This window comes from Streptomyces sp. ALB3, from assembly GCF_044385685.1.
GTDB lineage: Bacteria > Actinomycetota > Actinomycetes > Streptomycetales > Streptomycetaceae > Streptomyces.
Map to the genome: position 1 here is coordinate 1 of NZ_JBISCE010000004.1, position 56,968 is coordinate 56,968.

Annotated in this window: 50 protein-coding genes (1 of these 50 cut by a window edge); 19 read left to right on the plus strand and 31 right to left on the minus strand. The window is 72.0% G+C overall.

The window, feature by feature from the left end:
• Together ACHFIV_RS05455 and metK are read right to left on the minus strand one after the other, a co-directional pair.
• A partial coding sequence (locus tag ACHFIV_RS05455; RefSeq protein WP_398964250.1) for a homocysteine S-methyltransferase family protein occupies positions 1-270 on the minus strand: 270 nt, incomplete at its 3' end.
• A gap of 43 nt (positions 271-313) precedes the next feature.
• Entirely contained in the window at positions 314-1,543 is a 1,230-nt protein-coding gene (metK, locus tag ACHFIV_RS05460) for a methionine adenosyltransferase (protein ID WP_398964251.1), read from the minus strand.
• 157 nt (positions 1,544-1,700) lie between these two features.
• Between metK and ACHFIV_RS05465 the strand changes: the two genes are divergently transcribed.
• Positions 1,701-2,837, plus strand: coding sequence for a glycosyltransferase (locus ACHFIV_RS05465; protein ID WP_398964253.1), 1,137 nt, complete (start codon positions 1,701-1,703; stop codon positions 2,835-2,837).
• Between the two features lie 69 nt (positions 2,838-2,906).
• Here ACHFIV_RS05465 and ACHFIV_RS05470 read toward each other — a convergent pair whose 3' ends face one another.
• Both ACHFIV_RS05470 and ACHFIV_RS05475 read right to left on the minus strand, forming a co-directional pair.
• Positions 2,907-4,181 carry a DUF6365 family protein gene (locus ACHFIV_RS05470; protein ID WP_398964255.1) on the minus strand — a complete coding sequence of 425 codons (1,275 nt, stop codon included), beginning with the start codon at positions 4,179-4,181 and terminating at the stop codon, positions 2,907-2,909.
• 3 nt (positions 4,182-4,184) lie between these two features.
• On the minus strand, positions 4,185-5,327 hold the full coding sequence (locus tag ACHFIV_RS05475) for a DegT/DnrJ/EryC1/StrS family aminotransferase (protein WP_398964257.1): 1,143 nt from the start codon (positions 5,325-5,327) through the stop codon (positions 4,185-4,187).
• Positions 5,328-5,542: 215 nt separating this feature from the next.
• On the opposite strand from ACHFIV_RS05475, the gene ACHFIV_RS05480 reads away from it, so the two are divergent.
• From ACHFIV_RS05480 to ACHFIV_RS05490, 3 genes are read left to right on the plus strand one after another with little or no spacing between them, the layout of a single operon-like run.
• Positions 5,543-6,373 carry a class I SAM-dependent methyltransferase gene (locus ACHFIV_RS05480; RefSeq protein WP_398964259.1) on the plus strand — a complete coding sequence of 277 codons (831 nt, stop codon included), beginning with the start codon at positions 5,543-5,545 and terminating at the stop codon, positions 6,371-6,373.
• The gene (locus ACHFIV_RS05485; RefSeq protein ID WP_398964261.1) at positions 6,370-7,560 is read left to right on the plus strand and encodes an acyltransferase family protein; all 1,191 of its coding nucleotides are present in this window, start codon (positions 6,370-6,372) and stop codon (positions 7,558-7,560) included. Before ACHFIV_RS05480 ends, ACHFIV_RS05485 begins: the two co-directional genes overlap by 4 nt.
• Before the next feature lie 4 nt (positions 7,561-7,564).
• Entirely contained in the window at positions 7,565-8,353 is a 789-nt protein-coding gene (locus ACHFIV_RS05490) for an SDR family NAD(P)-dependent oxidoreductase (RefSeq protein ID WP_398964263.1), read from the plus strand.
• A 69-nt stretch (positions 8,354-8,422) separates the two neighbouring features.
• Here ACHFIV_RS05490 and ACHFIV_RS05495 read toward each other — a convergent pair whose 3' ends face one another.
• On the minus strand, positions 8,423-9,160 hold the full coding sequence (locus ACHFIV_RS05495) for an SDR family NAD(P)-dependent oxidoreductase (RefSeq protein ID WP_398964265.1): 738 nt from the start codon (positions 9,158-9,160) through the stop codon (positions 8,423-8,425).
• Between the two features lie 175 nt (positions 9,161-9,335).
• On the opposite strand from ACHFIV_RS05495, the gene ACHFIV_RS05500 reads away from it, so the two are divergent.
• From ACHFIV_RS05500 to ACHFIV_RS05520, 5 genes are all read left to right on the plus strand, one after another.
• A complete protein-coding gene (locus ACHFIV_RS05500; protein ID WP_398964267.1) occupies positions 9,336-9,959 on the plus strand; it encodes a hypothetical protein in 624 nt (207 codons plus the stop codon).
• Between the two features lie 169 nt (positions 9,960-10,128).
• Complete coding sequence (locus ACHFIV_RS05505; RefSeq protein WP_398964269.1) at positions 10,129-10,617, plus strand: nuclear transport factor 2 family protein; 489 nt, start codon at positions 10,129-10,131, stop codon at positions 10,615-10,617.
• A 90-nt stretch (positions 10,618-10,707) separates the two neighbouring features.
• Positions 10,708-11,619: an NADP-dependent oxidoreductase gene (locus ACHFIV_RS05510; protein ID WP_398964271.1), complete on the plus strand. Its 912-nt coding sequence runs from the start codon at positions 10,708-10,710 to the stop codon at positions 11,617-11,619.
• Positions 11,620-11,740: 121 nt separating this feature from the next.
• A complete protein-coding gene (locus ACHFIV_RS05515; RefSeq protein WP_398964273.1) occupies positions 11,741-12,328 on the plus strand; it encodes an NADPH-dependent FMN reductase in 588 nt (195 codons plus the stop codon).
• Positions 12,329-12,331: 3 nt separating this feature from the next.
• Positions 12,332-13,987 carry an MDR family MFS transporter gene (locus ACHFIV_RS05520; RefSeq protein WP_398964275.1) on the plus strand — a complete coding sequence of 552 codons (1,656 nt, stop codon included), beginning with the start codon at positions 12,332-12,334 and terminating at the stop codon, positions 13,985-13,987.
• A gap of 87 nt (positions 13,988-14,074) precedes the next feature.
• Here ACHFIV_RS05520 and ACHFIV_RS05525 read toward each other — a convergent pair whose 3' ends face one another.
• Positions 14,075-14,794 carry a mycothiol-dependent nitroreductase Rv2466c family protein gene (locus ACHFIV_RS05525; protein WP_398964277.1) on the minus strand — a complete coding sequence of 240 codons (720 nt, stop codon included), beginning with the start codon at positions 14,792-14,794 and terminating at the stop codon, positions 14,075-14,077.
• Between the two features lie 136 nt (positions 14,795-14,930).
• Positions 14,931-15,881, minus strand: coding sequence for a glucose-1-phosphate thymidylyltransferase RfbA (gene rfbA / locus ACHFIV_RS05530; protein WP_398964278.1), 951 nt, complete (start codon positions 15,879-15,881; stop codon positions 14,931-14,933).
• 231 nt (positions 15,882-16,112) lie between these two features.
• Between rfbA and ACHFIV_RS05535 the strand changes: the two genes are divergently transcribed.
• The 4 genes from ACHFIV_RS05535 (at position 16,113) to ACHFIV_RS05550 (ending at position 19,849) form a co-directional block, all read left to right on the plus strand.
• Positions 16,113-17,240 (plus strand): hydrolase, encoded by a 1,128-nt coding sequence (locus ACHFIV_RS05535; protein WP_398964280.1) that lies wholly within the window; start codon positions 16,113-16,115, stop codon positions 17,238-17,240.
• 86 nt (positions 17,241-17,326) lie between these two features.
• The gene (locus tag ACHFIV_RS05540; protein ID WP_398964281.1) at positions 17,327-17,791 is read left to right on the plus strand and encodes a nuclear transport factor 2 family protein; all 465 of its coding nucleotides are present in this window, start codon (positions 17,327-17,329) and stop codon (positions 17,789-17,791) included.
• A gap of 10 nt (positions 17,792-17,801) precedes the next feature.
• Positions 17,802-18,872 (plus strand): LLM class flavin-dependent oxidoreductase, encoded by a 1,071-nt coding sequence (locus ACHFIV_RS05545; RefSeq protein WP_398964283.1) that lies wholly within the window; start codon positions 17,802-17,804, stop codon positions 18,870-18,872.
• The gene (locus ACHFIV_RS05550; protein WP_398964285.1) at positions 18,869-19,849 is read left to right on the plus strand and encodes a 3-hydroxyacyl-CoA dehydrogenase NAD-binding domain-containing protein; all 981 of its coding nucleotides are present in this window, start codon (positions 18,869-18,871) and stop codon (positions 19,847-19,849) included. Before ACHFIV_RS05545 ends, ACHFIV_RS05550 begins: the two co-directional genes overlap by 4 nt.
• Before the next feature lie 261 nt (positions 19,850-20,110).
• Here ACHFIV_RS05550 and ACHFIV_RS05555 read toward each other — a convergent pair whose 3' ends face one another.
• The 20 genes from ACHFIV_RS05555 to ACHFIV_RS05650 all read right to left on the minus strand — a co-directional run bounded on the left by ACHFIV_RS05555 (position 20,111) and on the right by ACHFIV_RS05650 (position 41,753).
• Positions 20,111-20,932, minus strand: coding sequence for an AfsR/SARP family transcriptional regulator (locus tag ACHFIV_RS05555; RefSeq protein WP_398964287.1), 822 nt, complete (start codon positions 20,930-20,932; stop codon positions 20,111-20,113).
• A 159-nt stretch (positions 20,933-21,091) separates the two neighbouring features.
• Entirely contained in the window at positions 21,092-22,378 is a 1,287-nt protein-coding gene (locus ACHFIV_RS05560; protein ID WP_398964289.1) for an MFS transporter, read from the minus strand.
• A gap of 1 nt (position 22,379) precedes the next feature.
• Entirely contained in the window at positions 22,380-23,297 is a 918-nt protein-coding gene (locus ACHFIV_RS05565; protein ID WP_398964291.1) for an alpha/beta hydrolase, read from the minus strand.
• A gap of 164 nt (positions 23,298-23,461) precedes the next feature.
• Positions 23,462-24,427: a Gfo/Idh/MocA family protein gene (locus tag ACHFIV_RS05570; RefSeq protein WP_398964293.1), complete on the minus strand. Its 966-nt coding sequence runs from the start codon at positions 24,425-24,427 to the stop codon at positions 23,462-23,464.
• Positions 24,427-25,809 (minus strand): NDP-hexose 2,3-dehydratase family protein, encoded by a 1,383-nt coding sequence (locus tag ACHFIV_RS05575; RefSeq protein WP_398964295.1) that lies wholly within the window; start codon positions 25,807-25,809, stop codon positions 24,427-24,429. Before ACHFIV_RS05575 ends, ACHFIV_RS05570 begins: the two co-directional genes overlap by 1 nt.
• Positions 25,806-27,110 carry a lipopolysaccharide biosynthesis protein RfbH gene (gene rfbH, locus ACHFIV_RS05580; protein WP_398964297.1) on the minus strand — a complete coding sequence of 435 codons (1,305 nt, stop codon included), beginning with the start codon at positions 27,108-27,110 and terminating at the stop codon, positions 25,806-25,808. The genes ACHFIV_RS05575 and rfbH overlap by 4 nt, the downstream gene beginning before the upstream one ends.
• Positions 27,107-28,117, minus strand: a complete 1,011-nt coding sequence (gene rfbB / locus ACHFIV_RS05585) for a dTDP-glucose 4,6-dehydratase (protein WP_398964299.1) — start codon at positions 28,115-28,117, stop codon at positions 27,107-27,109. The genes rfbH and rfbB overlap by 4 nt, the downstream gene beginning before the upstream one ends.
• Before the next feature lie 121 nt (positions 28,118-28,238).
• Entirely contained in the window at positions 28,239-28,493 is a 255-nt protein-coding gene (locus ACHFIV_RS05590; RefSeq protein ID WP_398964301.1) for an acyl-CoA carboxylase epsilon subunit, read from the minus strand.
• 65 nt (positions 28,494-28,558) lie between these two features.
• Positions 28,559-30,139 carry an acyl-CoA carboxylase subunit beta gene (locus ACHFIV_RS05595; RefSeq protein WP_398964303.1) on the minus strand — a complete coding sequence of 527 codons (1,581 nt, stop codon included), beginning with the start codon at positions 30,137-30,139 and terminating at the stop codon, positions 28,559-28,561.
• A gap of 74 nt (positions 30,140-30,213) precedes the next feature.
• Complete coding sequence (locus ACHFIV_RS05600; RefSeq protein WP_398964304.1) at positions 30,214-31,011, minus strand: 4'-phosphopantetheinyl transferase family protein; 798 nt, start codon at positions 31,009-31,011, stop codon at positions 30,214-30,216.
• Positions 31,008-31,391, minus strand: coding sequence for an acyl carrier protein (locus ACHFIV_RS05605; protein ID WP_398964306.1), 384 nt, complete (start codon positions 31,389-31,391; stop codon positions 31,008-31,010). Before ACHFIV_RS05605 ends, ACHFIV_RS05600 begins: the two co-directional genes overlap by 4 nt.
• The gene (locus tag ACHFIV_RS05610; protein ID WP_398964308.1) at positions 31,388-32,650 is read right to left on the minus strand and encodes an MFS transporter; all 1,263 of its coding nucleotides are present in this window, start codon (positions 32,648-32,650) and stop codon (positions 31,388-31,390) included. Before ACHFIV_RS05610 ends, ACHFIV_RS05605 begins: the two co-directional genes overlap by 4 nt.
• Positions 32,650-34,992, minus strand: a complete 2,343-nt coding sequence (locus ACHFIV_RS05615; protein ID WP_398964309.1) for an SDR family oxidoreductase — start codon at positions 34,990-34,992, stop codon at positions 32,650-32,652. Before ACHFIV_RS05615 ends, ACHFIV_RS05610 begins: the two co-directional genes overlap by 1 nt.
• Before the next feature lie 2 nt (positions 34,993-34,994).
• The gene (locus tag ACHFIV_RS05620) at positions 34,995-35,954 is read right to left on the minus strand and encodes an aromatase/cyclase (protein WP_398964311.1); all 960 of its coding nucleotides are present in this window, start codon (positions 35,952-35,954) and stop codon (positions 34,995-34,997) included.
• Positions 35,955-36,005: 51 nt separating this feature from the next.
• A complete protein-coding gene (locus tag ACHFIV_RS05625) occupies positions 36,006-36,791 on the minus strand; it encodes an SDR family NAD(P)-dependent oxidoreductase (RefSeq protein ID WP_398964313.1) in 786 nt (261 codons plus the stop codon).
• A gap of 125 nt (positions 36,792-36,916) precedes the next feature.
• Positions 36,917-37,201 (minus strand): acyl carrier protein, encoded by a 285-nt coding sequence (locus ACHFIV_RS05630; protein WP_398964314.1) that lies wholly within the window; start codon positions 37,199-37,201, stop codon positions 36,917-36,919.
• Positions 37,202-37,302: 101 nt separating this feature from the next.
• Complete coding sequence (locus ACHFIV_RS05635; RefSeq protein ID WP_398964316.1) at positions 37,303-38,541, minus strand: ketosynthase chain-length factor; 1,239 nt, start codon at positions 38,539-38,541, stop codon at positions 37,303-37,305.
• The gene (locus ACHFIV_RS05640; RefSeq protein ID WP_398964318.1) at positions 38,538-39,806 is read right to left on the minus strand and encodes a beta-ketoacyl-[acyl-carrier-protein] synthase family protein; all 1,269 of its coding nucleotides are present in this window, start codon (positions 39,804-39,806) and stop codon (positions 38,538-38,540) included. The genes ACHFIV_RS05635 and ACHFIV_RS05640 overlap by 4 nt, the downstream gene beginning before the upstream one ends.
• Positions 39,807-39,843: 37 nt before the next feature.
• Positions 39,844-40,176: a TcmI family type II polyketide cyclase gene (locus ACHFIV_RS05645; RefSeq protein WP_398964320.1), complete on the minus strand. Its 333-nt coding sequence runs from the start codon at positions 40,174-40,176 to the stop codon at positions 39,844-39,846.
• Positions 40,177-40,283: 107 nt separating this feature from the next.
• Entirely contained in the window at positions 40,284-41,753 is a 1,470-nt protein-coding gene (locus ACHFIV_RS05650) for an FAD-dependent monooxygenase (RefSeq protein WP_398964321.1), read from the minus strand.
• A gap of 510 nt (positions 41,754-42,263) precedes the next feature.
• Between ACHFIV_RS05650 and ACHFIV_RS05655 the strand changes: the two genes are divergently transcribed.
• Positions 42,264-44,090 (plus strand): ATP-binding SpoIIE family protein phosphatase, encoded by a 1,827-nt coding sequence (locus ACHFIV_RS05655; RefSeq protein WP_398964322.1) that lies wholly within the window; start codon positions 42,264-42,266, stop codon positions 44,088-44,090.
• Positions 44,091-44,184: 94 nt separating this feature from the next.
• Here the strand turns inward: ACHFIV_RS05655 and ACHFIV_RS05660 are convergent, their stop codons facing one another.
• The 3 genes from ACHFIV_RS05660 to ACHFIV_RS05670 form a co-directional block, all read right to left on the minus strand.
• On the minus strand, positions 44,185-46,230 hold the full coding sequence (locus ACHFIV_RS05660; RefSeq protein ID WP_398964323.1) for a M4 family metallopeptidase: 2,046 nt from the start codon (positions 46,228-46,230) through the stop codon (positions 44,185-44,187).
• A gap of 768 nt (positions 46,231-46,998) precedes the next feature.
• Entirely contained in the window at positions 46,999-48,867 is a 1,869-nt protein-coding gene (locus ACHFIV_RS05665; RefSeq protein WP_398964325.1) for an ABC transporter ATP-binding protein, read from the minus strand.
• Positions 48,864-50,666, minus strand: coding sequence for an ABC transporter ATP-binding protein (locus tag ACHFIV_RS05670; protein WP_398964326.1), 1,803 nt, complete (start codon positions 50,664-50,666; stop codon positions 48,864-48,866). The genes ACHFIV_RS05665 and ACHFIV_RS05670 overlap by 4 nt, the downstream gene beginning before the upstream one ends.
• Before the next feature lie 152 nt (positions 50,667-50,818).
• Here ACHFIV_RS05670 and ACHFIV_RS05675 point away from each other — a divergent pair, with 152 nt between their 5' ends.
• Genes ACHFIV_RS05675 through ACHFIV_RS05690 form a run of 4 tightly spaced genes read left to right on the plus strand, consistent with a single transcriptional unit; the run spans position 50,819 to position 54,486 of the window.
• Complete coding sequence (locus ACHFIV_RS05675; RefSeq protein ID WP_398964328.1) at positions 50,819-51,727, plus strand: ABC transporter ATP-binding protein; 909 nt, start codon at positions 50,819-50,821, stop codon at positions 51,725-51,727.
• Positions 51,728-51,729: 2 nt separating this feature from the next.
• Positions 51,730-52,506 carry an ABC transporter permease gene (locus ACHFIV_RS05680; RefSeq protein ID WP_398964481.1) on the plus strand — a complete coding sequence of 259 codons (777 nt, stop codon included), beginning with the start codon at positions 51,730-51,732 and terminating at the stop codon, positions 52,504-52,506.
• 32 nt (positions 52,507-52,538) lie between these two features.
• Positions 52,539-53,807 carry a sensor histidine kinase gene (locus ACHFIV_RS05685; protein WP_398964330.1) on the plus strand — a complete coding sequence of 423 codons (1,269 nt, stop codon included), beginning with the start codon at positions 52,539-52,541 and terminating at the stop codon, positions 53,805-53,807.
• Positions 53,808-53,829: 22 nt separating this feature from the next.
• Positions 53,830-54,486: a response regulator gene (locus ACHFIV_RS05690; protein WP_398964331.1), complete on the plus strand. Its 657-nt coding sequence runs from the start codon at positions 53,830-53,832 to the stop codon at positions 54,484-54,486.
• 6 nt (positions 54,487-54,492) lie between these two features.
• Here the strand turns inward: ACHFIV_RS05690 and glgX are convergent, their stop codons facing one another.
• Positions 54,493-56,727 (minus strand): glycogen debranching protein GlgX, encoded by a 2,235-nt coding sequence (gene glgX / locus ACHFIV_RS05695; protein ID WP_398964333.1) that lies wholly within the window; start codon positions 56,725-56,727, stop codon positions 54,493-54,495.
• Between the two features lie 155 nt (positions 56,728-56,882).
• On the opposite strand from glgX, the gene ACHFIV_RS05700 reads away from it, so the two are divergent.
• Positions 56,883-56,968, plus strand: the 5' portion of a protein-coding gene (locus ACHFIV_RS05700) for a L,D-transpeptidase (protein ID WP_398964335.1). 1,132 nt of this gene lie beyond the right edge of the window; only the first 86 of its 1,218 coding nucleotides appear in the window; its start codon is at positions 56,883-56,885; its stop codon lies off the right edge, out of view.

Below are 56,968 nucleotides of genomic sequence, written 5' to 3' on the forward strand. Positions count from 1 at the left end.
ATGGACCGAGCGGACGATATCGGGGCGGGTGACGTTCAGGATCTCGTTGCAGCCTTCGAGGTTCTCGAAGTCCTCGAGGGTGGGGTCCTGGGCCTGGAGCATGGTGCCCATGGCACCGTCGGCCACCACCACCCGGGCGGCGAGCGCCTCACGCAGGGCGACGGAGCGCTTCATGACATCGCCACCCGGGCACCCTCCGGCGCCGTCGTCGGGGTGGACGGTGGAGGCGTCCGCTCGGTGGGGGCCGGACCCGGACACGGCTGTGGGCACCACGTTCTCCTCGGTCTCAGGGCGTACTGAGTCGATCCGTCACTCACGCCGGGAAGCCGGCGGCCGCGCGCAGCGCGTCCACGCGGTCCGTGCGTTCCCAGGTGAAATCTGGCAGTTCGCGGCCGAAGTGGCCGTAGGCGGCGGTCTGTGTGTAGATCGGGCGGAGCAGGTCGAGGTCGCGGATGATCGCGGCCGGGCGGAGGTCGAAGACCTGCGCGATCGCCTTCTCGATCTCCTCGGCGCCGGTCTTGGCGGTGCCGAAGGTCTCGACGAACAGACCGACCGGCTCGGCCTTGCCGATCGCGTAGGCGACCTGGACCTCACAGCGCGAGGCGAGGCCCGCGGCGACGACGTTCTTGGCGACCCAGCGCATCGCGTACGCCGCCGAACGGTCGACCTTGGACGGGTCCTTGCCGGAGAATGCGCCGCCACCGTGGCGGGCCATGCCGCCGTAGGTGTCGATGATGATCTTGCGGCCGGTCAGCCCCGCGTCGCCCATCGGACCGCCGATCTCGAAGCGGCCGGTCGGGTTCACCAGAAGGCGGTAGCCCTCGGTGTCCAGCTTGATGCCGTCCTCGACGAGCTGCGCCAGGACGTGCTCGACGACGAATTCGCGGATGTCGGGGGCCAGGAGCGAGTCCAGGTCGATGTCGGATGCATGCTGCGAGGAGACGACGACCGTGTCGAGGCGGACGGCCCTGTCGCCGTCGTACTCGATGGTGACCTGCGTCTTGCCGTCCGGGCGGAGGTAGGGGATCGTGCCGTTGCCGCGCACCTCGGACAGGCGCTTCGCCAGCCGGTGCGCGAGGTGGATCGGCAGCGGCATCAGTTCCGGGGTCTCGTCGGACGCGTATCCGAACATCAGGCCCTGGTCGCCGGCGCCCTGCTCGTCGAGCCCGTCGCCCTCCTCGCCCGCGGCGGTACCCTCGATCCGCTTCTCGTACGCGGTGTCGACGCCCTGCGCGATGTCCGGGGACTGCGCGCCGATGGAGACGGAGACCCCGCAGGAGGCGCCGTCGAACCCCTTCTGCGAGGAGTCGTAGCCGATCTCGAGGATCTTGTCACGCACGAGCTGCGCGATCGGGGCGTACGCCTTCGTCGTGACCTCGCCGGCCACGTGCACCTGACCGGTCGTGATCAGTGTCTCGACGGCGACCCGCGACGTCGGATCCTGGCGCAGCAGCGCGTCGAGGATCGTGTCGCTGATCTGATCGGCGATCTTGTCGGGGTGACCTTCGGTCACGGACTCCGAGGTGAATAGGCGACGAGGCACGAGTGGACTCCTCTGGCTGGGCCTGTCCGGGCGATCGGGGCGACCCTCGCCGCCGGGACTGGAGGACGGCTCGAGGACCGGGACAGCACGGACGGAGGCGCCGGGCCTCGAGGACTGTTCGAGCCGGAGGCGAACCCGGTCCCCGACCATGCCCACCATGAAGATTCTCTTTGTGGCGGGCGGCACGTCAGGCGTCATCTTCTCGCTGGTCCCCTTGGCGCAGGCAGCCAGGAACGCCGGGCACGAGGTCGTGATGGCGGCCCCCGAGGACTGCATGCGCACCATCAACGGCGCGGGAATCCCCGGCTTCCCCGTCACCACCAGGACGATGAAGGACTTCCTCCACGACCGCCGGGGCGTGCTGCAGACCATCCCCGACGACCTCCACGAGCGTTACCTCTTCAACGGGCGCTGCTTCGGCAGGTACGCCGCGGCCTGCGTGGACGGCCTCACCTCGCTGATCGACGCCTGGCGGCCGGACGTGGTGGTCGGCGGCGTGCTGGCGTTCGCGGGCCCGCTGGCCGCCGCGTACGCGGGAGTCCCGTACGTCAAGCACGCCGTCGACATGGGCGAGCCCCGTACGATCGACCTCGCGGCGGCGGCGGAACTCGGTCCGGAGCTGGAAGCCCTCGGCCTCTACGAGATGCCCCCCGCCGACCTGTTCGTCGACACCTGCCCGCCGTCCCTGCGCCCGGACGACGCCCCACCGGCTCAGCTGATGCGTTACGTGCCCTACACGGCGCAGAGACCACTGGAACCGTGGATGTTCGGCAAGGGGGAGCGGCCCCGGGTGCTGGTGAGCGCGGGCAGCCGGGTCACCAAGGACTCCCACTTCGAGATCCTCTCCGGACTGGTGGCGAAGGTGGCCGCGCTGGACGTGGAACTGCTGGTCGCGGCCCCGGAGCCGGTCGTGGCCGAGCTGGGCGCCCTGCCTGACAACGTGCGGGCCGGCTGGATCCCGCTGGACGTGGTCGCCAGGACCTGTGATCTGACCGTCAGCCATGCGGGCGGCAACACGGTGCTGGGCAGCATGGCGGCCGGCGTGCCGCAGGTGCTGATCCCGTACCTGCCGTACGTGGTGGGCTACACCCGGCGGCTGTCCGCCCACGGGGCCGCGAGGATGGTCGACCCCGCGCAGGATTCGCCGGAGAACATCGCCGAGGCCTGCCGGGAGGTGCTGGAGGACGACTCCTACCGGGAGCGGGCACGGTCCGTCTCGGCGGAGATGGCCCTGCTCCCGCTGCCGGCTCAGGTGGTGGGCGCGGTGGAGGACCTGGTGGCGCGGACGTCCTGACCCGCCGGTTGCCCGGACCGCCCCGGTGCCGCCGGATCCGCACGCGGATCCGGCGGCACCGGGGCGCTTTCAGCCGTCGAGACCGAAGCGGCGCACCGCCTCGGTGAACGTCTGCGCCGTCTCCGGCAGGGCGTCCATGGTGTCCCGGTATCCGGCGCGGGCGGCGGCCATCCGGTCCCGCTCGGTGTCGTCGTAAAGAATCCGTCCCAGGCCGTCGACCAGGCCGTGCTCGTCGAGGAGCTCCGCCCGGCGCAGGGTGTCGGTGAAGGGGTTCGCCTGGAGCAGCGGGCGCAGCACCTCGTTCCAGCGCAGCGGCCACATGTGGAAGTCGGGCATCGGGCCGGGGTAGTCGGCCAGCCAGTCCCGTACCCGGCCGGTCGGACCGCCGGGGAAGGCGGCACCGAGGCGTTCGACGTCCTCAGGTCCGTTCACCGCGTGGCTGTTGACACCGAGCAGCCCCGGCACATCCGTCAGCACCGCGCGCTCCAGCGCGTAACTGGGCAGGTGGAAGGAGAACACCGCGTCGGAGGAGCCGAGCAGCGTGTGGTACTCGTGGGCGGTGTACTCGGGCCGGTGGTGGACACGCTCCTCGGGCAGGCCCTCGGCGAAGCCGTCGAAGAGTGGACCGGTCATGAGGAAGTGGGTGTCCCGCGGCAGCCTGGCGAGGTGGTGGGCGAGCAGGCATGGCAGGCGTGTGGCGAGTTCGCGGGTGGGTGGCGCGGCGTGTACCTGCATGAGCTGCTGCCAGGGCAGGGTGGGCACCATCAGCAGCCGGGCCCCGTCGGGCAGGCCGAGGGCGCGCCGGGTCTCCCGGCGGACCGCCCCGGTCGGCGGTTCGACGGTGCGGCCGGCCCGGTAGGGCAGGCCGCGGCCCGAGGCGGTGGGCTGCGGGCGGTTCATCGGCACCGGCAGCAGCTGCACCGGCATGCGCAGCAGGTTGTCGTCGACCTCCATGGTGGTACCGAGGATCTCGACCCGGCGGCTGGTGTTCTCCAGGTCGTACAGGTCCAGGGGGATGACGGGCAGGCCGAGGTCCTCGACGAACCAGGGGTCGGTCCGGTAGCCGACCTTGAAGGTCATCCAGTGGGCGAGGTAGTCGACGAGGACGACGGCGTCGGCCCGGAACTCCTTCACCACGCGTCGCACGACCTCGCGGACGTCCTCGCCGAGATCCGGCTCCACCAGGGTGTACGGGGTCCGCGCGGTCCGAAGCTGGTCCTCGTTGTAGGGATTGACGACGAAGTGGCTCACCACGTCGGCGTCGGTGAGCTGTTCCGCCAGGTCGAGGCCGATGGTGACCTCGTGGAGGGTCTTTGCCAGGGCCGCCAGGAAGACGAGACGCATCGGTCACTCCCCACCGAGGGCCGTGACGGCCTTGCGCAGGGTCGCGGCGACCGTCCGGACGTCCTCGTCGGTCAGGCCGGGATGCAGGGGCAGGCACAGGGTGCGGGCGGCGGCGTGGTCGGAGGAGGCCAGCACCCGGCCGTCGTGTCCGTAGGCGGCGACCTTGTGCAGCGGGGCGTAGCGAAAGGTGGTGTAGATGTCCGCGGCCAGCAGCTCGCTCGCGATCCCGTCACGCATCTCCTCCTCGAACTGCACCCAGTAGAAGTAGTACGTCGACTCGTGGCCGGCGGGCAGGGGCGGTGGTGTCAGGAGACCGGGGACCCCGGCCAGTTCACGGTCGTACAGTTGGACGATCTCGCGGCGCCGGGCGACGAACTCCGGCAGCCGGCGCAACTGCACGCGGCCGATCGCCGCGGTCAGGTCGTTGCCGATGATCCTGCGGCCGATCTCCGGGACCTCCAGTTCCCACCAGCGGTGGGAGACCCTGGCGTGGCCGATCCCGCTCGACTGGACGAGCCCGTGGTAGGCGAGGCGGCGGGCCCGGACGGCGAGTTCCCGGTCGCGCGCCCAGAGCATCCCGCCATCGCCGGTGACCAGCACCTTCATGGCGTCGAAGCTCCACATGGCGAGGTCTCCGAAACCACCGACCACCTTGCCGTCCACCCGGGAGCCGGCGGAACACGCCGCGTCCTCCACAAGGGGGATGTTCCGGTCGCGGCAGAGCCGGGCGATGGCCTCGATGTCGCCCGGGTAGCCCCCGTAGTGCAGGACGACGACAGCCTTGGTGCGGTCCGTGAGCACGGCTTCGACGTGCGCCGCGTCGGGGTTGAGCGTACGGGGGTCCACGTCGCAGAAGACCGGGCGGGCGCCCATGGCCAGAACGGCGTTGGCGGCGGCCAGGAAACTGAGCGAGGGCAGGACGACCTCGTCACCCTCTCCGAGACCGAGGCACTCCATGGCCAGGAAGAGCCCGGCGGTACCGGAGTTGAGGAAGACCATGTGCTCGGGGTCCACCCCGACGTGGGCGGCGAACTCGGCCTCGAACGCCTTGGTGCGCGGCCCGTGACCGAGCCACTTTTCGGCGAACACCTCGGCAACGGCGGCGAGTTCCTCGTCGCCGGTCTGCGGCTGGAAGAGATGGATCACGGTGGTCCCCTCTGATGCGGACGGATGTGCGCATGGTGGGCACCTGACCTTGACGCGGCTTCGAGAGCCGGTGGAACGCCACCGCCCCGGGGGCACTGGTGCCGCCCGGCGGTCCCGGCTGCGCCGGAGGGGGATTGGAGTCGGCCTCCAGCGCCCTTCGAGAGCCTCTCACCAGCGTGGGGGGTGACGGATTGTCGCTTGAATGGGGTGCCGGCATGACCACGTACGAATCCAAGACGGCCGACGAGGTCGGCGAGTACTTCGACGACCGCAGCTGGCTGTTCGGGCTCAGCGGCTTCAACCTGCACATCGGCTACTTCGACGACGAGAAGCCCGGCACCGACCCGAAGGAGCGCCACACCGAGGTGATGACCGAGGCGGCCGAGCTCCGCGAGGGCTCACGCCTCCTCGACGTGGGCTGCGGCTTCGGCCGCCCGGCCATCGCGGCGGCCAAGGCCACCGGGGCGCGTGTCGTCGGCATCAACGTCAGCGCCGAGCAGGTCCGCCAGGGCCAGAAACTCGCCGAGGAGGCCGGGGTCACCGGCCAGGTGACCTTCGAGCAGGCCGACGGCATGGCCCTGCCGTACCCGGACGGGTCGTTCGACGCGGTCTGGGCCTCCGAGGCCATCATGTACATGTCCGACCGGCCGAAGGCGCTCCGCGAGATCGAGCGGGTCCTCGTTCCCGGCGGCCGGTTCGTCCTGTCGGACTACGCGGAGCGGGACGATCTCTCGGACAAGCAGCGTGCCGCCTTGAAGGAGGGCTTCACCGTCGAGGCCCTGCCCACCATCGAGGGGTACCGCGAACTCCTGCTGGGCGCGGGTCTGGAGATCGCCCGGTTCGAGGACGCCACCACCCACCTGCACCGTTCGGCCGCCCGCATCCCCGAGGTGCTGGACGAGAAGTACGCCTACATCGCTGAGCGCGGCGGCAAGGAGTTCGCCGACGAGTTCAAGGTGATGCTCTCCAAGGTGGGCGTGCTGGAGGGCGAGGTCCTCGGCTACGTCATCGCGGTGGGACGCAAGACGGGGGAGCCGCAGGCGTGAGCACCGACGTCCCCGCCGGGCGCGCGTCCACGGTCGACCGCCCTTCCCGGCTGCCCACACTGACCGGGATGCGGTTCGTGGCGTCGCTGATGGTGTTCGTCTGCCACGCGTTCACCTACGGCATCTTCACCGACAAGGAGCTCGAGGGAGACCTGATCACCTACGTGGCCAAGCTGGGCTTCGTGGGGGTCGGATTCTTCTTCCTCCTCAGCGGCTTCGTGCTGACCTGGTCGGCCCGCGACTCCGGCCGGCCGCTGACCTTCTGGCGCCGCCGTGCCGCGAAGATCTTCCCCAACCACCTGGTGACCTGGGCGCTCGGACTGCTGCTCATGGTGTGGCTCGGCGGCTACGCGGCCACGGTGGCCAACACCGTGCCGTCGCTCTTCCTGATCCAGGCCTGGTTCCCGGCGGAGGACGTCTTCTTCGGCACCAACGGACCCAGTTGGTCCCTCGCCGCGGAGCTGCTCTTCTACCTGTCGTTCCCCTGGCTGGTGCGCTGGATCCGGGCCGTCCCGGCACGCCGGCTCTGGCTGTGCGCGGGGTTCCTGTTCGCCGGCACGGTCCTGGTGGCGCTGGCCTCCCAGCTGCTGCCCACCGACCCGGACATGCCGTACTACCCGATCTCCTGGTACCAGTACTGGTTCGTCTACTGCTTGCCGGCCACCCGGATGCTGGAGTTCGCCCTCGGCATCGTGATGGCCCGGATCGTCATGACCGGCCGCTGGATCCCGCTGGGCCTGGGCCCGGCCCTGCTCACCCTGATCCCGGGGTACGCGCTGACCGTCTGGCTGCCCGACGCGTACGGCATCGTGGCACCCACCGTCCTTCCGCTGGCGCTGATCGTGGCCGCCGGAGCCGCCGCGGACTCCGAGGGCCGGCCCTCCGTCTTCCGCAACCGCGTCGCGGTCTTCTTCGGCGAGATCTCGTTCGCCTTCTACATGGTCCACATGCTGGTCATGTGGTACGGGCCCATGGGCCGGGTGGCGGGGCGGACCTGGGACACCCTGCCCGCCATGGGGGTCGTCGTCCTGGACTTCGCCCTGACGGTGCTCGCGGCCTGGCTCCTCTACCGGCTGGTCGAGGTGCCGGCCGTACGGCGGTTCGCGAACGCCCGCCGGCGGACCGGGCCTCCACCACCCGCCGCCCCGGCGGAGCGGGACCAGGCCGCGGCACCGGCTGGGCGGTGACGCGATGGACCTGGGTCTGCGCAACCGCACCGTCCTGGTCACGGGCGCGTCCGGTGGCATGGGACGGGAGATCGCCGGCGCGTTCGGAGCCGAGGGCGCCGATGTGGTGATCGGCTACCGCTCGCGGCCCGAGGACGCCGCCACGACCGCCGAACTGGTCACCGAGGCCGGCGGCCGTGCCCTGACCACCCCGTACGACCTGAGCGACCCGGCCTCCGCCCGTGCCCTGGTGGACGCCGCGCTCGACTGGACGGGCCGGACCGACGTCCTGGTCAACAACGCCTTCCGCCCCTTCGGGTTCCGCCCGCCCGGTGACCGCTTCGAGGAGGTCCACGACGACTGGCAGGACAAGCTGCGCGCCAACGTCGAGGGAGCGATCGAGCTGACCCGCCTGGTCGCCCCCTCGATGCGCGAACACGGCTGGGGGCGCGTCGTGCACCTGTCGTCGAGCCTGGTCACCGAAGGGGTCCTGGAGACCGACGCGGGCCGCATCGGCTCCGAGTACTACGCGGCGGCCAAGGCGGCGCTGCACGGCTTCTCCCGCAGTTCGGCCTTCAGCCTGGGCCGGGACGGGGACATCCTGTCCAACGTGGTGGTCCCCGGCCTGACCCGGACCTTCCGCAACGAGGAGCGGATGAGCGGCAGCTTCGGCGTCGCCACGCGCTACGCCGCCCGTGCTCCGCTCGGCCGGCTGCTGGACGCGGCGGAAGTGGCCCGCGTGGTGGTGTTCCTGGCCTCGGCGGCGAACACCGCCGTCACCGGGCAGAGCATCGCTGTCACCGCAGGCGCCTGAGGCGGACACGGTACGGAGGGCGGCCCCGGGGTCCCGGGGCCGCCCTCTGCCGCGCTCCGGACGCGCATGTCACCAGGACAGGCCGCCGTTGACCTCCAGGACGTGCCCGTTGACGTACGAGCCGGCGGCGGAGGCGAGGTAGACGGCGGCGTCCGCCACTTCCTCACCCTGACCCATCCGGCCCAGTGAGACCTTGGGGGCGTACGTTCCCCACACGGCCTCGTTCGCCTTCAGCAGCTTCCCCATCCCCTCGTCGATGAAGCCGGGGGAGAGGCAGTTGACGGTGATGCCCAGGGGCGCCAGCTCCAGGGCCACCACCCGGGTGAACATCTCCACCGCCGCCTTGGTCGAGCAGTACGAGGCCGCTCCTCGGGTTGGCCGGCTGCCCAGGGCCGAGGACAGCGTGATGATCCGGCCCCGCTCGCTCTTCTCCAGATACGGAACGGCCTCCTTGACGCAGTGGAAGACGCCGTTCACGTTCGTGTCCAGCGCCTGTGACCAGTGCTCGAAGGACAGCCCCGAGACGGGCCCCGGCCTGCTCAGCCCCGCGTTGGCCACAACGATGTCCACACCGCCGAACCGGTCCGCCGCCACGCTCAGCAGCGACCGTACCGACTCGGGGTCCCGGACGTCGGTCTGCTCGAAGACGGCTCGGTCGCCCAGATGACCGAGACTCTCGGCGGCCCCCTCGGCGCTCCGCGCGGCGGCCACCACCCGGGCGCCCTCCGCGACGAACGCCTCGGCGATCTTCAGTCCCAGGCCCCTGGTACCTCCGGTGACCACCGCGACCTTGTCCTTGAGATTCATTGCTTCCACCATTCAGCCCCGCTCCACGCTCGGACGGCTTTTGCCAGGAACCTGCCGCGACGGCGTCTCGTGGCGCTCGAGACCTGTTGGAAAAGCGACTTTTGAGCCAGTCTCCAGGGTGCGGGCCTAGCTTCCCTCGTGCTGCCGCCACGGCAGCACTACCCGAGGAGAGACCTTGATCCGCAAGACCGTCGCACACCGCCTCGCCGCCGCCACGGCCCTGGCCACCGCCGGCGTGATGGCCGCTTCCGGCAGTGCCGTCGCCGCACCCGCCACCGTGCCCTTCCTGTGCCGCGTGCCGGAGAACGGGGTGTGGAGCGAGTACGGCAGCAACCGTGTCTTCGACGTCACGGCCCCGGCCACCGTCGCGGCCCACACCAAGTTCACGGTGACGTACGCGCAGGGCTCCTTCACCCTCAACCCGGCCTACCAGAAGGAGGTCAAGGACATAGCCGTCAGGATCAACCAGCCCGCGGGGGCGCGCCTGGTCAGCCTGAAGCTGACCGGTGGCAGCAATCTCGGCACGTCCACCCGCTCCGTCCTCTCCGTCAACAACCAGCTGACCCTCCGGGCCGGTGGACCGTTCTACGGCGGCACCACCTTCGAACTGCCGGTCATCGAGGCCGTCTACACCGCCCCCGCGGGCGGAACACTCGTCACCTCGGCCGCCGGAACGGGCTTCAACGACACAGGGCTGAGCATGAAGCGCCTGGACACCACCATCAACGCCTTCACCCAGGTGCAGTGCTATCCGGATCCGGCCACTCCGGTGCAGCTGTCCAGCACCGCCGTGCAGTGACCACCCGCTCCTGAGTACCGCTCACCCCTGCGACGCCGGGTGGGAGAGAACCCGTCTCCCCACCCGGCGTCGAGCCGTTCTCGACCGGGCCCGGGCAGCGTGGGTGGCCCGCTCACGGCACGCGGCCGTGCGCGGCTGCCATGCCGGCATACCGAGAGAGGCGGCCCACATGAGTGAGGCGTCCCGCACGCCCGAACCCGATGACGAGGGGGTCACCGCCGAGCTGTACGCACAGGTGCAGCAGTTCTACGCCCGCCAGACGGGCCTGCTCGACGAGGGTCTGGCCACCGAGTGGGCGCAGACCTTCACCGAGGGCGCCGCGTTCCGCGACGCCGCCCGCCCGCAGGACGCCCTCGTCGGGCGCCGGGCGATCGGGGCCCAGGCGCGTGTGCACCACGACCGCCTGGCGGCGGAGGGGACCGACGTCCGCCACTGGCTCGGCATGGTCGACGTACGGGCCGAGGGCGACGGCAGTCTGCGGGTGCGCTCCTACGCCTTGACGCCCAGTACCGGTCACGGCGACCCGGGTCCGCGGATCTCCGCGAGCGTCGTCTGCCACGACCGTCTGGTGCGTGACAACGGCAGCTGGCGGGTCGCCGACCGCACGCTGCGCCGCGACGGCACGGTGTTCCCGGCCAGTTTCCCGGCCACCGCTTGACCTCAAGCGTGCTTGAGATTTTACGTTCTTCACGTAGCCCCCACGAGGGGCTGCGGATCGCTGAACCGTTGATACAGAGGGGTGTTGAACATGAAGGCTGCCGCGTTCCACGCATTCGGGGGTCCCGAGGTCCTGGAGCTGGTGGAGGTCCCGGTCCCCGAGGTGGGCCCGGGTGAGGTGCGGGTGCGGGTGAAGGCCGCCGGCTCACAGCCCACCGACTGCGCGGTGCGCGGGGGCTGGAACCCGCCGGGCTTCACCATCACCTTCCCGCACATCACCGGTGGCGACTTCGCCGGCGTGGTGGACGCGGTGGGTGAAGGTGTCTCCGGGTTCGCCCCGGGCGACGAGGTGCTGGGCTACCGCACGCAGCTCACCTACGCCGAGTACGTGGTCGCTCCCGCCGACCAGGTCGTGGCCAAGCCGGCCGCGCTGTCCTGGGAGGTCGCGGGCAGCCTCTCCGCCTCCGGCCAGACCGCACACACCGCGATCGAGATCCTCGGGGTCTCCGAGGGCGAGACCGTGCTCATCAACGGCGCCGCGGGCGGGGTCGGTACCGTCGCGGTGCAGCTCGCGGTCGCACGCGGCGCCAAGGTGATCGCCACCGCCCGTGAGGAGAACCACGCCTACCTGCGCGAGCTGGGCGCCCTCCCGGTCACCTACGGGGAGGGCCTGATCGACCGGGTGCGCGAGGCCGCCCCCGAGGGCGTCGACGCCGCCCTGGACGCCGCGAGCGCCGACGGTCTGCGCGTGGCGGCCGAACTGGTCAAGGACAAGGACCGGGTGGGCACGATCTTCGCCTTCGAGGCCTACCAGGAGCTGGGCGTGCGGTGGATCGGCAGCCAGCGCTCCGCGCAGCGGCTCGGCGAGCTGGCCGCGCTGGTCGCCGACGGCAAGCTCAAGGTGCACGTGCGCAAGACCTTCCCGCTGGCCCAGGCCGCGGACGCACATCGCGAGCTCGAGACGGGCCACGGCCGCGGAAAGATCGTCCTGCTGGCCGACTGAGCCACCGCGCCGGACGGGTTCCGGGGAGCGTGCCGCACCACGCACCTCCCCGGGCCCCGCGCCGCCCCTGCTTCTTCCCTCGCCTTCCCTCGCCTTCCTTCACCGAAAGAGGAACCCCCACATGTCCCAGCCCCCGCTCAAGATCGGCGTCCTCATCGGCAGCGTGCGCACCGGCAGGTTCGCCGACAAGATCTCGCAGTGGTTCATCTCCGAGATCGGCAAGCGCGAGAACATGGAGATCCATGTCATCGACCTGTCGGAACCCGCCCTCGTGGACGAGCTCAAGCTCAGCCTCGACCCGTCGGGCGTGCCGGACGGCGCCCCGTGCCTGGCCCAGCGCATCGGCGGTCTCGACGGCTACGTCGTCATCACCCCCGAGTACAACCACGGCTACCCGGCCTCGCTGAAGCTGGCCATCGACTACGTCTACAGCGAGTGGCGGGCCAAGCCGGTCGGCTTCGTGTCGTACGGCGGCATGGCCGGCGGCCACCGGGCCGTGGAGCAGCTGCGCCAGGTCTTCGCCGAGTTGCACGCCGTCACCCTGCGGGACACGGTCAGCTTCCACATGGCGTGGGAGAAGTTCGACGAGGACGGGCGGCCCCACGACGAGGCGGGCACCAGCAAGGCCGCCGCCGTCCTGCTGGACCAGCTCACCTGGTGGGGTCTGACCCTGCGCGAGGGCCGGGCGACCCGGCCGTACGAGGGCTGAGACATGGCAGAAGAGCGAGTAGCGGCGGAGACGCCGGGCACACCGGAGTTCCGGGCGGTGCGCATGGTCATCATCGGTCTGATGCTGGGCCTGATGCTGTCGTCGCTCGACTTCGTCATCGTGGCCGCCTCGATGCGCACGATCGCCGACGAACTGCAGGGTCAGACGATGCAGGCGTGGGCGACCACGGCCTACATCGTCTCCTCGACGATCGCCACACCCCTGTTCGGCAAACTGTCCGACCTGTACGGCCGCAAGAAGCTCTACATGCTGGCGATCGGCATCTTCCTGGCCGGGTCGCTGCTCTGCGGCATGGCCGGGTCGATGTACCAGCTCGCCGGTTTCCGGGCGCTGCAGGGCATCGGCGGCGGCGGGCTCATGGCGCTCGCCTTCGCGATCATGGGCGACATCCTGACGCCCGAACTGCGGGCGCGCTACCAGGTCTGGTTCTCCGCGGTCTCCGCCGTCGCCGGAGTGGCGGGCGCGCCGGTGGGCGGGCTCTTCGCCGGCGCGGACACCCTGCTGGGGATCGACGGCTGGCGCTGGGCGTTCCTGATCAACCTCCCGATCGGGATCGTCGCCCTGGTCGTGGTGCACCTCAAGTTCACCATGCCGGGGAAGCGGCGTGAGCAGCGGATCGACTACGCCGGCGCGGCCTGGCTGATCGTCTGCCTGGGCCCGTGGCTGGTCGTCTCCGAGGAGGGGCGCCACTGGGGCTGGGGGTCGTCACTGACCCTGTCACTGCTCCTGACCGGCCTGGTCGGCCTGGTCATGTTCCTGGCCACGGAGCGGCGGATGGCCGACGCCGCCGTGATCCCGCTCCGGCTGTTCCGTAACCGGATGTTCAGCGTCATCAACGGCGCCAACGTCATCGTGGGCATCGGGGTGTTCGGTTCCCTGATCTTCCTTCCGCTCTACCTCCAGCTGGTGAAGGGGCAGAGTCCCGGCGAGGCCGGGGTCATGCTGATCCTCCAGACCGTCGGCGTGCTGACCACCAGCCGGGGACTGAGCAAGGTCATCAACCGCTCCGGCAGGTACCGGGCCTTCCTGCTCCTGGGCATGGGGACGGTCGCAGGCACGCTGTTCGCCTTCGCGGCACTCGACCAGGACTCACCGATGTGGCTGGCAGGCCTGCTGATCTACCTGCTCGGCGCGGGCGTCGGCATCTGCTTCCCGGTCACCCTCCTCGCCCTGCAGAACAACTCCGCCAAGGAGGACATGGGCGTGTCGAGTGCCGCCTACTCCTTCTTCCGGGGCATCGGCGGCGCCGCCGGCACGGCGTTGTTCCTGTCGATGATGTTCTCCCTGGCCGACAGCCGGATCGCGGAGGCGGTCGCCAAAGCCCAGCGGGGTACGGAGTTCCGGGCGGCTCTCGACGATCCGTCGGTGCTGGCCGACCCGGCCAACCTGCCCATCCTGGAGACCATGAAGGGGAGCGGGGCCGTCAATCTCGACGACACCTCCTTCCTGCTCTCCGCCGATCCCCGGCTCACGGCTCCGGTGGTGGACGGCATCGCCGAGGCGATGAGCACCGTCTTCCTGGCCGGTGGCCTCGTGATGCTGATCGGCTTCGGCCTCGCCTTCCTGCTGCCCAAGCGGGCGGGGAAGACCGAGGACCTGAAGGTGAGGGCCCCGGAATCGGAACCGGCGGCCTCCTGACGGCCGGCCCGGAGACCGGTGGAGGGCGGGGCCCGCGGGGACAGTCCGCGGGCCCCGCCCTCCACCGGTCGTACGCGTCCCGGCGGCTCAGCCCGCGGGCGCCGGCACCGGCCGCGGGGTGACCCGGCGCAGTTCGAGGAAGGAGTCCTCGCGCACCAGGGCTGCGAAGCCGTCCCACAGCGCGCCCGCGCGCTCCCCGGCCGGCGCCGATCGCAGCACGGGACCGAACACCCCTACCCGCCCGTCGACCGCGATCACCGGCACCCCGATGACGTCGAGCTCCGCCCCGTCACGCGGGATCGACGCATGTGCCGTGCGCAGATCCTCGTCCCACTCGGCCGACCCCGTGGCCGCGGCAAGCCCCGCCGGCAGTCCGCACTCGGTCAGGGCGTCACCGATCACGTCCCGGGCCTGCTCCAGCAGCGAGGCCTGGACCTCGCGCTTGGCGTCCCCGGACAACCCCCGCACCCGCTCGTGCAGCCCCTCGTAGAGCCCGCCGGTCCCGTGGAAGCGGCGGGCGACCGCCTCGTACAAGGGGCCCACCACGTGTGCGCCGTGCCCGGCAGCGGCGGCGGCCAGCACCCGCACCGGCCCGGGGGCCAGTTCCAGGAAGCGCGCGTGCTCCTTGTCCAGACCCGGAGCGCCCTGGAGGTAACCCAGTCCGGTCGGGCGCACCGACAATGACAGCGGGCGCACCGACGCCGCTTCACGCAGCCACTTGTACGTGATCCAGGTCCACGCGCAGACCGGGTCGACCCAGAGGGTCACCTCCTCCGAGCCTGCGGTGCCGTGCGTGCGATCGGTCATCGTGTCCTCCGTAAGGTGCCGGCCGGATCGGGGCCCGGTCCGTGTCTCGGTGCCTCCACGCCAGCACACCACGACGGAGTCGCACTCGAGCCGTGGTCGAGCGGCGCATTCCGCCACTGTCAGGGCGGGAGGAGGTTCAGACGGCCGCCGGCAGCGCGGACAGGCCGCCGTGCCACGGGCCCGCCAGCGAGCCCGCCCGCTCCTGCGGCCCCGCGTCGCGCAGCGAACGGGCGATCTCCATCACGTACTGGCCGTACCCGGACTTGCCCAGCCGCTCGCCCAGCCGGTGGCACTGCTCCGCGTCGATGAAGCCCATCCGCAGCGCGACCTCCTCGAGACAGGCGATGCGAAGGCCCTGCCGGTGCTCCAGGGTCTGGATGTACTGCCCGGCGTCCAGCAGCGAGTCGTGCGTGCCGGTGTCCAGCCAGGTGAAGCCCCGTCCCAGGTCCACCAGCCTGGCCTTGCCCCGGGACAGGTAGTCCTTGTTGACGTCGGTGATCTCCAGCTCGCCGCGGGCCGAGGGGCGCAGTCCCCGCGCGATGGAGACCACGTCGTTGTCGTAGAAGTAGAGGCCGGTGATGGCCCGGTTGGAGCGCGGCTCGGCGGGTTTCTCCTCGATCGAGACCAGCTGGCCGTGTTCGTCGGCCTCGCCGACCCCGTAGCGCTCCGGGTCGCGGACCGGGTAGCCGAACAGCAGGGCGCCGTCGGTGTGCGGCATGTGCTCCTGGAGCAGCAGCGAGAAGCCGGGCCCGTGGAAGATGTTGTCGCCCAGGACCAGGGCGACGGAGTCGTCGCCGATGTGGTCCGCGCCGATGGTGAACGCCTCGGCGAGACCGCCCGGCCGGGCCTGCTCGGCGTAGGTGAGGCCGATGCCCAGCCGGCTGCCGTCCCCGAGCACCCTGCGGAACTGCGGCAGGTCCTGGGGCGAGGAGATGACCAGGATGTCCCGGATGCCGGCCAGCATCAGCACGGACAGCGGGTAGTAGATCATCGGCTTGTCGTAGACGGGCAGCAGCTGTTTGGAGACCCCCAGGGTGATGGGGTGCAGCCGGGTGCCGTGGCCTCCGGCCAGGATGATTCCCTTCACTGGCTCCTCATCTCACGTCGTCGGTCCGGGGCCGCCAAGTGCCCCTTGTCCCGCGAGGCTGCACGCCTCCGGTCGAAACCGGGTCGAGGGTCCGCTCGTCAGACCCACCGCTTCGCCGGGCCGGAGGGTGTCGAGCCGTGCTCCATCGGTGCTGGATCGCCCCCCGCCACGGTGGCGGTGTTGTCCGCCCCGCACGGCCGCGTGCCCCGAGGAACGAGGAAGTGGTCCACGATGCCGAGTCGGCCCAGACCTGACAGAGAGCTCGTCTCCGCGGCCCGGGAGACGGCCACCGTGGCGGCGCTGCACGCCGAGCGTTCCGACGCGGAGCGCCTGCTGCCCCGGGCGGTCGCCGAGGCCGTCGTCGACGCCGGTTTCGCCCGGCACTTCGTCCCCACACTCCGGGGCGGTGCCGCGGGCGGCGCGGGCACTCTGCTGAGCGCTGTCGCGGCGGTCGCCGAGGGCTGCACCTCGGCCGCCTGGTGCGCCTCGGTGATCGCGGGCGCCGCCCGGATGGGGGCCTACCTGCCCGAGGACGGGCAGGCCGACCTGTGGGCCAAGGGCCCGGACACCGTCGTGGTGGGGGCACTCGTCCCGCGCGGCGGTGCCACCCCCGTGGACGGCGGCTTCCGGGTCACCGGTGAATGGTCCTTCACCAGCGCCGTCGACTTCTCCGACTGGGCCCTGGTGTGCGCGCCGGTACCGCAGGACGGGACGCGTGTCCCGTGGTTCCTCGCCCTGCCGCGCCAGGACTACCGCGTGGCGGACACCTGGGCCCCGGTCGGTATGCGCGGGACGGGCAGCAACACCCTCGTCGTCGAGGACGCCTTCGTCCCCACACACCGGGCCTTCGCCCGCGAGGACATGATCACCGGCCGGAGCGTCGGGTCCGGGGCCCGTTGCCACACCGCCCCCCTTCGCCTGCTCAGCGGTGTGCTCTTCGGCGCCCCCGCGCTCGGCGCCGCCCGTGCGGCCCTGCGCGCCTGGAGCGAGCACACGGCGGCCGACGGCACCTGGACCCCCGCGCAGGCAGGGACCCTGGCCCGCGCCACCATCGCCACCGACGCCGCCGCGCTGCTGCTGGAACGTGCGGCGCGGATGGCCGACACGCCCGTGGCGTCGGACGTCCAACAGCTGCGCTCCCCGGCTGACTGCGCGTACGCCGTGGAGCAACTGCTCGACGTCGTCGAACAGTTGCTGCGCACGGCGGGCAGCTCCGCCCAGCTCTCCGGGCACCCGCTCCAGCGGATCTGGCGTGACATCCACGGACTGGCCGGCCATGTCGCCCTGCGCTTCGACCCGGCGGGGTCCGGGTACGGCGCCCGGCTGCTGGCCGACGCCGCGCGGCAGGGGACTCGCTGACCGCGGACCACCGTGCCCGGCAGCCCCTCACGAGACCACCGCACTCCTCCGGTAACCACCGGCACCCCTTCAGGAAAGGCAGCTTCATGAGCGACTCCCCTGCGAACCCGGTAACCGCGGAGCCCTTCGTATCCGCCGAGCTGTACGCGCGGGTCCAGCAGTTCTACGCCCGCCAGATGGGCCTGATCGACGACGGCCGGCCCGCCGACTGGGCCGAGACGTTCACCGAGGACGCCACGTTCCAGGAGGCGAGCCGGCTGGACGCCCCCCTGAAGGGCCGTGCCGCGATCCGCGAGTCCTCCACCGCGCGACAGGCCAGGCTCGACGCCGACAAGATCGACTTCCGGCACTGGCTGGCCATGCTCGACGTCCGCCCCCAGGCCGACGGCTCCCTGCGCACCCGGACCTACGCGCTGGCCATGCGGACCCCGAGGGGCGGGGCCCTCGACATCTTCGCCAGCGTCGTCTGCCATGACCACCTGGTGCCCGCGGGCAGCGGCTGGCAGGTCCAGGAGCGCGCCCTGCACCACGACGGCTCCAGCCGCGACTGAGGAGAATCCCATGAAATTCGGCATCGTCTTCTTCCCCACCGTCGGCCCCGCCGACAAGTCCGGCCTCCAGTACTTCGACGAGGCGCTCCGCCTGGTCGACCTGGCCGAGGAACTCGGCTTCGACCACGTGAAGATGGTCGAGCACTACTTCTTCCCGTACGGCGGCTACAGCCCCGACCCGGTGACCTTCCTCGCCGCGGCTGCCGGCCGGACCGAACGGGTACGGCTGGGCACGAGCGCGACCATCCCCGCCTTCCAGCACCCCGTGAAACTCGCGGGCAAGCTGGCCATGCTCGACAACATCTCCGGCGGGCGGGTCGACGCGGCCTTCGGCCGGGCCTTCCTGCCGGACGAGTTCAAGGCGTTCGGAGTCCCGATCGACGAGTCCAAGGACCGGTTCGTCGAAGGCGTCTCGGCGATCAAGCAGCTGTGGTCCGAGGAGGACGTGGTCGTCGACGGCCGCTTCCACCGGTTCGGCCCGGTCACCCTGCTGCCGCGTCCGGTGCAGCAGCCGCACCCGCCGGTGTTCGTCACCACCGCGCGCAGCGCCGAGTCCTGCGCCGAGGCGGGCCGGGCCGGCCACAACCTCCAGTCCGTGCCCAACGTGATGTCCACCGAGGAACTGCAGAACCGGCTCGCGGTCTACCGCGCCGAATGGGCGGCTTCCGGCCGCACGCCGGGCACCGAGCAGATCCACCTCAGCTACCCCTGCGTCATGGCGGAGGACGGGGAGGAGGCCCGGAGCAAGGGCCGGTACGACGACGAGCGCAACAGCACCGCGATCCGCGACGCGGTCGCCTCGTGGGCCGACACCCGCTCCGACGCCTACCCCGGCTACGAGAAGCTGGTGGAGGCCACCAGGACCTCCCACTTCGAGCAGAAGCTGGAACAGAAGAAACTGCTCATCGGCTCGCCGGAGCAGGTCCGCACCCAACTCGAGCAGATCGCCGAGTGGTTCGGCGACGACATCACCATCAGCCTGGGCGTGCACTCCGGCCACCTGTCCTTCGCGGACGCCGCCACCACCATGCGGCTGATGGCCGAACGCGTCATCCCGAAGTTGAAGGCGGGCCAGGCATGAGCGGCACCGGCACGGAGAGCGCGGGGACCACCGCCGGCACCGGTCCCCGTACGGTGACCGTCATCGGGGCCGGCACGATCGGTCTGGGCTGGATCGCCCTGTTCCTCGGCCACGGACTCCGGGTCCGGGTCAACAGCCGCAGGGCGCAGGCCCCGGCGGTCGTCGCGGAGGCTCTCGAGCTCTTCGCGCCGTACCTGCCCGAGGGGACGGCCGACCCGGCGGACTTCGCCGAGCGGCTGGAGTTCGAGCCGGACCTCGAGCGCGCCGTCACAGGCGCCGACGTGATCGTCGAGAACGCGCCGGAGAACCTGGAACTCAAGCAGGAGCTGTTCGAGCGGATCGGCAAGGCGGCTCCGGCCGGTGCGCTGATCCTCTCCTCGACCTCCACCCTCAGCCCCGACGACATGGGCGCGAGGATGGCGGACTCCTCCCGTCTGGTGGTCGGCCACCCCTTCAACCCGCCGCACGTGGTGCCGTTGGTGGAGGTCGTGGCGGGTGGGAACACGTCACCGGACGCGGTGCGCGAGGCGGTCGCCTTCTTCGAGTCCGTCAGCCGGGTCCCCATCGTGCTGCACAAGCCGATCCTGGCGTTCGCCGCCAACCGCCTGCAGTCCGCCCTGCTGCGCGAGTCGGTCCACCTGGTGCGTGAGGGCGTGGTCACCCTGGAGGAGCTCGACCGGGTGGTCACCCACTCCATCGGCCTCCGCTGGGCCACCGTCGGCCCGTTCCTGGCCTTCCACCTCGGCGGGGGCCAGGGCGGTCTGCGCAAATGGCTGGGCACCCTGGGCTCGGGTCTCGAACGCGGGTGGGAGGTGCTGGGCCGGCCGGCCATGGACGAGGCCACGGTCAACTCCCTCATCGAGCAGGCCGAGGCCGCCTACGGCTCACGGACCTACGAGGAGTGGGTCAGGGTGCGGGACGCCAGGCAGACCGCGATCCTGCGCTCGCTCGCCGACGTGGAGCGCGACACCGCGTAGGCCCACCGCATTCCGAGCGCGAAAAGTGGAAAAGGAACGGCCCGACAGGACGAGGAATCCTGTCGGGCCGTTCCGGTAGGTGCGCTGTGCGGCAGGGCTGACGAAGTCCGCCTGAACCTGGGAGGAAACCGGAAAAGACGAACCGGAAAGCGGGAACCGGAAAAAGGGAAAAGCGGCCGGGAAAGGGCGGGGGAAAGGCGGGGGGAGATGTGGCCGACGTGTCCGGCGCCGGAAGAGGGCATCCGGGCGCAGGGGGCTTCGTCAGGCGGACTTCGCGTCGACGAGGACGCGGTGTCCCGTCCGAGTTGCCCACGGGACCCCCTCGCTCGGCTCCGGGTTCAGCAGCCGTACCTGGAGCCGCTTGATCTCGAGCGAGGGCTCAAGGCCCAGCTCGTCGGCGAGCAGCCTGCGCACGTTCTGGTAGGCCTGGAGGGCCTCCGCCCGGCGGCCGGTCGCACCCAGGGCGGCGATCAGCCGGCTGTGGAACCACTCGTTGAGCGGGTAGTCGTTGATCAGCCGGCGCAGCTCCGCTATGGACTCCCGGTGCTGGCCCAGCCGGTCCTTGGCCTCGATGCGGATCTCGTAGGCCCGGATGCGCAGTTCCTCGAGATGCGCGAGGTGACCGGTGAGGACGTCGCCCGCGGGGAAGTTGGCCAGGGCGGGTCCGCGCCACAGCTCCAGCGCCTGCCCGACGGTGCGCAGAGCCGAGACCGGGTCACCGTCCGCCAGCAGCGTGCGGGCACGGTTGACCAGGCGCTCGAAGACCTGCACGTCGACCTCGTCGTCCTCCACCTGGATCGCGTACCCGGGCGGGCAGGTGACGATGAGGGGGCGGTCGGGGTCGGTCAGGCGCTCGTTCACGAACATCCGGCGCGCGTGGTAGATGTACGTCTGCAGGGTGGTGACGGCACTGCGCGGGGGGCGCTCCCCCCACAGCTCCTGGATGAGCGACTCGGCCGTGATGATCTCGTTCGGCCGGGTGAGCAGCAGTGCCAGGGTCTGGCAGACCTTCGGGGTGCCGGGACGGTGGACGCGGCCGTCGTCGGTCACGATCTCGAAGGGGCCGATGAGATTGAATCGCACGGAGAATGCTCCTCGTCAGAAAGGGGAGAGAATCTTCTGTCACGGCGCCTGTCGCAGAATTGCGGGAGGAGTACGGGTTCGTACTCGGGGTGTACTCGAGTCTCCAAGGAGCGCATGCAGGGCGCAACCATCGCCATGTCAGGTCGATGCCAATTTTCGTCAGGAGTTCGCGGCGCTCCGGCCGGTTTCCTCACGCGGCGCCGGGTTGGCGACAGGGGCCGTCCCCGGAGTCAACGGAAGGCGCCGGCTCACCGCCGGCACGGCCAGTGCGGCCGCCGCGCAGACCACCCCGGCCGCCACCATCGCCCAGCGCACTCCGTACGCGGCGCTGACGGCCCCGGTGAGCAGGGCGCCCGCAGGAGTGGTGCCCTGGAAGACCAGGGTGTACAGGGCCATGATCCGGCCCCTGAAGTCCGGGTCGGAACCCAGCTGGATGTGGTGGTTGGCGGCCTGCGTGAAGAAGACGGAGGCGAAGCCCACACAGAACAGCATCAGCAGGGCGGCGCCGAACGCGGGCGCCAGCCCGGCCAGCGCCTGGAGCAGCCCGAAGGCCAGGGCGGTCCCCCACACGAGGCGCAGCCCTGGCCTCCCGCGGCGGGCGGTGGTCACGAACGCCGCCACCAGGGATCCGGCCGCCAGCGCGGTGGTGAGCAGCCCGAAGGCCGCGGCGTCGGTGCGGAAGACGGTCTTGGCGAGCAGCGGCAGGGTGAGCTGGAAGTTGAACCCGATCATGCCGGTCACCGCGACCAGCGCCATCGGCGGCAGCAGGTCCCGGCGGGCCAGCAGATGGCGGACGCCGTCCCGGACCGCCGCGCGCGCCGGCCGGTGCGCGGCCCGGTGCAGCTCGGCCGGCCGGATCAGCCGCAGCCCGGCCACCGTCGCCCCGAAACTCACCGCGTTGACCAACATCACCGGTCCCGTGCCCCACCAGGCGACGAGCAGCCCGGCGGCGGCCGGACCCACCACCCGCGCGATGTTGAAGTAGGCCGCGCTCAGCGCGGAGGCGTTGGGCAGCAGTTCGGCGCCGACGAGTTCGCTCACGAACGACAGCCGGGCCGGCACCTCGACCGCGTTGACGGTGCCCAGCACCAGGGCGAAGGCGTAGACGTGCCACAGCTGTACCCGGTCGGCCAGGACCAGGACCGCCAGAGCTGCCGCGGACCCGCTGGAGACCAGATTGGCGGCGATCAGCAGCCGCCTCTTGTCGTAGCGGTCGGCGAGGCCGCCGGCGTACAGGGTGAGCAGCAGCAGCGGCGAGAACTGGAGCGCCGTCACCAACCCCAGTGCGCCGGGGGAGTCACTCGTCAGGGAGAGCACCAGCCAGTCCTGGGCGATCACCATCATCCAGGTGCCGGCCGCCGACACCAGCTGTCCGCCGGCGAACAGCCGGAAGTTCCGCACCGCCAGCGACGCGAAGGTACGGCCCAGGACGCCTCGCACCGTCACCTCACCCCTTCCCCGCCGCGGTGTTCCCTGCCAGGAGGCACTCCTCCAGGAACGCGAGAGCGCGCAGATGGTAGGTGCGGGCCGCCCAGCCCAGGCTGATGTTGTGTCCGGCGCCGGGCTGCCGTTCCACCGCCACCCGGCGTGCGGCCAGCGGTGCGACCAGCTCGCTCACCGCCGCCTCGTCGCACCGCCACCACTGCTCCTGCTCGGCGAACGTGAACCGGACCGGCACCCGCACCCGGGAGGCGATGGCGGGGTACATCCGTGGCCACAGTGCCGTCTCCCGGGCCTCGCGCGCCGGCACGGCCGCCACCAGTCGCTGCCCCAGCCGGAAGGCGCCCGGGGGGTACATGCGCAGTGCTCCCCAGTGCCGGCGCCAGTCACCGCGGACGCCGGGACCCGGTAGCTGACCGCGCCTCACAGCGAACGCGCTGCCCAGCCCGGAGATGTCCAGCCCGATCAGGCCGCCGGGTGGTGGGTCCTCGGCCGCGGCGGTGGACAGGGCGAGACGGCCGCCGTTGGAGTGCGCGAGCAGGAAGAAGCCCGCGCCCTGTGCGTATGCGTGCCCGAAGCCGTCCAGCGCCGCGCGGAGGGCCGCGGTCTGCCCGGCCAGGCTCTGGCCCTCGGGCAGCCACCGCGCCGAGGCCCCGTAACCGGGACGGTCCAGCGCGAGCACGGTGTAGCCGAGCCCGGCACCCAGGGAGAGCAGCGACAGTCCGGGGCCCGCCTGGTTGTCGAAGTAGCCGGCGCTCATTCCGCTGCCGTGCAGGGCGACCACCACCGCCCGGGGCGGTCCGTGCGGGGGTTGCGCCAGGAGGCCGGACAGCGGTACGCCGTCGGCGTCGAGGGTGACCGGCCTCACCCCGGTCCCGGCTTCGAGGGCCGGCCGCGGGCCCGGGGACAGCGGGAGCCAGCTCACCGGGACGGACCGCTCGGCCCGGGGGGCGCCAGGACATGGGCGGCGGCCTTCCCGACCCGCTCGCGCTGTTCGCCGGGCTCGTGGGAGTACACGGACATGGGGGGGCGGTCCTCTCGTGACGTGGCGGTGTCTCCGCCGGTGCGGTTCGGTGACGGCGCGGCCCCTCATAGGGCCGACGCACTCCCGCGTATCCGGTCCAGCAGGTCCGCCTGCCGCAGCATCATGGAATCGGCGGCGGCTCCGTCGCGGGCGGCGGCGGCGAAGTCGGTGACCGTACGGAGCACCTGGTCGTCCGGTGGCAGGTCGATCCGTGTGACCGAGCCCCCCCGCTCCAGCAGGACCCGCGGCGGGTCCCCGGCCGGCGGGGTGAAAGCCCGGTCCACCGTGAGGGCGCCGGCACTGCCCAGGATCTCGTACTGCGACCGGTAGGCGTGGTCGAGTCCGAAGACGAGCTGGGCGCCCACTCCGGTCGTGTCCTGGAGGAGTGCGGCTCCGGCCGTGTCCACGGCCGCGCCGTGTCCGTCGTGCCCCAGGACGGCGCCGACGACTTCCAGGGCCCCGCCCAGGAAGTGCAGGGCGGCCCGGACCGGGTAGACGCCGGTGTCCCAGAGGGCTCCGCCGCCCAGCTCCGGGTCGTAGCGGATGTCACCGTCCGGCAGCCTGGGAACGGTGAACGCGGCGCGGAACGCCCGGATCTGGCCGATCGCCCCGTCCGCCACCAGCCGCCGCACCGCCGCGTGCTGGGTGTGGTGAACGAACATCACGTTCTCCCGCAGGGCCAGCCCCGAGGCGGCGGCCAGCGCGGCCAGCCCGGCGGTCGCCTCCGGGTCGGTGGTCAGGGGCTTCTCCCCGAGCACGTGCTTGCCGGCCTCCAGCGCGGCCCGCACCCACTGCTCGTGCAGGGCGGCGGGAAGGGGCACGTACACGGCGTCGACGTCGGTGCGGGACAGGAGTTCCGCGTAGCCGTGCACTGCCTCGCAGCCGGCTTCCGCCGCGGTCTCCCGGGCCCGTGGGAGGTCCCGGGAGGCGACTGCGACGAGTTCCGTACCGGGGCAGGCGCGGAAGGCCGGCAGCATCCGGCGGCGGGCGATGCCGGCGCAGCCGAGCACGCCGATGCGCAACGGTTCCATCAGAGTCGGACCGCTCCCGAGGTCAGGCAGGACAGCAGCGTACGCGCCTGCACGTTGAGGTAGTGGTTGTGCCGCACCAGACCGGAGAGTTGGTGGGGGGTGGCCCATAGATATCCCGGTGGGGCCTGGAGCGGTGCCTGCGTCTCGTCGGCCTCGACGAAGAGGTAGCGGCTCTCCGCGTTCAGGAACCGGCCGCCCTCCTCCGAGTGCAGCACCTCGTACCGGATGCGCGACGGCCCGGCGTCCAGCACCGCGTCGAGGAACGGCGGACGCACCGGCAGGTGCGTGTGGTTTGACGGGGTGTACTGCACGGTCGGCCCCAGTTCCACCGTGTCGGCGAACCCGCCCTCGATCCGCGCGTGCGCGAGCAGATGCGGGACGCCGCCGATACGCCGCGTCAGGAACGCGGTCACGCCGAGTCCCCTGGGTTCGAACAAGGGCTGCGTCCAGCCGGTCACCTCCCGGCTGCCGGCCCGCACCGACACGGCGACCACGCTGAAGTAGCGGCCGGCCTCGTGGTCGATGGACCACTCACCCCGTTCCCAGCCCGGGATCCGGTCCAACGGGATCCGCTCCGCCTCCACGTCGTGCCGCGCCCGCTCGGAGGTGAACCAGGACAGCAGCTCGGTGTCGGAGTGCAGTGCGCCGGCCCCCGCCCCGGCCGCCGGGGCACAGGCCAGCACCGTACGCGCGTCCATGTTGACCACGTTGTCGCGGCGCAGCAGCTCAGCCACCTGAGCCAGGGTCAGCCAGCAGAAGTCCTCGTGCGGGGGGACGTCGCCGACCGCCTCCACGATCATGTTGCGGTTGCTCTTGCGGTAGAACCAGGAGCCGTGCTCGGACTGGAGCACGTCCGCCAGCACCCGCCCCCGGGAACGGTCGGTGAAGTACTCGAGGTAGCGCACGTCCGCACCCCGATGGGCCTTGGTGTAGTTGCTGCGGGTCGCCTGGACGGTGGGCGAGAGCTGGAGCAGGTTGCGGTTGCCCGGCTCCATCTTGGCCTGCATCAACAGGTGCAGTACGCCGTCGAACTCCTTGACGACGATGCCGAGGATGCCGATCTCGGGCTGCCTGATGATGGGCTGGTGCCACTGGCGGTACGGGCTGGAACCGGTCGTCACGCGCAGTCCCTCGACGGTGAAGAACCGCCCGCTGCGGTGGACCAGGTTGCCGGTACCCTCCTGGAACGACCAGCCGTCCAGATCCGCCAGCGGGATGCGGTCGACCTGGAAGCGGTGGGCCGCGCGGCGCCCGTCGAGCCAGCGCGCCACGTCCTCGGTGCGCAGGTGGGCGCCCTCGGCGGTGGCCGCCGAACGCGCGAAACGGTGGGGGAGCCGCTCATCGAGCCGCGGGCTCAGGGAGACGGCCGCGGTGGAGGTCACGAGTTGGCCCCCACGAACTCCTTCACCGAGGCGATGACGTAGTCGAGCATCTCCTCGGTCAGCGCCGGGTAGACCCCGACCCAGAAGGTCTGGTCGGTGATGATGTCGCTGTTGGTCAGGTCTCCGACCACCCGGTACGGACGGTTGAGGTAGGCCGGGTGGCGGGTCAGGTTGCCGGCGAACAGCCTCCGGGTGCCGATCTTGCGCTGTTCGAGGAAGTCCACCAGGGCGGCCCGGGCGAAGGGCGCGTCGGGTTCCACGGTGAGCGCGAAGCCGAACCAGCTGGGGTCGCTGCGCACCGTCGCCTCGGGCAGCACCAGGTGCGGCACCCCGTCCAGGCCCTCGCGCAGCCGCTTCCAGTTGCGGCGCCGGGCCTCACAGAACCGGTCCAGCTTGTCCAGCTGGGTCAGGCCGAGTGCGGCCTGGAGGTCGGTGGCCTTCAGGTTGTAACCGATGTGGCTGAAGATGTATTTGTGGTCGTAGCCCTCGGGCAGCGTGCCCATCTGGTAGTTGAACCGCTTGAGGCACTTGTTCGTCTCGCCCGGTTCGCACCAGCAGTCCCGGCCCCAGTCGCGCATCGACTCCACGATCCGGGCCAGTGCCAGGTTCGAGGTGAGTACGCAGCCGCCCTCGCCCATGGACAGGTGGTGGGCCGGATAGAAACTGACCGTGGTGATGTCGCCGAAGGTGCCGGTGAGCCGGCCGTCGTAGGTGGATCCGACCGCGTCGCAGTTGTCCTCGATCAGATAGAGGTCGTGCTCCACGGCGAGCTGCGCGATCTCGGCCACCTCGAAGGGGTTGCCCAGCGCGTGCGCGATCATGATGGCCCTCGTCCTGGGGCCGATGGCCGCGGCGACCCGGGCCGCGGTGGTGTTGTAGGTGCCCAGTTCCACGTCGACGAAGACCGGGACCAGCCCGTTCTGGATGATCGGGTTGACCGTCGTGGGGAAGCCCGCCGCGACCGTGATCACCTCGTCGCCCGGCAGCAGCCGGCGGTCCTCCAGCAGATGTGAGGTGAAGGCGGAGAGAGCCAGCAGGTTGGCGGACGAACCCGAATTGGTCAGGTGCGCCTTGCGGAGTCCGAGCTTGCGGGCGAACCGCGACTCGAACCTTCGCGAGCTGGGTCCGGCCGCGATCCGCATGTCCAGCGCCGCTTCGACGAGAGCCGTGCGGTCCGCGTCGTCCAGGACCGCCCCGGCCGGCCATATCTCCGTCGTCCCCGGCACGAAGGGCCGGTCGTCCTGGAGGTCCTGGTGGTACTTGACGGTCTCGTCGAGAATCAGGCCCTTGTGGGTGTTCATGACGCGTTGCCTTCCTCGTGCTGTCGGGCGGACTGGGCGCTGCGGTGCTTGGCGGCCTTCCACCAGCCGGGGTTGTCGCGGTACCAGGCGACGACGTCGGCCAGTCCCTGCGCGAAGGGGATGCGCGGGACGTAGCCGAGTTCCTCGCGGATCTTGGTCTCGTCCAGGGCGTACCGCAGGTCGTGCCCCTTGCGGTCGGCCACCCGGAGTACCCGGGACCGGTCCGCGCCGCACAGGGCGAGCAGCCTCTCGGTGACGGCCCGGTTGGTCTGCTCGTTGCCGCCGCCGATGTTGTACACCTCGCCCGGCCGCCCTCCGTCGAGCACCAGCGCGATCGCCCGGCAGTGGTCGTCGACGTGCAGCCACTCGCGGACGTTGAGCCCGTCGCCGTACAAGGGGACCGGCTCGCCCTCCAGCAGGTTCGTCACGAACAGCGGGATGAGCTTCTCCGGGTGCTGGTACGGCCCGTAGTTGTTCGAGCAGCGGGTGATCGACACGTTCAGGCCGTGGGTGCGGTGGTAGGCGCGGGCGACCAGGTCGGACGCGGCCTTGGTGGCGGCATACGGGGAGTTGGGCAGCAGCGGCCACTCCTCCGTCCAGGCGCCTTCGGCGATCGAACCGTAGACCTCGTCGGTGGAGACGTGGACGATCCGCCGCACGCCGGCCGCCAGGCAGGCGTCCAGCAGGGTCTGGGTGCCGCCCACGTTGGTCCGGACGAACTCGGCCGCGGACGCCACCGAGCGGTCCACGTGCGACTCGGCGGCGAAGTGCACCACCGCGTCGTGGCCGGGCAGCACACGGCCGAGCAGACGCGCGTCGCAGATGTCACCGCGGACGAACTCCAGCCTGGGGTGCGCCGCGGGCAGGTTGTCACGGTTGCCGGCATAGGTGAGCTTGTCGACCACGGTGACCCGGGTCGTGCCGTGTCCCGCGTAGCCGCCGTCGAGCAGGGTGCGGACGAAGTGCGAGCCGATGAAGCCGGCTCCGCCGGTGACCAGCAGTCTCATGCTGCCGCCTCCGGGCCGGTGCGGACGGGGGTGCGCTGCGTCATGGGGGTACTCCTCGCACGGGTGGAAGACTCGAAGGGGACAGGGCCGGTCAGCCGGCCGTGAGCCGGCCGTGACCGGCTCACCGGCCCGGAGCCGGGATGGAGCCGGGACGCCAGGTACGCGGCACGAGGAACCCCCGGGTGCGATCCCGCCGCCGCCACCCGGCCGGCGTCGGCCCTCCGGCCGCCGTACCGGTCCGCTCGGCCTCGGCCGCCGCCGCGCGGGCCATGACGACGGCGGTCAGCGCGGCCAGCTCCTCGGCGTCGGGGCGCCCCTTCACCACCCGGATCACCTGGGACACGTCGGCCGGGGGCCTCGTTCCGTCCATGCTCATCACTGCTCCTTCACTGCCTGGGGGCACAGGGGACGGATGCCGGGGGACGCTCCCGGTCCTGGCACTCACTGCGGCGGGTTGCCGTGCTTGCGCGCGGGCAGATCGGCGTGCTTGGTCCGCAGCATCTCGAGCGACCTGATCAGCACCGAGCGCGTGTCCCGCGGATCGATGACGTCGTCGACCAGGCCCCGCTCGGCCGCGTAGTACGGATGCATGAGCTGCTCCTTGTACTCCGCGATGCGCTGCGCCCTGACGGCGTCCGGATCGTCGGCCGCGTCGATCTCCCTGCGGAACACCACGTTCGCCGCGCCCTCGGCACCCATGACCGCGATCTCGTTGGTCGGCCAGGCCAGCGCCAGGTCCGCACCGATCGACCGGGAGTCCATCACGATGTACGCACCGCCGTACGCCTTGCGCAGCACCAGCGAGATACGGGGCACGGTCGCGTTGCAGTAGGCGTACAGCAGCTTCGCGCCCCGTCGGATGATGCCGTTGTGCTCCTGCCCGACGCCGGGCAGGAAGCCGGGCACATCCACCAGTGTCACCAGCGGGATGTTGAACGCGTCGCAGAACTGCACGAACCGGGCGCCCTTCTCGGACGCCTCGATGTCCAGTACGCCTGCGAAGGCCGAGGGGTTGTTCGCGACGACGCCGACCACGTGCCCGTCCAGCCGGGCCAGCGAGCACACCAGGTTCGGCGCCCACGCGGGGTGCACCTCGAAGTGGTCCCCGTCGTCGACGATCTCCTCGATCACCGCGCGGATGTCGTACGCCTGTCCGGCCTGCACCGGGACGAGGTCCAGCAGCCGGTCGTTCGGGCGTTCGGCCGGATCGCCGGAACGCTCGGCCGGGGCCAGCTCGCGGTTGTTCGACGGCAGCAGCGACAGCAGGTGGCGCACGTCCTCGATGCACTCCTCCTCCGAGTCGTACGCGAAGTGCGAGACGCCTGACACGGCCGCGTGCACATCGGCGCCGCCGAGGCCGTTCTGGGTGATCTCCTCACCCGTCACGGCCTTGACGACGTCCGGGCCGGTGATGAACATCTGCGAAGTCCCGCGCACCATGAACACGAAGTCGGTGAGCGCCGGACTGTAGGCCGCGCCGCCCGCGCACGGTCCCAGCATCACCGAGATCTGCGGGATCACCCCCGAGGCGCGGGTGTTGCGCCGGAAGATGCCGCCGTACCCGGCGAGCGCGGTGACGCCCTCCTGGATACGCGCACCCGCTCCGTCGTTCAGGGAGACCAGCGGCGCGCCGGCCGCCTCCGCCAGGTCCATCACCTTGTGGATCTTCGCGGCGTGGGCCTCGCCCAGCGCGCCGCCGAAGGCACGGAAGTCGTGCGCGTAGACGAACACGCTCCGGCCGTGCACCGTGCCCCACCCGGTGACGACACCGTCACCGGCCGGCTTCCTCCCCTCCAGCCCGAAGCCGGTCGCGCGGTGCCGGCGCAATCCCTCCACCTCGGTGAACGAGCCCTTGTCGAGCAGCAGCGCGATGCGTTCGTGAGCGGTCAGTTTGCCCTTGGCGTGCTGACGGCGGGTCGCTTCGGGGTCCCCGGCGCGGGCGGTGTCCTTGAGTTCGTGGAGCGTGTCGACACGGCGCTGGACGGTGTCCGCCGTCCCCGTCGTGTCCTGGGCTGTGGACATGGGTGTGCCTCCATCGTTCGGTGTCGGTCGAGTGCGCCCCGGACCGCGGGTCCGGGCGGGTCGGGGCGGCCGGGTCAGGCTTCGGCCGCGCCGCCGGGCGGGCGGCCCCCCGTCAGCCACAGGTCGGGCACCCGGCGTATCTCGGCCACGGCCGGGGGCGCGCCCCGCACGGCGGCCGACGCGGCGTGGGTGGCGCCGCAGGGAATGCCGATCATCGTCCAGTCACCGGGGTGCCGGCCCGTGTCGACCCCCAGGTAGTCCTCGGCGGGCGAGCGGCTCAGACCTGTACCCAGGCCCTTGAGATAGGCCTCCTTGCGGGTCCAGATGCGGCCGAACATCTCCCGCCGCGCGTCCTCGGCCGGGACGTCGTCCAGTTCCGCCCGCTCGTCGGGGTGCAGGGCCCTGGAGCAGATGTCCACCGTCTCGGCACCGGGCAGCTTCTCCACGTCGACGCCGATGGGACGGTCGGCCACCCCGACCAGCGCCATCCCCCCGCTGTGCGAGAGCGAGAAGTGCAGCGGCGGGGGCGGCGGGGCGACCGCCGGCCGGCCGTGTGCCTCCCCGCACCCGGGGCACGGCTCCCGCATGAAGCGCACCTCCTCGGGCCGGCCGGCGGTGTAGGCCGCGATCAGCCGACGCAGCGCGACGTGCGCCGCGGTGTACAGCAGTCCGTCGGCGGGGCGGATGAAGGCGTCGGCCCGGGCCCGTTCGCGGTCGTCCAGCCCGGTACGGTCCAGGGCCGCGGTGCCGGCCGGGAGGTGGATCAGCCACAGGTCGACCCGGTCCGGGGCGACGGAGAAGTCGCAGGGCTCCTCCGGGCCGCGTCGGCGGATCGCGGTGGCCCCGTCAGGGAGCACGGTCGTGACGGTCATGCGGGCACCGTGCTCCCGTACTTCTCGGCCCCTTCCGGGCCGAACTGCCAGGCCAGGCAGTCGATGAGCTCCTGGGCGCTGTTGGCCAGCAACAGCCGCTGCAGGTTGAGTTCGACTCCCAGCGCGCCTTCCATGCGGTACTGGAGTTCGATGCCCGAGATCGAGCCGATCCCCAGGCAGCCCATCGGACGGCCCGTGGTGTCGACGCTCCGCGGGTGGATGCCGAGGACGCGCCCGAGCTCCTCACGGACGTACCGCTCCAGGATCGCGGTGCGCACGGACAGTCCGGCGGAGTGGAGGGCTTCGGTGTCCGGCACGGTCATCTCGACCGTGTCACCGTCCTCCGTCGCGTACGTACGGGAGAGCCGAGCGGTTGTCATGGTGCCTCCGGAGTCGAGAGGGAAGGGGAGGCCCGCGGGCCCGGTCCCCGGGACCGTGGACCGGTCAGGGCCATCAGTGCGCCGGCCGCCGCCACAGCGGTCACCAGCCACAGGGCCGGTCCGACGTCCGGTCCGGTGGTGACCAGCGCCGCGGCCGGTGCGGCCAGCAGGACGGGGCCCGCCTGCACACAGGTCTGGTAGAAGGCCGTCGCCTGCTGACGCAGCTCCTCGGCGACGGTCCCGACCGCCTGCAGGTGCAGGGCGGTGAAGACCAGGACGAAGGCCAGGCCGAGCACGGCCGTGGCCGGGAGCATCCCGGCAGGGTGCGACCCGGGCGCCCCGGCGTCGCGGGGGAAGAGCAGATAGCCGACGGGAGCCAGCAGGGCTCCGGCGGCCACCGACCGGGCCGGCCCCATACGCAGCGCGAGCCGGGCCGACCACCAGGCGGTCAGCGCGGCCGGCGCGGCCGCCGGCAGGAACACACAGGCCGTCAGCCACGGCCCCCGGCCGCCCCGGTGATGCAGTTGCCACGCCGCGACGAGCAGGAAGACGACGTACGCCCCGTTGAACGCGGCGGCCGTCAGCGAGGCCCGTACGAGTGGCCGGTGGCGGCACAGCGTCCGCAGTCCGCCCTCGCCGGCAGCCGGCGGCCGGCCGCCCCGCAGACCGGGCGGATCGCGGGGGACCAGCCGGGCCGCCGCACCCAGCAGCACCAACGCGGCCGGTGCCGGCAGGGCGAGCACCAGCCGCCAGCTCGTCCCGGCCAGCAGCCCGGACAGGAGCAGACCGCCGCAGAAGCCGGCGGCCCCGCACAGCGAGTACACCGAGACGGCCCGGCGGCGGTCCGGTCCGTCCGGGACGGTGGCCAGGATGATGGCGAGCCCGGTCGGTGCGGTCAGAGCGGCACAGGCTCCCTTGACCACCCGGCCGAGGAGCAGCCAGGCACCCGTGTCGGCGGCGGCGCATCCGGCGGACACCAGTGCGAACAGCGCGAGCGCGCCCAGGTGGACGCGCCGCCGGCCGAACCGGCGCGCCAGCCCGGCCGCCGCCGGCAGCAGCGCGGCAAAGCCGGCGGCGAAACCACCGGCCAGCCAGAACACCCCGCTCGGCGGCAGCCCCAGCGCCTGACCGATGACGGGTGAAGCCACCACCGTGGAGGAGACCTCCAGGGCGTCGAGGAGCATCGTGGCGGCCAGCACGCACACCAGGGCCCACGGAACCCGCCGGGACACCGGCCCGGCGGTGGTCCCCGCCCGCATCAGCCGAGCAGGGTGCCGCCGGTGGCGTCCACGAAGGACCCCGTGATCCAGCGGGCCTCGTCCGTGGCCAGGAAGGCCACCACGTCCGCGACATCACCCGGCTCGCCGATGCGGTCGAACACGGACAGGGCGGCCATCTGCTCGACCGCCTCGGGGATCCGGAACACCGGGTCGTCGTTCCGGGTGATGCCGGGTGCCACCGTATTGACGGTGATGCGACGAGGGCCGAGGAGCTTGGCGAAGTGGAGCGCGAGCTGCTCCAGCGCGCCCTTGCTCATCGCGTACACGATCTCGTCCGGGTTCGCGCACCGGGTCAGGCCGGACGAGACGTTGATGATCCGGCCACCGTCCGGCATGTTCTCCAGCGCCCGCCGGATCAGGAAGAACGGCGCCCGTGCGTTGACGGCGAACAGCCGGTCGAACTCATCCGGCGTCGTGGTGAGCGGGCTGGTCCCTCCCATCACGCCCGCGTTGTTGACCAGGATGTCCAGATCGGTGCAGCCGGTGCGTTCCAGCAGCGCCGGCTCCAGCGCGCCGAACAGCTCGTCGACGTCGCCGGGCACACCCAGCCGGGCACGCACGGCGAACGCCCGTCCGCCGTCCGACTCGACGGCGGCGACCACGTCCTCGGCCGCGTCCTTGCTCTCCGCGTAGTGGACCGCGACCAGCGCGCCCTCCGCCGCCAGCCGGATCGCCGCCGCCCGGCCCATGCCCCGGCTCGATCCGGTGACCAGTGCCGTCCGGCCTGTCAGTCTGCCCATTCCCTCACCCCGTTTCCGGGCCGGCGCCACCGCCGGCCGCGTCCTATGTCCACCGGTCCGGGCGCCGGGCCCGAACCAGCGCTCCAGCGCGTGCCGGAGCCGCCGCTCGCACCCTCCTCCGGTACGCGCGCCGGTGTCCCGTGCCTGGTCCGCGCCCTTGCCGTCCCCACCGCCGTCCACCCAGGCCACATGGCCGTCCGGGCGCACCAGCAGGGCGGCCGGACCGGGGAGACCGGACCCGGCCACGGTGGTGGACACCGCCGTCACGCGGTCCGCCCACGGCCCGGCCGTCCCGGCCAGTGACCGGGCCCGGTCCGGGCCGGCCGGCAGCACCAGCACCCCGCGCCCGGAACGCAGCGCCGCGAGCGCGGCCGGACCGGGGAAGGGCAGCCGCCGGCCCAGCAGCGGATGGCCGTCGCCGTCCGTAACGTGACAGACGGTCAGCCCGCCGATCCGCCCGGCCAGATGGGTGCGTACCTGTTCGTGTCCGGTCAGTTCCGCCAGCACCTGGCGGGCCGCGTCCACCTCCGGACCGCCCAGGAGCAGCAGGGCCTGGGCGCGGACGTCGGCCTGCACCTGCCGTCCGGCCGGGTGCCGCTCGTCGTGGTAGCTGTCGAGCAGTGTCGCCGGGGCCCGGCCGCACACCACCGCACCCAGTTTCCAGCCCAGGTTGAAGGCGTCCTGCAGGCCCAGGTTCAGGGACTGGCCGCCGACGGGCAGCTGCCGGTGTGCCGCGTCACCGGCCAGCAGCAGCCGGCCGATCCGGTAGCGGTCCGCCTGGCGGCAGGCGTCACCGAAGGAGTCCACCCACAGCGGGGTGCCCGCCGAGATGTCCTCCCCGGCGACCCGCCACCAGGCCCCAGCCACGTCCTGGAACCGGACCGGCCCCCGCGACGGTGCGGCGCCGTGTTCGTGCACCATCACCCGGGTCACTCCGCCGGGGCCGGGTGCCGCGACCAGCAGTCCCCCGGGGGCCCGCTCGAAACGCCGGGCGGCGATGCTGAGGCCGGCCACGTCGGCCCGCAACAGCTCCCGGCCGGTGTCCGTGCCGGGGAAGGCGAATCCGCCGAGACGGCGCACCGCACTGTGCTCGCCGTCGCAGCCCACCACCCAGCCGGCCCGGACCGTGAGGGGAGTCCCCAGGGCCGGGCCGTCCGGTGCGTGACGCCGGGCCTCCACGGTGACGTGGTCCCCGGCCGTGGCCAGCCCGGTCACCTCGTGCCCGCGCAGGATCCGCGCGCCGAGTTCCGCGGCCCACTCCCCGAGGACCTCCTCCAGCCTGGTCTGCGGCACCTTCGACTGCCCCGGATGGCGGACGGGCAGCGTCAGGTCCAGGCCGATGCCTCCGAAGTGTCCACGCGGCTCGTGCGGGACCGTGCCCAGCCGGTCCCGCACACCGCAGCTGTCGAGGATCTCTATCGTGCGCGCGTGCAGGGTGGAGGCCCGCGACTCGGTGACGGGCTCCGCCAGGCGGTCGAGGACCACCACGCCCGCGCCCGCGAGGCGCAGCTGCCCGGCGAGCAGCAGGCCCACGGGGCCCGCGCCGACCACGACCACCGGGGCGTCGCCGTCCTCCGGCACGCTCAGCCCTGCCGGCCGGCCGCACGGTCCTCGGCGAACCGCTTCGCGTGGTTCAGCGTGGCCGTGCTGTTGGTGGACAGGGCCGTACGCACGTACGCCTTGGCGTCCTCGACGGTGGCGTCGGGGCCGAGCACACGGGCGATGTTGCCGGTGTTCACGGTGACCGTGTGCTGGGAGGACGCCAGCACCCCCTGGCCGTCCTCGGTGAACGTCCAGTAGCCGGTGTGGAGGGTCATCAGCGCCGGCAGGGTGGTCTGCTTGTAGGCGATCCGGTGGTGCGGGAAGGTCACCCGGTACGACTTGGTGGTGTGGGTCGAGCCGTCCTTGGCCCGCGTGTCCATCTCCAGTTCCTGCAGGCCCGGGGTGTCCTCGCGCAGCCTCACCGTGGCGACGTGCGGGAGCCGCTCGTGCCAGCGGTCGGCCTCGTCGACGAAGTCGTAGACGTCCTTCGCGGAACCGTCGACGCGCACGGTGTCCTCGAACGAGAACGTCAGGCCGTCCTCGGCGTGCGCCCTCTCCACGTTGGCCTTCAGGGCGGCCAGCTCGGAGCGGGAGTTGCGGTCGACGGCCTGGTCGATCCACTCCAGGTGGCCCGGGTCGTCGTCGACGGCCCGGTAGTCGTGCAGCAGACGGACCCGGGACTCGGACTCGCCGAGCGCCTCGATGACCCAGGTGCCGCCCATGGCCGCGACCGGAGGCGCGGGGACCTCCTGGCGGAAGGTGATCCGCAGGCCCTCCGGGTCGAGGGTGCGGCGCGAGGTCCAGTTCTTGGCCTCCCCGTTCGCGGTGGCCCAGATCCGGATGCGCTCCTCGTCGCCGTTCTCCTCGACGTGGTCGACGTAGATGGTCGGCGGGAATATCCGGGGCCAGTTGCGCACCTCGGCGATCAGACGGTAGACGGCGGCTGCCGGAGCGGAGACCGTGATCTCGTGCTCCACTTCACGCAGGCTGGGCTGCGGCATGTTCGTGACTCCTCGGTCGGTCGGTCGGGTTCGCGTCGTGGTCGGTCCGGCTCAGAAGTTGCCGAGGCCGCCACAGACGTTGAGGGCCTGCGAGGTGATCGAGGCCGCGCTGTCGGAGGCCAGGTAGCCGACGAGTCCGGCCACCTCCTCCGGCGTGGAGTAGCGGCCGAGCGGGATCTTCGCCTGGAACTTCTCGAGGATCGCCTCCTCGGTGGCGTCGTAGGCGGTGGCGTACCCCTGCCGCACCCGCTGGGCCATGGGGGTCTCGACGTATCCCGGGCACACGGCGTTCACGGTGATACCGGTCGGCGCCAGCTCGTTGCCGAGGGCCTTGGTGAAGCCGACGACCCCGTGCTTGGAAGCGGAGTACGGGGCACCCAGCACCACACCCTGCTTGCCGGCGGTCGAGGCGATGTTGATGATCCGGCCGCGGCTCTTGGTCCGCAGGCCACCGGTGTTCAGCGCCTCCTTGGTGACGCGGAAGACCGAGTTGAGGTTGGTGTCGATGACGTCGTGCCACAGTTCCGCGTCGATGTCCGCGGTGACACCGCCACCGGACCGGCCGGCGTTGTTGACGACGACGTCGATGGTCCCGAAGCGGTCCACGGCGGCCTGGATCCACGCGGTCACTCCGGCGTCGCTGCGGACGTCCACCACACCGCCGTCCACGTCCAGGCCCTCGTCCACGAGCTGCTTGACGGTCGCGGCGACGTCGTCCCCGCTGCGCGCGCCGATGAACACCCGGTGGTTTCCGGTGGCGAGCAGACGCGCGACCGCCAGCCCGATGCCGCTGGTGGCTCCGGTGACGACGGCGACGAGCTTGTCCTGATCCGGCATGTTTCTGTTCTCCCAACGAAGGCGATGGCTGATACGGCTCGGCGGGGCCGCCACGTGGGGTGCGGCGGCCCTGCCGGACACGTACGGGGAATCCCGGAACACCCGGGAGCCCCGGGAGGTGTGACTCAGGCCTCTACGAGGGCCCGGAGGCTCGCGTTGATGGCCTCGATGAGCGCGCGCGGCGTGTGGTTGTCGGTGAACACGTCGTCGTCGAGGGCGATCCCGTACTCGCGCTCGATCCGGCCGCCGGTCTCCAGCAGCGCCAGCGACTCGTAGCCGAGCTCCTCGAAGTCGGTGTCGAGGATGTCGCCGTTGAGGTCGACGCCCTCGTCCGCGCCGGCCCCTTCCAGGAGGATGCGCTTGAGGTCCTCGATGGTGAACTCCTGCTTCGACAAGGTCGATCCCTTCATCGGCTGCCGTGCGCCCGGACGGGGCACGGGGAACGCGAGCGCCCGCGGCCGTCCGGGGGACAGACGGCCGCGGGCGCGGTTCTTGGGGGGCGGGGGCCGGGTCAGTCGACGGCCCGCAGCACCACCGCGGAGTTGAAACCGCCGTGCCCGCGGGCCAGCACCAGCGCGGTGCGCACCGAGGCGGTCCGTGGCCGGCCGACGACCAGGTCCAGCTCACAGGCCGCGCTCGGCTCCACGTTGACGGTGGGCGGGATGAGGCCCTCGCGGATGGCGAGTACGGCTGTCACCACATCCACCGGGGCGCCGCCCGCGAGCAGACGGCCGATCATGGTCTTGGGCGCGGTGACCGGTACCGCGCGCGGTCCGAACACGCCGACGACGGCCCGGATCTCCGCGGCGTCGAGCTCGGGGGTCCCCGCCGCGTCGGCGAAGACCACGTCCACCTCGGCCGCCGCGGTGCCGGCGTCCGCCAGCGCCAGCTCGATCGCCCGGCGCAGGCCGGGCTCGCGTCCGCTGCCCGGCCTCGGGTCCAGCGTCGCGCCGTAACCGGCCAGCTCGGCGTGGACGGTGCTCGCGCCACGGGCCAGGGCGTTCCGTTCGTCCTCCAGGACCAGCAGGGCGCCGCCCTCGCCGGGCACGTACCCCCTGCCGTCCGGGTCGAACGGCAGGTAGGCGCGGTCCGGATCGTCACCGGTGGACATCAGCCCGGTCGAGAGCCGGGCCGCCCATCCCAGGGGGGTCAGTGACGCCTCGAAACCGCCGGCGGCCATCAGCCCGGTGCCCCGGCGGATCTGCCGCCGGGCCTGCCCGAGGGCGTCCAGGCCGCCCGCCTGATCGCCGATGACCACTCCGTTCGGCCCCCGGCTCCCGCTGCGGATCGCGATCTGGCCGGTGGTGGCGGTGGGGAACCACGCGGACGACTGGTAGGCGCTGACGTGGTTGGCGCCCAGGCTCCAGAGCTTGCGCAACTCCCGCTCGCCGAACTCGAAGCCGCCCGAACCGGCCGCGGTCACCACCCCCATCGCGTAGTCGGGCAGGTCCGCCGGCGTCACTCCCGCGTCCTGTAACGCGCGGTCCGCGGCCACCAGCGCCAGTTGCGTCATCCGGTCGGTCTGCGCGACCAGCCTGCCCGGCAGGTGGTCCGCGGCCGCGAAGCCGTGGATCTCCCCGGCCAGCCGCGCCGGGTAACCAGAGGCGTCGAACCGGGTGAGCGGGCCGATGGCGTTCTTGCCGATCCTCGTCGCGGCCCAGAACTCGTCCACGCCCAGGCCGTGCGGGGTGGCCAGTCCCATGCCGGTGATCAACGTGCGGGCTCGGTAGCCGCCGGCCGGGACCGTCATACGGGGCTCCTGTCGGGACGGGCGAGCACCATCGCGCTCTGGAAGCCGCCGAAGCCGCTGCCTAGGGTGAGCACGGCATCGGTGCGGTGCGCGCGGGCCGTCAGCGGGACAAAGTCGAGATCGCACTCGGGATCCGGGGTGTGCAGGTTCGCGGTCGGGGGCACGACATGGTGCTTCATGGCCAGGGCGCAGGCGGCGATCTCGATGGAACCGATCGCCCCGAGGGAATGCCCGACCATGGACTTGATGGAGCTGACCGGGACGCGGTACGCGTGCTGCCCCAGTGCCGACTTGAGCGCGGTCGTCTCATGCCGGTCGTTCTGCCTGGTGCCGGAGCCGTGCGCGTTGACGTAGTCCACCGCCGACGCGTCGAGGCGGGCCTCGTCCAGCACCGCCCGGATCGCGTCGGCGAGTTCCGTTCCGTCCGCGCGCAGCCCCGTCATGTGGAAGGCGTTGCCGCGTGAGGCGTACCCGGCGATCTCCGCGTACACCCGCGCCCCCCTGCGGCGGGCGTATCCGAGTTCCTCCAGGACGAACACCGCGGCCCCCTCGCCGAGGACGAAGCCCTTGCGGGACGCGTCGAACGGCCTGGAAGCGGTGTCCGCCTCGTCGTTGAGGGACGTCGTGGCCCGGATCGCGTCGAAGGCGGCCATCGTGATCGGCGTGATCGGCGCGTCCACGGCACCGGTGACCATGACGTCGGCACCGCCGTCGCGGATCACCTCCGCCGCGTGACCCACCGCGTCGATGCCGGCCGTGCAGCCGGTGGACACCACCGTCGCGGGCCCTTCCGCGCCCACCGCCCAGGCCACCTCCGTCGCGAAGGAACCGGGCACGAACAGGTCGTACAGATGCGGGGTCGCGTACCGGTGGTCGACCAGCTCCAGCCGGCCGTCGTCGCTGGCCACCCGGTACTCGGTGTCCAGCCCGCTCACCGCGCCGATCGCGGTCCCGAGGCTCACCCCCGTCCGGTACGGGTCGAGGGCGGCGGCGTCGAGCCCGCTGTCCGCGAACGCCTCCCGTGCCGTGACTACGCCGAACTGGGCGGCCCGGTCCATGCGCCGGGCCTCCCGGGGCGTCAGCCCGTGCGCCTGGGGGTCGAAGTCGACCTCGGCCGCGACCCTGGAGCGGAACGGGGACGGGTCGAACAGGGTGATCCCCCGGGTCGCCGTCCGCCCCTCGCTCAGCAGGTTCCAGAAGCCGTCCGCACCCGCACCCCCCGGAGCGGTCACTCCGATGCCCGTGATCACCACCCGGCGTTCCACTGGTGCCGCCCTCCCTTCGATCCGGAGTGGTACGGGGTCACTCGCCGGCCGACCAGTCGTAGAAGCGCGTGGCCATCGCGTCGGCCGGGGTGCGCCAGGTCTCCGGGTCGTACGGCTCGATGAACGGCTTCAGGTCGTGGCTGATCTGCACGAACCGGGGGTCGTTCCTCGAGTCCTGGATCCGCTCACCGCCGTCGTCGGAGGCGAAGTCCTGGAGGTGGAAGTACAGACCCTTGAACATGAACAGCCGGCGGCGCAGCGTGCCCATGCGGTGCGGCATCTCGGACCGGTCGAACTCCTTGAAGAGTTCCGCCACTTCGGTGCTCGACCGCTCGTCCATCCGGGCAACGATCAGGTTGCTGTGCTTCATGACGCCTCTCATCTCTCCGTCGGTGTACGCGGCGTGCGCGTACCGGGGCTCAAGGGTGCGTACGGCACGCCCTCGACGGGGCGGCCGCCCGTGCAGGGGGCGCGGCCTCAGTTGGGGCCGAACCAGCGTTCGAGTGCCGTCGGCAGGTCGTGGTGGCTGCCCGGCGCCGCCCAGGCCACGTGTCCGTCCGGGCGGACCAGCACGGCCGTCGTACCGCCGAGCGCCGAGGCAGGGGGGACGCCGTGCGGTTCGGCGGTGACGATGTCCACACGGCTCGCCCAGGCCGCGGCCCGCCGGCGCAGCCGCGGGTTGTCGGCCAGGTCCAGCAGCAGCCCTCGCCCCGCGCGCAGCAGCTCGGTGCTGGACGTCTTGTGGCCGGCGCCGACGAGCTCCAGATGCGGCATGCGCCGCCCCAGCAGCGGGTGGCTGCCGTGGCCCACGTCGTAACGGATCTCCTGGCCGCTCACCATCGCGGCCAGATGCCGTGCGACCTCCTCGAAACCGATCAGCTCGCGGAACACGTCGCGCAGCGGCTGCACCTCGGGCCCGCCCAGCATCAGGAGCCCCTGGGCACGCGTGTTCATCAGCAGTCGCCGGCCGACCGGATGCCGCTCGTCGTGGTAGGTGTCGAGCAGGCTCTCCGGCGCCCGGCCGGCCGCCACCGAGCCCAGCTTCCAGCCCAGGTTCACCGCGTCCTGGATACCGGTGTTCATGCCCTGGCCGCCGGCCGGCAGGTGGATGTGCGCGGCGTCACCGGCCAGCAGCACCCGGCCGCGCCGGTACTCGGTGACCTGGCGGGTGGCGTCACCGAACGCGCTCACCCACACCGGTTCGGCGTGCGCGATCGACTCTCCGGTCAGCCGCTCCCACGCCGCCGCGATCTCCCCGAACTCCGGAGGGACCTCCCTGCGGCGCGGCGGGGTGCCCCGCTCACACACGATGATCCTGGTGATCCCGCCGGGCAGCGGGCCCACCATCACCATGCCGCCGGGCAGGTTCTCCCCGGTCATCCGGGGTGCCAGCTCGACCCCTCGGATGTCGGCGAGGAACATCTCGATGCTCGCGGCGGTCCCGGGGAAGTCGAAACCGGCCGCCTTGCGGACGGCGCTGCGGCCGCCGTCGCACCCGACCAGCCACCGGGCACCCAACGTCACCGTCCCCCCGGGGCCGCGCACGTCCACCTCGACGCCGGTGCCGTCCTCACGCACGGCGAGCACGTCGTGCCCGCGCCGGATGTCCGCGCCCAGCCCGACGGCCCAGTCCTCCAGGCAGTCCTCGGTCACGGACTGCGGCACCGCCCTGGCTGCCTGCCCGGCACCGTCGAGCACCGTGAAGTCGACCGGGAGACCACCGAAGTGGCCGGTGGTACTCGTCTCGATGTCACCGAAACGGGGCAGCAGACCCCGCTGGTCGAATATCTCCATCGTCCGGGTCGTGAATCCCAGCCCGCGCGATTCGCCGGTCCGCCGTGTGAGCCGCTCCAGCACGACCACGCCCGCCCCGGCGAGCCGCAGTTCGGCCGCCAAGGCCGTCCCGGTGGGCCCGGCGCCCACGACGATCACATCGGCATCCCTCACTGGTCCCCCTCGAAGTCGCTGGTGGTGGTGGGCCGGACAGGGCCCGGGCCGGTGGTCCCGGCCCTGTCTCCCTCAGCGGCACGAACGGCCGCCCGCGGGGGCCGCCCGGCTCCTCCGTCGCCGCGCTCGCCTAACCCACGAACACACCGCACCGGATCCTGATGTCCAGGTTCTTCGGCCGCGCCCTCAGCTTCAACAGCGCCGGTTAAAGGGTTTCGTCAGGTTCGCCAAGCCGGTGTCCACTGCGTCCGGGCCGGGCAAGGCGCACGTCAGGAGGGTGTGAAGCCGGCCGCCCGGTACCGCCGCCGCACACCCGGAAGGGCCGTGCGGGGCACCGGGCCGTCCGGGCGGGACCGGGCGCCGCGTGCGGCACCGGGCCACCGCCGTACCCGTCGGCCGCCGAGGAGAACCGACAGGGGTGTTTTCCGCCGATACCTCGCTAACATGACAGCCCTGCCGAGGTGGCCCGCAGCCACCGGTGTGACAACGAGGCGTTCCCCGGGGGCGCGAGTGGAGGTCAGCACGGTGAACGGCGGCGGAGGCCGAGCGAGACGCCTGACCCGTCGGCTCGCCGCACAGAACGGCACCTCCCGGCAGTTGCACGTCCGCAGGCCGGAAACCGCGGGCCCGCCGAAGGGGGACCGCTTCACCACCGCGGCCCGGATGCGCTGGCTCAACGAGGCGAGCACCCGGATCGGTACGACGCTCGACCTGGAGCGGACGGCCAGGGAACTGGCCGCGTTCAGCGTCCCGCGACTGGCCGACGCGGCCGCCGTCGATCTGCTGGAGTCCGTGCTGCGCGGCGAGGAGGGTGAGCGCGTCACCGGCGCGGCGGTGCCCGTCACCCGGGCGATGGCCGTGCGGGCCGTCGACGCGCTGGACGAACTCGAGCCGTCGCCGGTGGGCGAGGTGGTCGACCGCCGGGAGCGCCGCGAGACCCTCCTGACCACCGAGTGCCTGCGCAACGGCCGCCCCGTGCTGGTCAGCCGGATGACCCCGGAGGACTACGACCGCGTCGCGCCGACGCCGAGCGCCGCCGAGGCGATGCGCCGTCAGGGAGTCCACAGCTATATGGCCGTGCCGCTGACCGCCCGCGGTGTCCTGCTGGGCTCCGCCGACTTCGTACGGGCGGGCGGCAGCCCGCCCTTCAACCGGGCCGACCTGGACCTGGCGGCCCAGCTCGCCTCCATGGCGGCCGTGTTCATAGACAACGCCCGGCTCTACGGGCGGGAGCGCGAGCACGTCGTCTCGCTCCAGCGCTCCCTGCTCCCGCGTGCCACCCCGCACACCCCCGGACTGCGGGTGCACGCCCACTACGCGCCGGCCGTCGACGCCCACGGGGTGGGCGGCGACTGGTACGACGTGGTGGCGCTGCCCAGCGGGCGCACCGCGCTCGTCGTCGGCGACGTCACCGGCCACGGCCTGCCCGCCGCCGCCACGATGGGCCGGCTGAGGACCGTCGCCCGTACGCTCATGATGCTGGACATCGCTCCGGACCGGCTCCTCGCCCGGCTCGACCTGGCCACCCGCGACCTGGAGGACGACCAGGTCGCCACGTGTCTGTGCGCGGTCTACGACCCGGCGGACTCCACCTACACGATCGCGAGCGCGGGTCATCCGCCGCCGCTGATGGTGGAAGCGGGCGGGACCGCCCGCTACCTCGACGTGCCGGTAGGGGCGCCGCTCGGCGCCGGGGTCATCCCGTACGACCCGCTGAGGCTGCGCGGCCCGGCCGGCGGGCGGCTCGTGCTCTACACCGACGGCCTGATCAAGACGCGCACCGACGACGTGGACGTACAGCTGGAAGGGCTGCGGACCTCCGTGGCCGCGATGTCCCCCGAGCGGCTCGACGCGGGGGGTCCGCTCACCTCGCCGAGGCATGACGACGGCCGGTTCGACGAGGCGGTGATGCTGGTCGCGGGGGGCCACGAGCTCCCTGGCGACGTGCGGCTGCGGGAGTGGGACCTGCCCACGGAGGGCAACCCCGCCTCCACCGCGCGCAAGCTGGTCACGGAGCAGCTCGCGCGGTGGGACCTGGCCGAACTCGCCGACGTGACGGAGCTGGTGGTCAGCGAACTGGTGGGCAACGCCCTGCGCTACGGCGGCGGCCCCGGCCGGCTACGGCTGCTGTGCGACGAGCGGCTCCAGGTGGAGCTGGCCGACACCGGACCCGACCTGCCGCAGATCCAGCACGCCGACGTCAGCGACGAGGGCGGCAGGGGACTCCAGCTCATCAACCTGTTGTGCCGGAGGTGGGGTTCGTGCCGTACGGCCGGCGGCAAGATCGTCTGGGCCGAGCAGAACATCCCGGGCCGGGGCGCGGGTTCCTCCGGGTGACGCGCGGGGCGGCCCCGGGGATGGTGCTCCCGGAGCCGCCCGACTGACCGTACGCGTGACGGGGGGCCGCCTGCTCGGCGTCCCCCCGCGGGCGTCAGAAGGTGAGCTTGACGCTGTTGAAGGTGCCGGTGTCGCCCGAGTAGGCGTCCTGGACCCGGAGGTTCCACGTGCCGTTGGCCACCTCGGAGGAGGCGTTGACCGTGTAGGTCGCCACCACGTTGTCCGCGGAGTCGCTCGACGAGGAGTTCTTCAGGCGGTACGCCGTCCCGTCCGGGGCGACCAGGTCGAGGACCAGGTCACCGCGGTAGGTGTGGGTGATGTTGACCGCCACCGAGAGGTCGCTGGGGGCGTTGCCGGTGACGCCGCTGACGACGACCGGGAGGTTGGTGGTGCTGCGGTCGGCGAGGGCCTTGGCGGTCGTGTTCTGGAAGACCTTGCCACCCGGGTCGGGGTCGCCGCCGCCGGGACGGGAGCCCACGGCGATACCGGCCCACGCGTGGGCCACCGCCGCGTACTCGGCGCTCGTGGTGCCGTACAGCTCACCGGCCACGGCCAGGGTGCCGGTGCGGGCCGCCGCGTAGTTCGTGGTGGAGGTGAACTTCGTGGTGAGCGCCTTGAACCAGATCAGCAGGGCCTTGTCCCGGCCGATACCGGTCACCGGAAGGCCGTCGGACGTCGCGGAGTTGTAGGACACCCCGTTGACGGTCTTGGCCCCGCTGCCCTCGGAGAGCAGGTAGAAGAAGTGGTTCGCCGGGCCCGAGGAGTAGTGGACGTCGACCGAGCCGATGCCCGAGTACCAGTAGTCCTTCGACGCGCCGTCCTTGCTCGGCTTGTCCATGTAGCGCAGCGGTGTGCCGTTGCCGTTGATGTCGATCTTCTCGCCGACGAGGTAGTCGCCCGGGTCCTGTGCGGTGTTCGAGTAGAACTCCACGCCGGCGGCGAAGATGTCCGAGGTGGCCTCGTTGAGGCCGCCGGACTCACCGCTGTAGACGAGGCCGGCGGTGTTGGAGGTGACGCCGTGCGTCATCTCGTGGGCCGCGACGTCCAGAGAGGTGAGCGGCTTGAGGTTGCCGCTGCCGTCCCCGTAGGTCATGCAGAAGCAGCTGTCGGACCAGAAGGCGTTGACGTAGTTGTTGCCGTAGTGGACACGCGAGTACGCGCCGACGCCGTCGCCCCTGATGCCGCTGCGGCCCATCACGTTCTTGAAGAAGTCCCAGGTCTCCGCGGCGCCGTAGTGGGCGTCGGCGGCGGCGGTCTCGAGGTTCGAGGCGCTGCCGTTGCCCCAGACGTCGTCCGCTCCGGAGAAGAGGGTCCCGGTGCCGGACGTGCCGCGGTTGAGGTTGTACGTCTTGTGGCTGCCGCGCGCGGTGTCGGTGAGGTTGTACGAGCCCGACGAACCGGAGGTCCCGAGCGTCACCTGGCCGTTGTACTGGGTGTTGCCGGTGCCGTTCTCGATGGCCTGCCACTCGTAGAGCGCGGCGCCCGAGGAGGCGTCCGTGATGACGTGCAGCTCGTTCGGGGTGCCGTCGTGCTGGAGGCCCCCGACCACGGTCTCGTACGCGAGCTGCGGTGTCCCGCTCGCCGCCCAGACGACCTTCCGCGGTGCCCTGCTCGCCTCCGTGCTCTTCGAGCCCTCGGCCCGGGCCGCGGTGAGCGCCTGCTTCTCGGCGGTGGCCGGAGTCACGTCCGCGACGGTTCCGACCGCCTTCAGCTGCGCGCCGGTCGCCCTGGACGCCTTGGTGACGCCCGCGGTCCTCCCGGACTCCGACTCGGACACCACCAGGTCGCCGCCGAGGACGGGGAGTCCGCCGAGGGTGCGCTCGTAGCGGGTGTGGGTGGTGCCGTCGACGTCCTTGACGACATCACGGACCACGAGCTTCTCCGTGGCACCGAGCCCGAGCTCGTCGGCGGTGGCCGCCTTGGTGGAGTTGGCCTCCCGGAGCAGTTCGGCACGCTGGGCGGGGGAGAGCTTCGCGGGGAGCGCGCCGGGATCGGCGCCCTTCACCGCGGCGGCGGGGGCCGCTGTGGCGCTTTCGGGGGCGGCCGTTGCGGCACCGCCCTGCATTCCGACGGCGAGGAGGGCGGTTGCGGCTATCAGAGCGCCGGTCGCGGTGGCGCGACGGCTGGGCGTGGGTCTCACGCGGACTCCTTCTGCGAGGGGGGCGACGGCCGACTGGGTGTGCGGCCGGGCAGAGCAGGCGGTGCGCGGAACGGGGGAAGAGTGCCAGTCGAAGCGTGTGCGTGTCAGGACCGCGTCAACACATTGGCCGGAAGTCGTCCGTTGCCAGAAGTGCCGTGTTCGTTAACCGGACGTTTCGCCGTGTGTCATCCGGATGGCGTAGCCGACGGACCGAGGGGCCCTGAGGCCTTGCGGCCCAGGGTGAGTTGAGATTCCGTTCGAATACGCGACGTTCGAAAGAGGAAGCGGAAGGCGCGTGATGACCACGTGCTGAGACGGTGTGCGACTGTGGCCAGTTCCTCGCCGTCCCGGGCAGCCGGCCCGTCGGGGACCGGGCCTCGGCGCGCACCACGGAGCCGTGGGGCTGCGCCGGCGCACCGGCCGCCGGACGGGCACGTCGAAGAACTCGCCGGGTACTCGGGGGCCCGTCCGGCGGTCCGGGCGTCCTGCAGCACCGACGGGGAGGGCCCGCCGACGCGGTGGTGCGGAGGTTCTCCTCGTGGCGCCGCCCCGGCGCGGAGGAGTCGCGCACCCTCGGGCGGACAGGGTGCCGGGCGGAACGGAGGCCTGGTGGCGGGCGGGGGCCTGACTTCCTGGTCGCCGGGCGCCCGGGAAGCCGGACGGCGCGGGTGCTGCCCGGCGCCGCGAGGGCGCGCCGGTGCCGGCAGGGATGACGCGGTCGCCCCGCGCGGCGTCGGGCGGGGCGACCGCGTCGTCCCCGGGCGGCCCCTAGGCCAGACTCTCCCGCCACGCGCGGTGCAGTCCCGCGAAACGTCCCGTGCCGCCGATGAGTTCGGCCGGTGAGCCGTCCTCCACGATCCGGCCGTGCTCCATCACCAGTACCCGGTCCGCGATCTCCACCGTCGACAGACGGTGTGCGATCACCACCGCGGTTCGCCCGCGCAGCACGGTGTCCATCGCCCGCTGCACCGCCCGCTCGCCGGGCACGTCCAGCGAGCTCGTGGCCTCGTCGAGGATCAGCACGGCGGGGTCGGCGAGCAAAGCCCTTGCGAAAGCGACCAGTTGGCGCTGGCCCGCGGAGATCCGGCCGCCCCGCTTACGGACGTCGGTGTCGTACCCGTCGGGCAGGGCGCTGATGAAGTCGTGCGCCCCGATGGCCTTGGCCGCGTGCTCGATCTCCTCGGGTGTGGCCTCCGGACGGCCGATCGCGATGTTCTCGGCGATCGTCCCGGAGAACAGGAAGGCCTCCTGGGTCACCATCACCACGCCCCGGCGCAGCTCGTCCGTCGCCAGGTCGCGCAGATCCGTGCCGTCCAGCAGGACCCGCCCCTCCGTCGGGTCGTAGAAGCGTGCCAGCAGCTTGGCCAGCGTCGACTTGCCCGCACCCGTCGAGCCGACCACGGCGACCGTCTGGCCCGCCGGGATCGTCAGGCCGAAGCGCGGCAGGACCTCACCCCCCGTGCGGTAGGCGAACCGCACGCCGTCGAACGTGACCTCCCGCCCCGGGTGCTCACCGGCGCGGGTGGGCAGCCGCGTCGGGTCCTGGGGCTCGGGCACCGTCGGCGTCTGCGCGAGCAGGCCCGCGATCTTCTCCAGTGAAGCGGCGGCCGACTGGTAGGAGTTGAGGAACATCGCGAGCCGGTCGATCGGGTCGTACAGCCGTCGCAGGTACAGCACCGCCGCCGCCAGCACGCCGAGCGCCAGTGTCCCCGACGCCACCCGGTGGGCGCCCCACAGCACCATCGCGGCGACCGCCGTGTTGGCGACGAGCCGGGAGCCGACGACGTAGCGGGCCATTTCGAGCAGCGCGTCGCCGTTCCTCCGTTCGTGCCGGCGGTTGAACACCGCGAAGTCGGCGTCGTTGGCGCTCTCCCTGCGGAAGGCCTGTACCGGGCGGATCCCGTTCATCGTCTCCGCGAACTTCACGATGACCGAGGCGATCGCCGTGGAGCGTGCCGCGTACGCCTTGGCGGCCCGGCGCCGGTAGGCCCGCACCAGCAGGTACAGGGGAAGGAAGGAGGCCACGGCGATGGCACCGATGCCGAGGTCGAGCCAGAGCAGCATCAGGGAGATGGACACGAACGACAGAACCACCCCGATGAGCTCCTGCAGCCCCTCGCTCAGCAGCTCGCGCAGGGACTCCACGTCGGTGGTCGAGCGGGAGATCAGCCGGCCCGAGGTGTAGCGCTCGTGGAAGTCGACGCTCAAGGCCTGTGCGTGACGGAAGATCCGCCCGCGCAGGTCGAGCAGGACGTCCTGGTTGATCCGGGCGGCCGCCCGGATGAAGGCGTACTGGAGCAGCCCCGCACCGGCCGAGCACACCGCGTAGCCGGCGCCCACCGCGATCAGCGGACCGTAGTCGTGGTCCCGGAACGCGGGTACACCGCTGTCGATGGCGTAGGCGACGAGCAGGGGCCCCGCCTGCACGGCGGCCTGCTGGAGGACCAGCAGGAGCGAGACCACGGCGACCCTGGCCCGCATCGGTGCGAGCAGGGACGTCAGCAGCGCCCGGGTGGCGCCCGGGGGAGCGGGCAGGGCGTCCGAGTCGAACGCGTCGCCGTCCGGCGCAGCCCGGCCGGGCGACCCGGGCAGATCCTCGTCCGCGAGGGCGGGTCCGTCGGCAGTCGTACTGGTCATCGGGTGCTGCCCTCCTCGGGGACGGGCACACCGGTCTCCCGGGCCCCCGACATCAGCCAGGCGTACTCGGCGTCGGTGCGCAGGAGTTCCTGATGGGTCCCCACGGCGCTGATACGGCCTCCGGACAGCAGTGCCACACGGTCCGCCAGCATCACCGTCGACGGGCGGTGGGCGACGACCAGGGCCGTGGTCTCCTCCAGGACGCGCCGCAGCGCCGCCTCCACCAGTGCCTCCGTGTGCACGTCCAGGGCGGAGAGCGGGTCGTCGAGCACCAGGAAGCGCGGTGCGCCGACGACGGCGCGGGCCAGGGCGAGGCGCTGCCGCTGGCCGCCGGAGAGGCTCAGTCCCTGCTCGCCCACCTGCGTGCCGACGCCCTGCGGAAGCTCGTGCACGAAGTCGGCCTGCGCGACCGACAGCGCTCGGCGCAGCTCGTGTTCGCCCGCGGTCTCCGCGCCCATCAGCACGTTCTCCCCGACCGTCGCCGAGAAGAGGGTGGGTTCCTCGAAGGCGACGGACACCAGCTCGCGCAGCCGGGTCCGTTCCATGGCGGCGATGTCCTCGCCGTCCAGGAGGATCCGGCCGCCGGTGACCTCGTGCAGCCGGGGGACCAGTGCGGTCAGTGTCGTCTTCCCGCAACCGGTGGCGCCCACCAGGGCCATCGTCTCACCGGGCCGGATCCGCAGGTCGATGCGGCCGAGGACGGGAGGCGAGCCGGGCTCGGCGTCGGGGTAGCGGAACTCCACCCCTTCGAAGACGATGCCCCGCGCACCTCCTCCGGCCGCCCCCTCCGGCGTCCCGGTCCCGGGCTCCTCCGCGACGTCCATGACCTCGAAGTAGCGGTCGGCCGCCGTCGCCGACTCCTGGCTCATCGCCAGCAGGAAACCGATCGACTCGACCGGCCATCGCAGTGCCAGGGCCGTCGACAGGAACGCCACGAGCGTGCCCGCCGACAGGCCGCCGTCCGCGACCTGGACGGTGCCGAGCACCAGCGCGACACCGATCGCCAGCTCCGGGATGACGGTGATGAGCGCCCAGATCCCCGCCAGCAGCCGGGCCTTGCCCAGCTCGGTGGTCCGCAGCCGCCGCGCGAGTGCGCGGAAGGCCAGCGCCTGGCTGCGGTTGCGGCCGAACCCCTTGACCACACGGATGCCCAGCACGCTCTCCTCGACGACGGTCGTGAGGTCGCCGACCTGGTCCTGTGCCCTGCGCGCGACCAGTGAGTACTTCGTCTCGAAGAGCGAGCACAGGATCATCAGCGGCACGGCGGGTGCCAGCAGCACCAGTCCCAGCGACCACTCCTGGGCGAACAGGATGACGAAACCGACCAGGATCGTCGTGCCGTTGACCAGCAGGAACGTCAGCGGGAAGGCCAGGAACATCCGCAGCAGCATCAGGTCGGTGGTCCCGCGCGACAGCAGCTGGCCCGAGGGCCACCGGTCGTGGAACGCCACCGGCAGCCGTTGCAGATGACGGTAGAGGTCGGCGCGCATCGCCGCCTCGACGCCGGCCAGCGGCCGGGCCACGAGCCACCGGCGGAGCCCGAAGAGCCCTGCCTCGGCGACGCCCAGCAGCAGCAGGTAGAGCGCCCCCAGCCAGACCCCGCCCGGATCACGGTCCGCGACGGGTCCGTCCACCATCCACTTGAGGACCAGGGGGATCACCAGGGCGAGACAGGACGCGAGGACCGCCACGAGGGCTGCGCTGATCCAGCGCACACGCACGGGTCTGACGTAGGGCCACAGTCGCAGGAGGGAGCGCACGGCGGACCGGTCCGTGGGCTCTGCAGGTTTTTCGGGCATCAGGACCGAGCTTATGGTTCACCACTGACATCGATCACGTGATTTTCCGGTCACGCGCGTGGGTCGTAGTGCCCCGTCAACCGATCGGCTGATGCCGGTCCGAGCGTGACGGTGGATACCGGCGCCGGCCGCCCGGCGGAATCCTTACGGGCATGGCAATCATCGAAGTGAACGGGGTCCACAAGGCCTACGGCGGCCGCCCCGCGGTCGACGGGGTGAGCTTCACCGTCGAGGAGGGGGAGATCTTCGGGATCCTCGGTCCCAACGGGGCCGGCAAGACCACGACGGTCGAATGCGTCGAAGGACTGCGGGTCCCCGACGCGGGCGGCGTCCGGGTCGCCGGACTCGACCCGGCCGTCGACCGGCACGAGGTGACCCAGCTGCTGGGCGCCCAGCTCCAGGAGAGCGAACTCCAGCCCAAGCTGACCGTGGGGGAGGCGCTGGAGATGTACAGCGCCTTCTACCCGCGCCCCGCCGACCGCGGCGCGCTCGCCGAACGGCTCGGTCTCGACGGCCATCTCGACCGCCGCTTCGCCAAGCTGTCCGGTGGGCAGAAGCAGCGCCTGTTCATCGCGCTCGCCCTCATCGGGAACCCCCGGGTGGTCGTGCTGGACGAGCTCACCACCGGCCTCGACCCCCGGGCCCGCAGGGACACCTGGCGGCTGATCGAGGAGATCCGGGACAGCGGGGTCACCGTGCTGCTGGTCACGCACTACATGGAGGAGGCCCAGCGGCTCTGCGACAGGATCGCGGTGATCGACAAGGGCCGCGTGGTCGCGCTCGACACCCCAGGGGGGCTGATCGGCGGGGCGTCGGGATCGACGGCCATCTCCTTCACCCCCTCGCGGCCGATCGCGTACGCCGAGCTGGAGGCGCTGCCGGGTGCCGTCTCCGTCGACGTGACCGACCCGGGCGGCCGGGTGGTCATCCACGGCACGGACGACACGGCCAACGCCGTGATCACCCTGCTGGCCCGCCACCACATCACCGCCCGTCAGCTGCGCGTCGTCGAGGCCGGCCTGGACGACGTCTTCCTCGATCTCACGGAACAGGCCTCATGACCATGACGACGACCGTCACCCCGACCGCGGGGTCCCGCCCCGCCCCGCTCGCCGCCGTCCTCAGGACGGAGACCCGGCTCTTCCTGCGCGAACCCGGCAGCCTGTTCTGGATCCTGGCCTTCCCGACCGCCCTGATGACGATCCTCGGTCTGATCCCGTCCTTCCGGGAGGCCGACGAGACCCTCGGCGGTCGCAGCGTCATCGACCTGTACGTACCGGTGGCCGTGCTGCTCGCCATGATCATGGCCGGTCTCCAGGCCATGCCGCCGGTCCTCACCGGCTACCGCGAACGCGGCATCCTGCGGCGCATGTCGGCCACACCGGTACGCCCCTCGGCCCTGCTCGCCGCCCAGATCGTGCTGCACGGCGTGGCGTCGCTCGGCTCGGCGGTGCTCGTCATCGCCGTCGGGAGGGCCGCCTTCGGAGTGCCGCTGCCGGGACAGGCGGCCGGCTACCTGCTGGCGCTCCTCCTGGCCGTCGCCTGCGCCCTCGCCCTCGGCGCCACGATCTGCGCGCTGTCGCGGACGACGAAGGCCGCCGCGGCCGTCGGCTCGGTGGCGTACCTCGTGATGATGTTCACCGCCGGGGTCTGGCTGCCCGTCCAGACCATGCCGGACCTGCTGCGCGCGATCGTCGAGTTCACCCCGTTCGGCGCCGCCTCCCAGGCACTCGACCAGGCGGCCTCGGGGGACTGGCCGGGCCTCGCGCACCTGGCGGTCATGCTGGTGTGGACCGCGGCGCTGGGTACCTTGTCGACGCGGCTCTTCCGCTGGGAGTGAGCCGGGGAGCGGCGACGCGAGGGGGAGACCGGATGCCGGACGAGGCGGCGCGGGGACGGACGAACGGCGACTCCACGATGGCGGAGTGGTTCCACCGGCACGGACCCTTCACCCTCCTGGGCATCGCCGTCCTGATGGCGGCCCTGTCCTCCGAGCTCATCGGAATGTCCGGGACGGACGTGTACGCGGCGGCCGCCCTGGTCTCGGCGGCGGTCGTCCTCCAGGCCTGGTGGGGCAGGACCCGGCAGCTGCCCTCGCCCGAACGGGCCGCCCAGGTCTACTACGTGCTGCGGACCGTACTGGGCTTCTCGCTGGTGTGGTGCAACCCCTTCTTCTCCATCTACGCCGTCGTCGGCTACTTCGACGCCACCGCACTCCTGCCGCGGCGCTTCCTGCGTCTCGGGCTGATGTGCACCGCCGTCACGATGGCCGGCGCGCAGTCCGGCAGCGGACTGCCGCCGACCTCCCTCATGAACTGGGTGGCCTTCGGCGCGCTCTTCGCTCTGCACTCCGGCCTCGCCATCCTCTTCGGCAACATCGGTGCCCGCGAGGAGGAGAAGGCCCGGCGCCAGAAGGCGGCCATCTCCGAGCTGGAACGCACCAACACCCGGCTGGAACAGGCCCTCGCCGAGAACGCGACCCTGCACGCCCAGCTCCTGCTCCAGGCGCGGGAGGCCGGGGTCGCCGACGAGCGGCGCCGGCTCGCCGCGGAGATCCACGACACCCTCGCGCAGGGCCTGACCGGGATCATCGCCCAGCTCCAGGCCGTCGCCTCCGTCGCCGACCCCGCCCTGGCCCGTGAGCACCTCGACCGCGCGGCGGGGCTCGCCCGGCACAGTCTCGGTGAGGCACGCCGCTCGGTCCACAACCTGGTGCCCGCCGCGCTGGAGGACGACGAACTGTCCGGAGCACTGAAGAAGACCGTCACCTCATGGGCCGAACGCACCGGAGTGCGAGCGGAGTTCACCGTGACCGGGACCGTCGAGCCGCTCCACGACGAGGTCGGGGCGACGCTGCTACGCATCGCCGAGGAGGCGCTCTCCAACGCCGCCCGGCATTCCGGGGCGGCCCGGGCGGGCGTCACCCTCTCCTACATGGGGGACGAGGTCACGCTGGACGTACGCGACGACGGCTGCGGCTTCGACCCCGGCCTGCCGGCCCTGCGCAGCGGGACGGGCGGCTTCGGTCTCGGAGGGATGAAGGCCCGCGCCGAGCGGATCGCGGGCACCGTCGAGATCGAGACCGAACCCGGACTGGGCACGGCCGTCTCCGCCCGGGTGCCGCTGGTCCGGCGCACCTGAACGCGTCGTAGTCTGGGGGGACATGACCGAGACCCCGGGAACCGCGCGCGTCATCACCCTGCTCGTCGTCGACGACCACCCCGTCGTACGGGACGGTCTGCGCGGCATGTTCGCCTCCGCCGACGGCTTCGAGGTACTCGGCGAGGCGGCCGACGGAGTGGCCGCCGTCGAGCTGACCACACGACTGGACCCCGACGTCGTGCTGATGGACCTGAGGATGCCGGGAGGCGGAGGTGTGGCCGCCATCGCCGAGCTGGCCCGGCTCGGCGTCAGGTCCCGGGTGCTCGTCCTCACCACGTACGACACCGACTCCGACACCCTGCCCGCCATCGAGGCGGGCGCGACCGGCTGTCTGCTCAAGGACGCGCCCCGCGACGAGCTCTTCACCGCCGTGCGCGCCGCCGCCGACGGCCGTACGGTCCTGTCACCGGCCGTCGCCTCGCGGCTCGTCTCGCGGGTGCGCACCCCCGCCGCACCCGGTCACGAGTCGCTCTCCGCGCGCGAGCGCGAGGTACTCGGGCTCGTCGCGCGGGGGACGTCGAACCGGGAGATCGCCGCCGAGCTGTTCATCAGCGAGGCGACCGTGAAGACGCACCTCACGCACGTCTTCGCCAAGCTGGGTGCCAAGGACCGGGCGGCGGCCGTCGCCGTCGCCTACGAGCGCGGCATCCTCGGCTGACCCACCTCACCCCGCCACCCGCAGCAGCAGCACGGACCTGCCGGGCACGGTGAGCACCGTGCCGCCCCGGTGCACGGTGCCGGGGGCGGCGGACTGGTCCTCGAGCGAGGTGTCCAGCACCAGCTCGTAGTCCTGGGCCCAGGGCGGGCCGGGGAGCCGGAAGTCGCAGGGCCGGTGGTCCGCGTGCAGGACCGCCAGGAAGCTGTCGTCGGTGATCTGCCCGCCCCGGGCGTCCCTGCCCGGGATGTCGCGCCCGGAGAGGTAGAGGGCGAGCGTCGCGGCGGGCGCGTACCAGTCGCCCTCCGTCATCTCGGCACCCTGCGGCGTGAACCACGCGAGATCGCGGAGACCGTCAGGGGCCTGCGGTGTCCCCGCGAAGAAGGCACGGCGGCGCAGTACCGGATGACGGTGGCGCAGACGGAGCACCCGGGCGGTCAGCTCGGTCAGCGCGCGCCACCGCGGATCGTCCAGGAGCGACCAGTCCAGCCAGCTGACCTCGTTGTCCTGGCAGTAGGCGTTGTTGTTGCCGCCCTGCGTACGGCCCATCTCGTCGCCCGCCACCAGCATCGGCACCCCCGTCGACAGGAGCAGCGTGGTCAGGAGGTTGCGCAGTTGCCGGCGGCGCAGGGCGTTGATGCCGGGGTCGTCCGTCTCGCCCTCCGCGCCGCCGTTCCAGGCGCGGTTGTCGTTCGTGCCGTCGCGGTTGCCCTCCCCGTTGGCCTCGTTGTGCTTGTGCTCGTAGCTGACCAGGTCGCGCAGGGTGAAACCGTCGTGCGCGGTGACGAAGTTGACCGAGGCGTACGGGCGCCTGCCACCCCAGGCGTACAGGTCGCTCGACCCGGTGAGCCGGTAGCCGATGTCGCGTACGTCGGGCAGCGCACCGCGCCAGAAGTCGCGCACGGCGTCCCGGTAGCGGTCGTTCCATTCGGTCCACAGCGATGGGAACGCGCCCACCTGGTAGCCGCCGTTGCCCACGTCCCACGGCTCCGCGATCAGTTTGACCCGGCGCAGCACGGGGTCCTGGGCGATCACCGCGAGGAAGGGGGAGAGCATGTCCACGTCGTGCATCGAGCGGGCGAGCGCCGCCGCCAGGTCGAAGCGGAAGCCGTCGACGCCCATCTCCGTCACCCAGTAGCGGAGCGAGTCGGTGATCAGCCGGAGGACCTGCGGCTGCACCACGTGCAGGGTGTTTCCGCAGCCGGTGTAGTCCGCGTACCGGCGGGCGTCCGGCTGGAGGCGGTAGTAGCCGCGGTTGTCGATGCCGCGCAGGGACAGCATCGGGCCGAGTTCGCCGGCCTCCGCCGTGTGGTTGTAGACCACGTCGAGGATCACCTCGATCCCGGCGTCGTGCAGGGCGCGCACCATCTGCTTGAACTCGCCGACCTGCTGACCCGCCGTGCCGCTCGCCGCGTAGTCCGCGTGCGGGGCGAAGTAGCCGATCGAGTTGTAGCCCCAGTAGTTGTGGAGCCCGCGCCGCAGCAGGTGGTCCTCGTGGGCGAACTGGTGGACGGGGAGCAGTTCCACGGCGGTCACCCCGAGTCGGCGGAGGTGGCCGACGGCGGCGGGGTGGCCGAGTCCGGCGTAGGTGCCGCGCAGCTCGGGCGGGATGTCCGGGTGGAGCTTGGTGAAGCCGCGCACGTGCAGCTCGTAGATGACCGTGTCCGCCCACGGCGTCTTGGGCCTGCGGTCCTCCGCCCAGTCGTCGTCGTCGTGCACGACGACCGCCTTGGGGACGTACGGCGCGGAGTCCCGGTCGTCGCGCACGGTGTCGGCGACGTGCTGCTCGGGCCAGTCCCTCACATGGCCGTACACCTCGGGCGGAAGGGTGAACGACCCGTCCACCGCGCGGGCGTACGGGTCGAGGAGCAGCTTCGCCGCGTTCCACCGGGCGCCGGTCCAGGGGTCCCAGCGCCCGTGCACGCGGTAGCCGTAGCGATGTCCCGCACCTACGCCGGGGACGAATCCGTGCCAGATCTCGTGGGTCAGCTCGGTCAGCGGGAGCCGGGTCTCGGCGCCCCGGTCGTCGAAGAGGCAGAGTTCCACGGCCTCGGCCCCGCCCGCCCACAGGGCGAAGTTGGTACCCGCCACACCGTCCGGCCCGACCCGGTACCGGGCCCCCAGCGGCATCGGGGCACCCGGCCATACGGGTGGTCCGTCCGCGACGCTCCCGGAAGCCTGTCCGGCCTCCGCCACCCTCCCCGTCGTACGGGGTGTCTCCTCCTGCTCGGCTGTGCTCGACACCTCTCAGCCTCCTGCGGCTCGTAGGAGCGGCCACCCGGCAGAAGGAGTGCGCGGCGTCCCGGCCGCGGCCTCCCTGGCGGTGTCCTCCCCCTTGTTCTGCCCACCGGGCGGCCCGCACTCACGTTTCCCCGGGGCCGCCCCGTCGTTGGGGGAGCGTGAACCACGTAGCGAAGAGAGCACGGGCGGGTTCGGCCGCCGTGCTGACATGGGCAGGACTGTTCACCGTGCCGGCCGTACTGAC

Coding starts and splice junctions, on each gene's coding strand:
- ACHFIV_RS05635 (WP_398964316.1), bottom strand. CDS start 38,541: ATGACGGTCCCGGCCGGCGGCTACCGAGCCCGCACGTTGATCACCGGC.
- ACHFIV_RS05570 (WP_398964293.1), bottom strand. CDS start 24,427: ATGGAACCGTTGCGCATCGGCGTGCTCGGCTGCGCCGGCATCGCCCGC.
- ACHFIV_RS05670 (WP_398964326.1), bottom strand. CDS start 50,666: ATGCCCGAAAAACCTGCAGAGCCCACGGACCGGTCCGCCGTGCGCTCC.
- ACHFIV_RS05625 (WP_398964313.1), bottom strand. CDS start 36,791: ATGCCGGATCAGGACAAGCTCGTCGCCGTCGTCACCGGAGCCACCAGC.
- ACHFIV_RS05605 (WP_398964306.1), bottom strand. CDS start 31,391: ATGACAACCGCTCGGCTCTCCCGTACGTACGCGACGGAGGACGGTGAC.
- ACHFIV_RS05665 (WP_398964325.1), bottom strand. CDS start 48,867: ATGACCAGTACGACTGCCGACGGACCCGCCCTCGCGGACGAGGATCTG.
- ACHFIV_RS05510 (WP_398964271.1), top strand. CDS start 10,708: ATGAAGGCTGCCGCGTTCCACGCATTCGGGGGTCCCGAGGTCCTGGAG.
- ACHFIV_RS05620 (WP_398964311.1), bottom strand. CDS start 35,954: ATGCCGCAGCCCAGCCTGCGTGAAGTGGAGCACGAGATCACGGTCTCC.
- ACHFIV_RS05630 (WP_398964314.1), bottom strand. CDS start 37,201: ATGAAGGGATCGACCTTGTCGAAGCAGGAGTTCACCATCGAGGACCTC.
- ACHFIV_RS05480 (WP_398964259.1), top strand. CDS start 5,543: ATGACCACGTACGAATCCAAGACGGCCGACGAGGTCGGCGAGTACTTC.
- ACHFIV_RS05535 (WP_398964280.1), top strand. CDS start 16,113: ATGCCGAGTCGGCCCAGACCTGACAGAGAGCTCGTCTCCGCGGCCCGG.
- ACHFIV_RS05495 (WP_398964265.1), bottom strand. CDS start 9,160: ATGAATCTCAAGGACAAGGTCGCGGTGGTCACCGGAGGTACCAGGGGC.
- ACHFIV_RS05600 (WP_398964304.1), bottom strand. CDS start 31,011: ATGACCGTCACGACCGTGCTCCCTGACGGGGCCACCGCGATCCGCCGA.
- ACHFIV_RS05645 (WP_398964320.1), bottom strand. CDS start 40,176: ATGAAGCACAGCAACCTGATCGTTGCCCGGATGGACGAGCGGTCGAGC.
- ACHFIV_RS05540 (WP_398964281.1), top strand. CDS start 17,327: ATGAGCGACTCCCCTGCGAACCCGGTAACCGCGGAGCCCTTCGTATCC.
- rfbB (WP_398964299.1), bottom strand. CDS start 28,117: ATGAGACTGCTGGTCACCGGCGGAGCCGGCTTCATCGGCTCGCACTTC.
- ACHFIV_RS05685 (WP_398964330.1), top strand. CDS start 52,539: ATGCCGGACGAGGCGGCGCGGGGACGGACGAACGGCGACTCCACGATG.
- ACHFIV_RS05525 (WP_398964277.1), bottom strand. CDS start 14,794: ATGACCGATCGCACGCACGGCACCGCAGGCTCGGAGGAGGTGACCCTC.
- ACHFIV_RS05465 (WP_398964253.1), top strand. CDS start 1,701: ATGAAGATTCTCTTTGTGGCGGGCGGCACGTCAGGCGTCATCTTCTCG.
- ACHFIV_RS05690 (WP_398964331.1), top strand. CDS start 53,830: ATGACCGAGACCCCGGGAACCGCGCGCGTCATCACCCTGCTCGTCGTC.
- ACHFIV_RS05680 (WP_398964481.1), top strand. CDS start 51,730: ATGACGACGACCGTCACCCCGACCGCGGGGTCCCGCCCCGCCCCGCTC.
- ACHFIV_RS05545 (WP_398964283.1), top strand. CDS start 17,802: ATGAAATTCGGCATCGTCTTCTTCCCCACCGTCGGCCCCGCCGACAAG.
- ACHFIV_RS05675 (WP_398964328.1), top strand. CDS start 50,819: ATGGCAATCATCGAAGTGAACGGGGTCCACAAGGCCTACGGCGGCCGC.
- ACHFIV_RS05470 (WP_398964255.1), bottom strand. CDS start 4,181: ATGCGTCTCGTCTTCCTGGCGGCCCTGGCAAAGACCCTCCACGAGGTC.
- ACHFIV_RS05550 (WP_398964285.1), top strand. CDS start 18,869: ATGAGCGGCACCGGCACGGAGAGCGCGGGGACCACCGCCGGCACCGGT.
- ACHFIV_RS05515 (WP_398964273.1), top strand. CDS start 11,741: ATGTCCCAGCCCCCGCTCAAGATCGGCGTCCTCATCGGCAGCGTGCGC.
- rfbH (WP_398964297.1), bottom strand. CDS start 27,110: ATGAACACCCACAAGGGCCTGATTCTCGACGAGACCGTCAAGTACCAC.
- ACHFIV_RS05610 (WP_398964308.1), bottom strand. CDS start 32,650: ATGCGGGCGGGGACCACCGCCGGGCCGGTGTCCCGGCGGGTTCCGTGG.
- ACHFIV_RS05595 (WP_398964303.1), bottom strand. CDS start 30,139: ATGTCCACAGCCCAGGACACGACGGGGACGGCGGACACCGTCCAGCGC.
- ACHFIV_RS05490 (WP_398964263.1), top strand. CDS start 7,565: ATGGACCTGGGTCTGCGCAACCGCACCGTCCTGGTCACGGGCGCGTCC.
- ACHFIV_RS05520 (WP_398964275.1), top strand. CDS start 12,332: ATGGCAGAAGAGCGAGTAGCGGCGGAGACGCCGGGCACACCGGAGTTC.
- ACHFIV_RS05590 (WP_398964301.1), bottom strand. CDS start 28,493: ATGAGCATGGACGGAACGAGGCCCCCGGCCGACGTGTCCCAGGTGATC.
- ACHFIV_RS05505 (WP_398964269.1), top strand. CDS start 10,129: ATGAGTGAGGCGTCCCGCACGCCCGAACCCGATGACGAGGGGGTCACC.